Below are 57,671 nucleotides of genomic sequence, written 5' to 3' on the forward strand. Positions count from 1 at the left end.
ATTATTTGCATTGGTGAACCTATTCGTCAGGACGATTTTTCGTTAAATGCTTTAGGTAAAAAAATTACAGAAAATTGGAATGTGGAGCTGTTTTCAACTTACGCTTCTACCGAAATGGCAACTGCATTTACAGAATGTGAAGTCCAACAAGGCGGACATCATCATCCGGAATTAGTGATTGTAGAAATTTTAGACGAAAAAAATGAAACGGTAAAACCGGGTGAAGTTGGCGAGCTAACCATTACCACTTTAGGTTTAGAAGCCATGCCATTATTGCGTTACAAGACAGGCGATATGGTTAAAGCGCATACCAAGTTTTGCTCTTGTGGAAGACAAACCTTGCGTTTAAGTCCGGTTTTTGGACGTAAACAACAAATGATTAAGTTAAAAGGCACAACTCTTTATCCTCCAGCCATTCAAAATGTGTTAAACGATGTAGAGTTTGTTATAGATTATGTCATCGAAATTCACCATTCCAGATTAGATTTGGATGAGGTGATTATAAAAACACTATTGCAAAACCCATCTGAAGATCAAAAAGAAAAACTAATTAATGTTTTAAAATCTAAATTGCGAGTAACTCCAAAAATTGAGTTGGCGTCTGCAGAAGATTTATTTAAACTTAAACAAAGTAAAGGCGGCAGAAAACCTGTAACTATTTTAGACTATCGTAAGCAATTTTAATGGCAGATATTTCACTAAGACGAATTAATCAACTCGCAATTCCAGCCTTAATTGCCGGAATTTCAGAGCCTATATTATCTTTAACCGATGCAGCAGTAGTAGGAAATGTAGTCGTAAATCCTGTAGAGTCATTAGCAGCAGTGGGAATTGTGTCTACCTTTTTATCTATGTTAATATGGGTTTTGGGTCAAACGCGAAGTGCTATTTCATCTTTACTTTCTCAAGCTTTAGGCGCAAATAATCTGGAAAATTTAAAAGATTTACCAGCGCAAGCTATTTTTATTATCACCAGTTTAAGTGTACTGATTATTATCGCAACGTATCCTTTAGCTATACAGATTTTCCAGCTTTACAATGCAGAAAATCTGGTGTTGGATTTTAGTGTGGATTATTATAAAATTCGTGTGTTTGGTTTTCCTTTTACCTTATATGTTATTGCTGTATTTGGAGTGTTTAGAGGTTTGCAAAACACCTATTTTCCTATGTTAATAGCCATTACTGGAGCCGTGTTAAATGTGGCGTTAGATTTAGTTTTAGTTAATGGTATTTCTGGTGTCACGCCTGCCTTTCATATAAAAGGTGCAGCGTATGCAAGTATTATTTCACAAGCCACTATGGCTTTAATGGCAACCTATTATTTGTACAAAAAAACCAGTATTACCTTAAGGTTGAGGTTTCCATTTAATCCTAAAATTAAGGATTTTGTACTTATGATATTAAACCTGTTTGTGCGTACATTAGCTTTAAACGCCGCATTATATTTTGCAACTAGTTTTGCCACAAGCTATGGTAAAAATTATATTGCAGCTTACACTATTGCTATAAACTTATGGTTTTTAGGAGCATTTTTAATAGATGGATACGCTAGTGCAGGTAATATTTTATCGGGACGTTTATTGGGACAAAAAAACTATAAGCATTTATTACAATTAAGTCATAAACTTATAAAATGCGGTATTGTGTTAGGTCTTGTTATTGCTGCATTTGGTTTTGTAGCTTATAATTATATTGGTTTAATTTTCACAAAAGAACCACAAGTGTTAACCGAATTTAAAACCGTATTCTGGCTGGTTTTAGCAATGCAGCCTATAGCTGCAGTTGCCTTTATTTTTGATGGGATGTTTAAAGGAATGGGAAAAATGAAATACCTTAGAAACGTCCTTTTAGGATCTACATTTTTAGTATTTATACCTGTGCTTTACGTCTTAGATCTTTACGATTTTAAACTTTATGCAATTTTTATTGCATTTACTTTATGGATGGTAGCAAGAGGTTTACCATTAATTCTTAAATTTAGACACGATTTTATACCACTAATAAAATAAACATCATGGGAAATTCATTATTCGCTATACTAGCATTGGTTTTAATTATCATTTACTTTTACAACCGCATGCGTAATAAAAGATAACTAACGCGTCTTTAACCAACCTGTTATACTTAAACGTTTTGTATTAACTGGTTTTACTTCGTGTTCTATAATTTGACTTTCAAAAATTACCACTCGACCAGGAAAAGGATAAATGACTTTTTCGGTTTCTTGGTTATTTTCATTTAAATACAACACCAGCTCACCACCATTTTCAGGTTGCCAATCCTCATCGTTTAAATAACAAACAAAGGAGAGTTTTCGGCGGTCATCATTTTGAAAAGTATCGATATGGCGTTTATAAAACGTCCCTGTTGGATAAATGGCATAATGAAACTCTTTGTGCAATATCCCCATAAAACATGTTTTATTAAGGTAGGCAATCAAATCATTCAGCTTATTAAAAAATGGAAGTTCTCTAAAATTTGCTGTTTTTTCGTCCATCCATAAAATCACATCACCTCGAATATATTTGGCAACTACTTCGTTAACACGGTTTCCTATGGCAGCTTTCTTAAAACTTTCAGCTTCATATTTTATAAGCAGTTCCTCACGTAAAGTAGCAACTTGTTCAGCCGAGAAAAAATCTTCAACAATACTATACTTTTTAGTCGCAATATCTTTAATAATAGTTTCGTATTGCTCATTAATAACAAAATCTAATTGCTCAAAAAGTTCTGCCATATAAATAATTTTAATCAAAAGTAGGCTAAAAAAAAATTGCTAAGCCAAAATATTTACCTTTGTAGCGTAAACAAGCAAAAATGAGTCAAATTCGCATCACAAAAAAGTTCTCTTTCGAAACCGGGCACGCGTTGTATGGTTACGACGGGAAGTGTAAAAATGTACACGGACATAGTTATAAGTTAAATGTTACGGTAATAGGAACGCCAATTAGCGACCAAAACCATGTGAAATTTGGAATGGTTATAGATTTTACAGACCTAAAAAAAATTGTAAAAGAAGAAATTGTAGATGTGTTTGACCACGCTACTGTGTTTAACAAAAACACACCACACGTAGATCTGGCAAAAGAACTTAAAGATCGCGGTCACACAGTGCTTCTGGTAGATTATCAACCAACCAGTGAGATGATGGTTATTGACTTTGCCGAGAAAATTAAACAACGTTTACCAGAAAACATCAGTTTACATTCCCTTAAATTACAGGAAACCGAAAGTAGCTTCGCACAGTGGTTTGCAAGCGATAATGAATAGAATAATGGCGTTACCTAAAGGTCGTGCTGTACGCTAAATCTTTTTTTGCCATTTGCTAAAGCAAAAAAAGGATCCCGCTTCCATCACTAACGCAAAAAAATAAACCTATAAATTTCCTACATTTACCTCATGCAAATACCAGAAGGCAAAAAAATTTATTTCTCTAGCGATAATCATTTAGGCGCACCAACCATGGAGCAGTCATTACCGCGAGAGAAAAAATTTGTGGCTTGGTTAGATCATATCAAACACGATGCAGCTGCTATCTTTTTGTTGGGAGATTTATTCGACTTCTGGTTTGAGTATAAAACTGTAATCCCAAAAGGCTTTACCAGAACCTTAGGCAAACTTGCCGAAATTTCAGACTCAGGTGTTCCTATTTACTTCTTTGTAGGTAACCATGATTTGTGGATGCGTGACTATTTTAAAACCGAACTTAATATTGAGGTTTTTCATAAACCCAAGGATTTTACGTTTAACAATACAACTTTTTTAATAGGTCATGGCGATGGTTTAGGTCCAGGCGATAAAGGTTATAAACGCATGAAAAAGGTGTTTACCAATCCATTAAGCAAATGGTTATTTAATTGGTTGCATCCAGATATTGGCGTAAAATTAGCGCAGTATATGAGCGTTAAAAACAAACTCATTTCTGGAGACGACGATGCTAAGTTTTTAGGTGAAGATAATGAGTGGTTAGTTCAATACTGCAAGCGTAAAGAAAGTCAACAACACCGCGATTATTACGTGTTTGGACACAGACATTTACCTTTAGAAATTTCAATTAACGACACTTCTAAATACATTAATCTTGGCGATTGGATTCAGTATTACACCTATGGAGTGTTTGATGGAAATGTTTTAGAGTTGAAGGAGTTTAAGGGATAATTTTTTTCTCTATTTGCTCTCCACATTTTATACAAATTGCTTTTTTCTTGGTTTTCTGAACTTCTTCAATGTAAGCCGAACTTATTATTCCAGTAGGTAATGCTACTATACCTATTCCTAACAGTGCAATAATTCCACTTAAGAATTTACCAAAACCAGTTATAGGATAAATATCTCCATAGCCTACAGTCGTCAAAGTGGCAACTGCCCACCATAAAGCTTGTCCTATGTTTTCAAATGCCTCAGGTTGAGCTTCATTTTCTATACTGTACATCAACGTAGATGACAAAACTAATAGAATAAAAACCATGAAGATAGTTACTAGAATATCATTTTTAGTGTTTTTTAATACTTTTCCAATCATTTTAACTGACCTTGAGTGACGATTTAGTTTTAAAATTCTTAACAATCTGAAAAGCCTTAAAACCCTCACCACTCTTAAATCAATTTTGATAATATATGGTAAGTAAAATGGTAGAATAGATATCAAATCGATTAATCCTAAAAATGAAAAAATGTATTTTATTCTAGCTTTAAAAGGTGTTAAATTTTGATATTTTAAATCAGAAACCCATATTCTAATAATATATTCAATAGTAAAAAACACTATTGAAAAAATCTCAATAGAATAAAAAACGTCTTTGAAACGTATCCTTATATCTTTATAAGATTCTAAGAAAATACAAATTACATTAAGAATTATTAAAGATGAAATAAAGTATTCCAAAAAGGCATCACCTTTTTTTGTTCCTTTTTTGTCATCAAATAGTAAGTAGACATCTTTTTTAAAACTCATATTTATATCATTTTATTTATCATCTTCCTCCAAATTCAATCGTCTTAATTTAGGAAAAGCAATCCCTGTAGAAACTACCGTAATTAGGGTCATACATCCACCAAATACTACCGCAGTAACGGTACCCATCAATTTTGCAGTTAAACCACTTTCAAACGCGCCAAGCTCGTTAGAACTTCCAGTAAAAATACTTTCTACAGAAGATACGCGACCACGCATAGCGTCTGGGGTTTTTAATTGCATAATGGTTTGTCTTATAACCATAGAAATGCCATCTGTTACGCCACTAAAAAATAAAGCTAAAATAGAAATCCAATAAACCTCAGACAGACCGAAAACAATAATACACACGCCAAATCCAAAAATAGCTGCTAATAATTTGTAACCGGCATTTTTATTTAAAGGCATATATGCCGAAATAATCATGGTAATAAAAGCGCCAACCGCGGGAGCAGCACGTAAAAATCCGAAACCTTTAGAGCCAACTTCCAGAATGTCTTGTGCAAAAACAGGTAATAAGGCAACTGCGCCACCAAAAAGTACCGCAATCATGTCTAAAGTTATAGCGCCTAAAATGACTTTCTCATTTTTTACAAACAGAACGCCTTCTTTTAAACTTTTAAAAATAGGCTCGCCAATTTTAGGGTTATGGATGGGTTTCTTTTCAATATTTAATAAAGCTATTAGTGCTATAAGTGCAAAAACTACAATTAAACTCATAGACCAATGCACGCCAATTTTATAAATAGCAAAACCCGCTATGGCTGGACCTAAAACCGATGCCATTTGCCAAGTAGAACTGCTCCACGTTGCCGCATTGGTGTAGACTTTTCTGGGCACAACCAATGCTAGAAGCGAGAATATAGTGGGACTAATAAATGCGCGAACTAAACCACCACAAAATACTAAGGCATAAATAACATATAGGCTAGAATCTAAACTTGCATATTCCGGAAGAGTTATAAAAAATAAACCCGTACTAATAAGTAAAAAAGCCAATATACATTTAATAAGTAGCGTTCGTTTTTCTTTTTGGTCTACAATATGTCCCGCAAATAAAGCTAAGCCTACCGCAGGAATAACTTCCATTAAACCAATTAAACCTAAAGACCATGGATTTTTGGTTAAACTATACACCTGCCATTCTATGACGACAAATTGCATAGACCACGCTAATACTAATGCAAATCGAACCATTAAAAAAATATTGAATTCCTTAAATCTTAAGGCTTGGTATGGATCTTTTTTTGGCATTTGTGTTTTATTAAAATAGGTCTCGACTACGCTCGACCAGACAACTTAATCTTATTTTTCTGTTAATTTAAACTCTACACGTCGGTTTTTCGCTCTGTTTTCTTCGGTGTCGTTGGTAGTTATTGGAGCATCTGCGCCAAAACCAAACCATTTTATACGTTCTGGGTTTAATCCTTTGCTAATTAGATAATTAGAAACCGCTTCGGCGCGTTGTTCAGATAATTCTTTGTTTCTGCTATCTAAACCTACATTGTCTGTATGTCCGTAAATTGTGATGTTTAGAGTCTTGTTTTCTTCTAAATGTTGATATAATTTATCTAATTCTTCAATAGAATCGTCTAACAATTCCGCTTTATCAAAATCGAATAACACGTTTTTGAAGGTGTAAGTTTTTTCAAGCTGAAAAGTATATAAAGATACTGGCTCTATAGAAATATTATCAATATAATAATAGCTTTCTATAGGAAATAAATGCTTGTCAATTTTTAGTTTTTCGGTCTTTAAATCTGAATTAAAGTTTCCAAAGCATAAAAATTTTTCAAAACCACTAGCTACAAACTCTTTTTCCAAAGTCATCCACCTATCTTTTATATGATAAAATGGCTTGTATTTGAAATTCACTTTCTTGTAAGTAAAACTATCTATTGTAATATTGTTTATATCAATATAAGAATCCTTTGACGAACTTATGGCTTGATTGGTTAATACTAAAGCCAACTCGTTAATTGTAAAATTGGCTTTATCTGCTAAACTTATGCGTATTTTCACAACATAGCGTTTGTCCTTTATTAATGTGTCTTTTAATTCACCTTGTATATATTCCCTGTAATCTTTAAGTGTATTACGCATGTTTTCATAATAAACAACAATACCAGCATATCCGTTTCCATGCTGTGGATTTTGATATCCATGAGGGTTTTTATCGTTTAAAAAAGTACTACATGTATTATAATAATCACTCGTTCCCTTATTAGGTAGAGACCAACTAATTACATTATTATTAAATTGACTATTGTTTTCTGGACAAAACTTAAATTCTTCAAAACTTGGATTTTTAACCAAATTTTGCGCACTGCAGAAACTAAAGCTCAACAAAAAAATCAAATAATTTAATTTCATTTATTAGATAATTTAAACTCCACACGTCGGTTTTTAGCTCTATTTTCTTCGGTATCGTTTGTGGTTAAAGGAGCATCTGCACCAAAACCAAACCATTTTACACGTTCTGGGTTTAAGCCTTTTTGTATAAAATAATTAGACACTGCTTCGGCACGCTGTTCAGATAATTCTTTATTTCTGCTGTCTAAACCAACATTGTCTGTATGTCCGTAAATAGTTATGTTTAGAGTCTTGTTTTCTTCTAAATGTTGATATAATTTATCTAATTCTTCAATAGACACGTCTAATAATTCGGCTTTATCAAAATCAAATAACACATTTTTGAAGGTATAGGTTTTTTCAGGTTGAAATGTTAGGATCTCAATTGTTTTCTTATCTTCGATAGTAGCGGTTTTATTTTCAATTACCGATATTTCGTCAATGTAATAATAGGCAAAATGATCTTTCTTTTTTTTGAAATTTGGCTCTCTTTTAGTTACTGTGTTTTTATCAGAATTAAAATTTCCGATTATAAAATATTTTTCAAAACCTCTCGCCCTGTAAGTGGAAGACACTTTAATCCAGTTCATTTTGTCTGAGTAAAATTGCTTTGAATTGGTTTTTAATAATGTTGATTCCGATTTTTTTAAATTGATGTCAATAAAAGTACCATATTCATAGTCTGAGGCATTTTCCGAAACTAACATAATATCAATATTTTTTATGGATAGCATGGACTCTTCTGCTAAACTAATATAAAATGAAATCGTGTATTCAGTATCAAATTCTAAGATAGACGAGAGCTTTCCCTGAATATATTCTCTATAATTATCTTCGGATAATAGATAACAACCAACGTAAGAATTCCCTGATTTAGCTTCTTGAAACCCTCTGTAATTAAGAAATCCTTGAGTTTTGCTACTTCCTTTAAAATAATCGGTAGATCCGTAGTTTGGAGAATTCCATGATGTTACTAAGAAATCGAATTGTCCTATTGACTCTGGAGTAGATTTGCATATTTCAAAACTTGGATTCACTACCAAATTCTGACCATAACAGAAACCAACACTTAATAAAAATAATATGTTTAAAATTCTCATTCAGCTTTTAATTTAAACTCCACACGTCGGTTTTTAGCTCTATTTTCTTCGGTATCGTTTGTGGTTAAAGGAGCATCTGCACCAAAGCCAAACCATTTTATACGTTCTGGGTTTAAGCCTTTTTGTATAAAATAATTAGACACTGCTTTGGCACGTTGTTCAGATAATTCTTTATTTCTGCTATCTAAACCAACGTTGTCTGTGTGTCCGTAAATAGTTATGTTTAGAGTCTTGTTTTCTTCTAAATGTTGATATAATTTATCTAATTCTTCAATAGACACGTCTAATAATTCGGCTTTATCAAAATCGAATAACACATTTTTGAAGGTATAGGTTTTTTCAGGTTGAAATGTGATTTGTTCATCTTCAACTGGAGCCGATTCCACTTCAATAATTTCTACTTCATCTAAATAATAATAGGCAAACGCACGTTGCTCTATAGCTCTATGTTGGGTTACTTTGGTGTTTTTATTAGTGTTTAGGTTACCAACCACCATAAATTGCTCAAAACCTGATGCTTTATATAAGAATTCAACTTTTATCCAATCGTACATGAGTTGAGGTCCGTTTGCTAAATAATAAGTTTCTTTTGAAAATGAATTATTTTTTAAGGTGTCTAACTCTAAAACGCCATCTTTTAATTTTGGACCTTCATGTTTTTTGCCAAATAAAGTCGATTCGTTTTTAAGTCCGCCAGTTCGTTCTGCTGTAAATAAGGTGTGTACAGTATCTACGCTATGGCTTGAAAACTCAGCCAAACTAATATGATATGATACTTTGTAGGTTGTGTTTTTCTTCAACTTGTTCTGTAATTCTACCTGAACGTATTCTCTGTAGGAATTACCATTTTTTACTGCAAACAAATACATACCTGCATAACAATCGCCTGTTTTTGGGTCTTGATTGCCACGATAATTTCTAGCATTCATAGCTCGGCTTCTAATAGAAAAATAATCTGGTGTCCCTAAATTTGGACTTGACCAAGACCATACGTTATTATGAAATTCGCCATATGATAACGGACCTTTATGTGCTTCTTCAAAACTCGGGTTTTTAACCAGATTTTGAGCATGGATATGCCCAAAAAGAATGAGACAAACAAGTGTAAAGAAGATTTTCATAATTTTATGCTTTTATATCTCTTAGCTTTAATTGTAAACTTACGTGACCTTGCCATTCGTTTTCATCTACAGAATAGGCAGCTCTAAAGAATTGTTTATTTTTAATTACATCTAATTTATGGCCCAAATTAAAACCAATACAGACTAAGCTATTTTTGGTAGAATCATCTTTAACTGTAATACGTAAATGTTTATCGTCTTCGCCAACACACTTGCCATAACCGGTATCTTGTAGTTGTTCGCTCATAAAAATGGGTGACATATTTCCGGGTCCGTATGGCGCAAATTGTTTTAAAATGCGCATGAGTTTATCATCTACTTCACTTAAATTAATTTGCGCATCAATTTTTAATTCTGGCGTTAGTAAATTGGGGTTAATAGTGTTTTTAACTTCAGCTTCAAAAGCGTTTTTAAAAGCCTCATAATTTTCAGGTTTTAAGGTTAAACCTGCCGCGTATTTATGTCCGCCAAACTGTTCAATATGTTCAGAACAAGCTTCGAGTGCGTTATAGACATCAAAACCAGAAACCGAACGTGCAGAAGCAGCTAAAAACTCGCCACTTTTAGTAAACACTAACGTGGGACGATAATAAGTTTCTATGAGTCTAGAAGCCACAATACCAATAACGCCTTTATGCCAGTTTTCGTTATAAACAACAGTAGTAAAGCGTTTCTGTTCTTTTTGTTCTTCAATTTGCTGTAAAGCTTCAATAGTAATTTGTTTGTCGGCATCTCGTCTATCGCTATTAAAAGTTTCTATTTCGCCCGCATATTGCTCGGCTAATTCAAAATTGGTTTGTGTGAGTAAATCCACCGCATACATGCCATGTTTCATACGTCCGGCAGCATTAATTCGTGGCGCAATAATAAAAACCACATCGGTAATGGTAAGTGTATTTTTTTTAATTTGATTAATGATGGCTTTAAAACCAGCTCTCGGATTTTGATTAACAACCTGCATACCAAAATAAGCTAGAGTTCGGTTTTCCCCAGTTATGGGTACAATATCTGCACCAATTGCGGTCGCCACTAAATCTAAATACGGAATTAAATCCTCAATAGTTTCTCCTTTTGTTGAAGCTATGGCTTGAATTAATTTAAAACCAACACCGCAACCACAAAGCTCATCGTAAGGGTAATTACAATCGTCTTGTTTGGGGTCTAAAACCGCAATTGCGTTTGGAACTTGGTTTCCTGGTCTGTGGTGGTCGCATATAATAAAATCGATGCCTTTTTCTTTGGCATAGGCTACTTTTTCAATTGCTTTTATACCACAATCTAAAGCTATAATTAAGCTAAACTCGTTGTCGTGCGCAAAATCGATTCCTTGATAAGAAACCCCATAACCTTCTTGGTAACGATCCGGAATATAACTCGAGATGTTGTCGGAATGGGTTTTTAGGTAACTTGACATTAAAGCTACTGAAGTCGTTCCGTCCACATCATAATCGCCATAAACCAGAATTCGTTCATTGTTTTGTAGTGCTTTTTCAATACGATTAACAGCTTTTTGCATGTCTTTCATTAAAAAAGGATCATGTAAATCGCTTAACTGCGGACGAAAAAATGTTTTAGCCTCCTCAAACGTTTCAATACCTCTTTGGATTAACAGTGTTGCCACGTTTTCTTCAACATTTAAAACATTTTTTAAATGATTGATTTTATGTTTTTCGGGTTTGGCTTTAAGCGTCCAACGCATATATTTTAATTGAAAAGATGAATACTACTGAACTCAATTCAGTTTAAAAAAGTGTTAGTTCTTGTGATAAAAAGTTTGAATAGTAACCGCTGCGAATTGACGAAACATTTCTAACACTCCGCAATAAGTTTCAGCAGATAAATCTACTGCTCTTTGTAATTTTTTTTCATCTAAATGGTTTCCGTAAAAGTGAAAATTCATCTCAACTTTATCATAATATTTTGGATGTTCTTCAGTTAAATTCGCTTCAATTTCAATTTTAAACGTATCTACATCTAATTTCATTTTTTTAATTAAGGACGCCACATCTAAACCTGCACAACCCGCTAAACCGGAAAGCATCAGGGCTTTTGGACGGTAACCTTCATCATTACCACCATTTTCGGCACCAGCATCTATAAACAAATTATGCCCAGAAGGATTGGTGCTCTCAAACTTCATATTTCCTAGCCAAGTTGTAGTGATTTGATTTGTCATGTGTAACTATTTTTTTGTTTCTTGTAGAGTAAATTTAAGTATTCCAAAAATACTATATATAACCTTAAAAATATAAATAAATGCCATTAGTAACACCATTAAGTGCAGAACATGACCCGGAAACCAGAGAATTGGCCGAATTTTTTAATGAGACCTTAGGCTTTTGTCCAAATTCAGTTTTAACTATGCAACGTAGACCTGCCATTAGCAAAGCTTTTATTAATTTGAATAAAGCGGTTATGGCAAATGAAGGTAAGGTGACTTCTGCCTTAAAACGAATGATTGCCTGGGTTAGTAGTAACGCTACAGGTTGCAGATATTGCCAAGCGCACGCCATTAGAGCTGCGGAACGTTATGGAGCAGAGCAAGAGCAACTGGATAATATTTGGGAATACAGAACGCATCCTGCTTTTAATGAAGCTGAGCGTGCGGCTTTAGATTTTAGTTTAGCGGCAAGTCAAGTACCAAACGCAGTAGATGCAGATATTCAAAAACGTTTACACGAACATTGGACAGAAGGCGAAATAGTAGAAATGTTAGGTGTTATTTCACTTTTTGGTTACTTAAATCGTTGGAACGATTCTATGGGAACCACTTTAGAAAGTGATGCTATTGATAGCGGAAACCAATATTTAGGGAAACATGGTTTTGAGGTAGGTAAACACGTTTAAAATCCGTTATTGTTTATATAAAAAAGCCTGAATATGAAATTATTCAGGCTTTTTTTAATCCTCTTTTTTAAGCATTGCTTTTAAATCGTTGGTGTACGATGGATAGGTAAAAATTTGTTTTTTAAATTGTGCAGTGGTCATTTTTTGAGTTATAGCCATGCTTAAAATATTAATACACTCGTTACTTTCAGTGCTTAATAAATGGGCTCCTAAAATTTCATCGGTACGCTCGTTAACTAGAATTTTATACGCGTAAATTTTGGCATTTTGTTTTCGTGCATTGTACCAATCTGTAGCATCACCTTGATAAATTTTAACCGATTTGTATCGGCTTTTCGCATCGGCTTCACTTAGTCCAACACTAGACAAATTGGGCGAGGTAAAAACGGTAGAAGGCACTAGTGGATAACTAAAAGTTTTAGATTTAGCTTTAATAATATTATTGGCCGCAATATAACCTTGCAAGCCAGAAAGTGGCGTAAGTGGTAAAGAGGCACTGGACACATCGCCACAAGCATAAACATGAGACTGGCTGGTGCTTTGCATAAACTCATTAACGTCTACACCTTTAGATGATGCTTCGATATCTGCATTTTGAAGCTGAAGTACATCTGTAGAAGGCACCCGTCCGGCAGTATTGAAAACTTGTCTAGACTTTAGTGCCTTATGTTCTCCATTTTCAGAATAATGTAATCTGTAATTTTTGGTTAGTCGTTCTACTCGTGAAACATCTGCATTAAAAATAAAATTAATTCCATCCTTTTTTAATTTTTTAACGAGTAGATTAACCAGATAATCATCAAAAGCTTTTAAAGCTTTAGGGCCTTTTTCTATGATTGTAACTTTAGTGCCTAAAGTATTTAGCATACACGCAAACTCCATACCTACATAACCTGAGCCAATAAAAGTTGCTGTTTTTGGTAGTTTTTCTAAATTAAGTATGTCATCACTTAATTTTAAATGTTTTTCACCCTTTATATGAAGTGTTCTTGGGACTCTTCCGCTGGCAATAACAAAATACGATGCGGTAATTTTTTTACCTTCAACAGAAATGGTGTTCTTGTCAATAAATTCTGGAGATTGATGATATATATCAATGCCTAATTGAGTCAGATTTTTTTCTGTGGACTCTGGAACTTTAGAGGTAAATTTAGATTTTAATTTTTGAATTGCTTTCCAGTTAATTTTTGGAAGTTTTTCTATTCCTAAACCTTTTAAATGTCTGCTATAATCCAAAAGTTCAGAAAATTGGATAAGTACTTTTTTTGGGTCACAACCTCGGTTAGCACAAACGCCACCAAATTCCCGATTATCGCAAATGGCCACTTTAAGACCATTTTCGCAACAAATTTTTGCTGCAGTTTGACCCGCAATTCCAGTTCCAATTACAAAAACATCATATTTTTCCATTCAACAGTTTTATTAACGGTTTAAAGATTTAAGAACGTTCATTTTAGATTAATTAGTCTTAAAATTTTGTTACAAAATTTTTTTTTCTATTTTTACAGCTGATTTGAACCCAAATTATGAAAAGTATTAAAAATCTTTTGACCCTTTGTGTACTATTAACTTCAGTGATTAGTAAAGCACAGATTGGAGGTGGTAACCCACCACCGCCGCCTTTACAACCACCACCATCTGGTCCTGGTTTGCCAATAGACGGTAGTATTTTGATTTTAATAATTGCAGGCTTAATTTTTGGCGCTTATTTTACTATAAAGAAATTTAGAAAAAGTAACGCTTAATACATTTCTGTAAGTCTTTTTACATACTTTCCAATAACATCAAACTCTAGATTAACTTTTGTTCCAACTTTATAGCTGTGAAATAAAGTATTTTCAAAAGTATAAGGAATAATAGCGACACTAAATTCCCCTTTTTTAGAATTTATTACAGTTAAACTTGTTCCGTTTACAGTAATTGAACCTTTTTCTATAGTGACATTTTTTAATGCCGCATCATAGCTAAAAGTAAAAATCCAGCTTCCTTGCTCATTTTTAATAGCAGTGCATGTGCCAACTTGGTCGACATGACCTTGAACAATATGTCCATCTAACCTGCTCCCTAATTTCATTGCACGTTCTAAGTTAACTTTGTCTCCTTTTTTTAGTTCCCCTAAATTTGTCTTTTCTAAAGTTTCATTTATTGCCGTAACAGTATAATTACTATCATCGATACGAACTACAGTAAGACATATACCATTATGGGCTACACTTTGGTCTATTTTAAGTTCATTAGTAATATTACTGTGTATGGTTAAATTAAGATTAGAATCTGTTTTCTCTAAGGTCTTTATTTCCCCAAGTGTTTCAATTATCCCCGTAAACATGAAATTAAATGATTAAATTTGCCTTGTAAAATTACAAACATTAGTAAAATAATACATGGATAATAATAAAAATATAGTTGTAGGGTTTTCTGTTGGCGATTTAAATGGTGTAGGATTGGAAATTATACTATCCATTTTTGAAGATAAACGAATGCTTGATTTTTGTACACCAGTTATTTTTGGCTCACAAAAATCTTTAAACTTCGTTAAAAAGCATTTTAAATTTTCAATGCACTTTTTTTATGCTAAAGAATTTGACCAAATTTCTGAACAAAAAATTAATGTAATTACAAGTTATAAAGACGATTTTGAAATTAATTTTGGAGAAGAAAACAATAGAATTGGAGAGGTTGCTATAGAATCTTTTACTGCTGCAACTAAAGCTTTAAAAGACGGACACATTGATGTTTTAGTAACAGCTCCCATCAATAAATATAACATTCAGTCTGATGCATTTAAGTTTCCAGGTCATACCAATTATTTAAATGAACAGTTAGAAGGTCGGGCTTTAATGTTTATGGTAAATGATGGTTTAAGAGTGGGTTTATTAACAGATCATGTTCCTGTAAAAGAAGTATCTAGTCATATTACTTCAGAACTAATTCAGAATAAAATCAAGACAGTTTATGAGAGTTTACAAGCCGATTTTCAGATTTCCAAACCAAAAATAGCGGTTTTAGGTATTAATCCGCATAATGGCGATAATGGAGTGATAGGTAAAGAAGATGATGAAGTATTGAGACCAGCTTTAGAAAAAATTAAAAAAGAAGGAAAACTAGTTTTTGGACCTTATGCGGCAGACAGTTTTTTTGGATCAGATAATTATAAAAATTTTGATGCCATAATTGCATCTTATCATGATCAAGGTTTAATTCCTTTTAAGACACTTTCATTTGGGGAAGGTGTTAATTATACAGCAGGATTAAATAAAATTCGTACTTCACCAGATCATGGAACAGCTTATGATATCGCAGGAAAAGGTCTTGCAAATGCTAATTCCATGAAGAAAGCAATCTTTGAAGGGATAAAAATCTTTAATAATCGCAAAGAATATCAAGAGCTTACTGCTGACCCTTTAAAAACAGGCAAGAAAAAGATATAAACAAAAAAATGTTTATAAAAGTTTTAATTAAATAAAAAATTATATATTTGCAGGCTCAAAATAGATGTGATAATGAAGTCTTTAAAAGAATTTATAATCCCTTTTGTGGGTTTAAAAGCTGGAAAACATTATTTCAATTTTGATATAGACGATACGTTCCTACATTTTTTTGGATTTGACGATTTTAATTCGGCTGAAGTAAAAGTAATCATGGAGCTTGATAAAAAAAGTACTCTAATGGAGTTGTCTTTTACAGCAAGTGGTTATGTTAATGTAAATTGTGATGTAACCAATGAAGCATACAATCAAGATATCATTAATGATATGCAGCTTGTGGTAAAATTTGGTCAAGAATTTAACGATGAAAACATAGATATTCTTATTTTGCCACATGGTGAATATGAATTAAACATACAGCAATACGTATATGAATTAATTGTTTTAGCACTACCTGCTAAACGAGTTCATCCAGGTGTTGAAGATGGTACTTTAGAATCGGAAATTTTAGAAAAATTAGACGAATTAAGTCCAAAAGAGAAAGATATTATTGAAGAAAAAGACAGTACAGACCCGCGTTGGGATACTTTAAAAAAACTATTAACGGATAAATAAATACATCAAATGGCACATCCTAAAAGAAAAATCTCGAAAACAAGAAGAGATAAGAGAAGAACACATTATAAAGCAGTTGCTCCACAAGTAGCAACTTGCCCAACAACAGGAGAAGCTCACTTATACCATAGAGCTCATTGGTTTGAAGGTAAATTATATCACAGAGGTCAAGTTGTTATTGATAACTCTGTAGAAGAAGAAAACGCAGCATAACTATTATGCATGCATATAAATAAGCGCTCCTCTGTGAGCGTTTTTTTTGTGATTAATTTTTCTTTAAGTTAAAAACAACTTATTTTGCACTGTTATTTGTAAAAAACGGGCTTAAAAAGGTTGTTTTTATACTAAAACACTTAAAAATGAGTAAAATTAGTGCTGCTATAACAGCTGTTGGAGGATATGTTCCAGATTTTGTTTTATCAAACAAAGTTTTGGAAACTATGGTAGATACCAATGATGAATGGATTACTTCTCGAACGGGAATTAAAGAACGACGCATATTAAAAAAAGAAGGCGAAGGAACGTCTTACCTTGCTATTAATGCTGCTCAAAATTTAATAGAAAAAGCGTCTATAAATCCAGAAGAAATAGATTTGGTTATAGTTGCAACTGCAACCCCAGATATGCCTGTAGCATCTACAGCTGCATACACAGCTTCAAAAATAGGAGCTGTTAATGCTTTTTCATATGATTTACAAGCTGCATGTTCCAGTTTTTTATATGCTTTATCAACTGGAGCGAGTTATATAGAATCTGGACGCTATAAAAAGGTTCTTTTAATTGGAGCAGATAAAATGTCTTCTATTATCGATTATACAGATAGAACAACGTGTATTATTTTTGGAGATGGTGCTGGAGCTGTACTTTTAGAACCAAATACTGAAGGTTTAGGGTTACAGGATGAGTATTTAAGAACAGATGGAATAGGACGTGAGTTTTTAAAAATTGAAGCAGGTGGTTCTATAACCCCACCTAGTTTAGAGACTTTAAATAATAAAAAACATTTTGTACATCAGGACGGTAAAACGGTATTTAAATATGCTGTATCAAATATGGCCGGAGCGTGTACAGAAATTTTACAAAGAAATAATTTGACAGGAGACGATGTGGATTGGTTAGTGCCTCACCAAGCTAACATGAGAATTATCGATGCTACATCTAACCGAATGAATTTACCGGAAGAAAAAGTATTAAAAAATATCCATAAATATGGGAATACAACTTCTGCTACATTACCTTTACTATTAAATGATTTTGAAAAACAATTCAAAAAAGGAGATAATTTAATTTTTGCTGCTTTTGGCGGCGGTTTTACATGGGGCTCAATTTACCTTAAATGGGCTTATAACACTAACTAATTTAATAAATAACTTAAATATTATGGATTTAAAAGATATTCAAAATTTAATTAGATTCGTAGCAAAATCTGGTGCTAGCGAAGTAAAGCTTGAAACAGATGATGTTAAAATTACAATAAAAACGGGATCTGAAGAAACTACTTATGTGCAGCAAGTTCCTATGGCTACTCAAATGCCGCAAATGTCAATGCAGCAACAACCATCAGCGCCAGCACCAGTAGCAGCTCCAACAAGTAGTGCTCCTGCTGAGCCTGCTAAAGCAGATGAAGATTCTAAATATATTACTGTAAAATCACCAATAATTGGAACTTTTTACAGAAAACCTTCTCCAGATAAGCCTTTATTTGTAGAAGTTGGTCAAACTATTGCTGAGGGTGATGTACTTTGTATAATTGAGGCAATGAAATTATTTAATGAAATTGAATCTGAAGTTTCAGGTAAAGTGGTTAAAATTCTAGTAGATGATTCTTCACCAGTAGAATTTGATCAGCCTTTATTTTTAGTTGATCCATCATAACCCTTTAAAAATTCCAATGGACAAATCCTATCAAAACCCAAAAGAGGAATTAGGTACTTGGAATTTGAAATTTTTAATTTGAAAAGTTATGTTTAAAAAAATATTAATTGCCAATAGAGGAGAAATAGCACTTCGTGTTATTAGAACCTGCAAGGAAATGGGAATAAAAACTGTTGCAGTTTACTCTACTGCAGATGCAGAGAGTCTACATGTAAAGTTTGCAGACGAAGCCGTTTGTATTGGTCCACCGCCTAGTAATCAATCTTACCTTAAAATATCTAATATAATTGCAGCAGCAGAAATTACTAATGCTGATGCAATTCATCCAGGATATGGGTTTCTGTCTGAAAACGCTAAGTTTTCAAAAATTTGTGAAGAGCATAATATTAAATTTATTGGCGCTTCAGAATCTATGATTGATAGAATGGGAGATAAAGCAAATGCTAAATCTACCATGATTGCTGCTGGTGTGCCATGTGTACCAGGAAGTGAAGGCATTATTAAAGACTTTGAGTCTTGTAAAAAAATAGCTAAGGAAACAGGTTATCCAGTGATGCTAAAAGCTTCTGCCGGAGGTGGAGGTAAAGGTATGAGAGCTGTTTGGAAAGAGGAAAATCTTCAAGCCGCATGGGAATCTGCAAGAGCTGAATCTAAAGCAGCATTTGGAAATGATGACATGTATATGGAAAAGCTTATTGAAGAGCCTAGACATATTGAAATCCAAATTGTTGGAGATTCTACAGGAAAAGCTTGTCATTTATCTGAAAGAGATTGTTCTGTACAGCGTAGACACCAGAAATTAACAGAAGAAACTCCGTCACCATTCATGACTGACGAACTTCGTGAGAAAATGGGTGAAGCTGCTGTAAAAGCAGCAGAGTATATTAAATATGAAGGTGCAGGAACGGTTGAGTTTTTGGTGGATAAACACAGAAACTTCTATTTTATGGAAATGAATACACGTATTCAAGTAGAGCATCCAATTACTGAGCAGGTTATTGATTTCGATTTAATACGTGAACAAATTTTAGTCGCAGCTGGTGTGCCGATTTCTGGTAAAAACTATATGCCACAATTACATTCTATAGAGTGCCGTATTAATGCAGAGGATCCTTACAATGATTTTAGACCATCACCAGGAAAGATTACAACTTTACATGCTCCAGGTGGTCATGGTGTAAGACTTGATACTCACGTATATGCAGGATACTCTATCCCGCCAAATTATGACTCAATGATTGCTAAATTAATTACTACAGCTCAAACTAGAGAAGAAGCTATAAGTAAGATGAGACGAGCATTAGATGAGTTTGTTATTGAGGGAATTAAGACAACTATTCCATTTCATAGACAATTAATGGATCATCCGGATTATGTTTCTGGTAATTATACCACAAAATTCATGGAAGATTTTAAAATGAATAAGGATATATAATAATAAAGGCTGTTTTTTTTAACAGCCTTTTCTTTTATAAATTGGTTTCCACAAATTTTAGAACTTGTGGTACAGTTTGGTTGTTAAATGTTAACTTAATATACTTGTTGTCTTTTTCTTTTTTATATTCTAATTTACCACTTTTAATAGGGTAATTTCCCGTCTGACCTCGACAAAAACAAAGTCTTGTAAATACAACATTATAATTTTTTAAATCTTCATTTGAGACTGAAAAAGAATCTTCTAGATTTTTTAATTCAATCCAAATAAGCTCTGTGTAATCACTATCTTCCGCATCTATAGTATTCAATCTTTTGTATTCAAATTTTAAAACTATATTTTCTCCCTCAGTTGTATCAGTATAGTTATTGCCAAACTCATCCGTTTTTAAAAATAGATTAGTGTTTTCATACTTCGTAACCGAACACTTACCGTCGTCGGGACACCAATTGTTAGATGACATTATTTTATTTTCATTCAAATTTTCCTGTACGGAATCACAAGTAAATAAAACTGTAAACAATAAAATTGTTAAATATTTCATATATAAATATTAAAAATTGCTAAAAACCAATTAAATATATTAAGTTTAATATATTAATTTAACAAGTAAACTTATGAAAAAAAAATACTTAAAAAGTGTTCTTTGTTTATTACTATTAGTTTTTGGCTTCAATTTAAATGCTCAAAATTCTAGTTTATGGACAAAAACGACAAAAGAAAGAGTCTCTGTAAAAGAGCTTAACTTTAGAAAGACAGAGCCTTTTCAGGCTCAGTTTTATGACTTAAATATTATTGGTTTAAAGCAGCAGTTGCAAAATGCTCCACAAAGAAGTGTTGTTGGAAGCGCTTCAACTTTAATTGTAAAATTCCCAGTCGCTTCAGGTGTTTTGGAGCAATTTAAAATCACCGAAGCTTCTGTAATGGAAGATGCTTTACAAAACCAATATCCAACATTAAGATCTTATTCAGGAGAAAGTATTGAAAACCCCGGGACACTTATCCGTTTTTCGGTGACTAATAAAGGTTTACATACAATGTTATATTCTCCAAAAAATGGTACAGAATTTATAGACCCTTATTCTAAGGATGGAAAAAGTTATATTGTCTATTCTAAGAAGGACTTACCAGCGTTAGACAGCGGTTTTACATGTCATTATGAAAATACAGATGAAGATAACGAAAGACTTTCAAACGCAGAGTCACTTAATTTTAATGCTAACGATGGGCGTTTAAGAAATTTCAGAATTGCTATAGCAACAACTATTGAATATTCTCAATTTCATTGGATGGCAGCGGGATTAACTGCAGCAAGTACAGAAGCAGCAAAAAGAACAGCTGTATTTGATGCTATTGTTGTTACTCTTACGCGTAATAATTTTATTTATGAAAGAGATTTGTCAATAACTATGACTTTAGTAGCAAATAATAATGCCATTATTTTTATAAACTCGGATAGTTTTGATAATAATAACGCAGGAACTTTAATAAATCAAAGCCAAACTGTAATAGATGGAGCAATTGGTAGTGCAAATTATGATATTGGTCATACTTTTAGTACTGGAGGCGGTGGATTAGCTTCTTTAAATTCACCATGTGTTAATGGTAATAAAGCAAGAGGTATAACTGGCTTACCTGCTCCAGTAGGAGATGCTTATGACATAGATTTTGTTGCTCATGAATTGGGACACCAATATGGCTCGCCGCATACGTTTAACGGTAATGCGGGTAATTGTGCAGGAGGTAACAGATCTGCATCAAACGCTTATGAAGTAGGAAGTGGAACCACTATAATGGCTTATGCAGGTATTTGTGCTCCTCAAAATGTACAAAATAACAGTGATGCTTATTTTCACCAAAGAAGTTTAGTTTTAATATTTAATAACGTATTTAGTGGGGCAAGTACTTGTGCTAATCAATCTGTTACAGGAAATATAGCTCCCATAGCTGAAGCAGGAGTTAATTACACAGTGCCAATTTCTACACCTTATAAACTAACTGGAACTTCTACCGATGTAGATGGAACAGGATCTCATACATTTACTTGGGAACAATATGATTTAGGAGCTTCTGGAATTCCAGTAGCCACAAACACAGGTGGACCAATGGTGCGTTCTTTTGAAGGCACATCTAATCCAACAAGATTTATTCCAAATTTAAATAGCTTACTAACCAGTAATGGTGGTGGAACGACTTGGGAAGTTTTACCTTCTGTAAATAGAACCCAAAACTTTAGACTAACTGTTAGAGACAACGACTCTAGAGGAGGTAATACAGCTGTAGATAATATGACTGTAACTTTTAGCAATTCAGCAGGACCATTTCGAGTAACCTCTCAAAATGTTGTAAACAGCATAGTTTGGACTCCTGGTACTACAGAAACAATTACTTGGAATGTTGCAGGTACAAATGCAGGTGTTACAGCTTCTCCAAATGTAAATATTAGATTATCTACAGATGGTGGATTAACTTACCCTACAATATTAGCAACAAATACTTTAAACGACGGTTCACACACAATTACGGTACCAAATATAACTGCGCCATATTGTAGAGTTATGGTTGAAGCTGCGACTAATATTTTCTTTAATATTAATTCTCAAGACTTCGCAATAGGAAATTACACATATACAACAGTTAACCAATGTGTTGATTATACAATTAACCCAAATACTTCAGTGCCAGAAAGTAATACTCAATTCACAGTATTTAATATTAACGTTCCAGATTCTGCAACAATTACAGATGTTAATGTAGGAACAAATCTTACACATAATAATTCAGGAGATATTTTTATTGCAGTTATACCGCCTTTTAACACCACTCAAGTTAGAATGGTTTCGGGAGCTTGTGTTGGACCTCAAAATGCAGTTATTGTATCTTATGATGATGAAGGTGCAGCAACAAACTGTGCAGATACAGATAATAATGATGCTGTATTACCTGTAGAGGCTCTTAATGTTTTTGATGGACAAAATTCAGCAGGGAATTGGCGTTATTTAATTACCGATATAAATATTGGTGACGGTAACATTGCGACTTTAAACTCTGCAACCATTAATATTTGCTCTACATCTGTTGAACCAGTATTATCTACTTCAGATTTTACTTTAGAAGATGATGGATTATTAATATATCCAAACCCTAATAATGGTGAGTTTACCGTAAGTTTATCTTCTGCTAAATCTAATTCGGTTTCAATAGATGTATTAGATATTAGAGGACGTAAAGTTTTTAGTAATAACTTTGATGCTAATGGTAGTTTAAAACAAACTATTAATTTAGGTAAAGTTCAGTCTGGAATGTACTTAATAAGCGTGCAAGATGGAAACAATAAAATAACTAAAAAGATAATGATTAATAATTAATCTTATTTCTAATTATTATAATTAGAAAAGCCACACTTTGTAGTGTGGCTTTTTATTTTCAAAATAGAAGTTAGATTTAACTTTGACTTAGAAGACACAATTTAAGTTTATAGAATAACGGCTCGTTATTAAAATTTGCGCTTTAAAGCGCTTTTTTAATTAATAAAAAATAGCTTAACTTTACGTTCTACCTTAAAACTTCTAAGTATGATAATGCCTCAGTCTGAAAGCCTTGTGTTTTTTACACCAGAAGAAATAACAAGTATTACCGGTGCGCAGTTTTTTGACACAGGAATTTCTGCAGGATTTCCGTCTCCAACTGAAGACTTTTCAGAAAACAGAATGTCCTTAGATAATGAACTTATAAAAAATAAGGAAACTACTTTTTATGCTAGAGTTAGCGGTCAATCTATGATTGGTGCCGGATTGGACGATAATGATTTACTGGTAATAGACCGAAGTGTAGAGCCAGAAAACAATAAAATTGCTGTGTGTTTTCTTGATGGAGAGTTTACTGTAAAGCGCTTGCGTGTAGACAGTGAAGGAATCTGGTTAAAACCAGAAAACCCTAATTATCCTATTATTAGAATTAGTGAGGACAATAATTTTATTATCTGGGGAATTGTAACTAACGTGATTAAAAAGGTATAAGCTATTTAACTAAAACACCTTTAGCCTCCATTAAAGGAATGTTTTGTAAAGCCTTTAAATTAATGGTGTTTTTTCTAAAAACATAGGTTTTATCATACATCGTGTTTCCTTCAAAAAAGGAGACTTTAAAACGGTTGTTTAATGCAAATAAATCTTCCTGCATTAACTCAATTTTTGCGTAACTCTTTTTAGGTAAAACATCTAATTTTTTTCTAAAAACAGAGGTCATTTTTTTCTCAGAATACCCATCGGTAACAATAATGACCATATCTAAATCTACGTCCTTATCGTTAATAATATAAGCGTTCCAATCTTGTGTTTTATAAATGTCATTATACTCATTTACAACCGCAACATAAACATCTGTTATCACTGGAATTGTTATATCTTTTTTCACAAAAATAAGTGTTTATAGAGCCGATTTAAATTGTTCTAAGAAACGTACATCGTTTTCGCTTAATAGACGAATATCTCCAATCTGGTAAAGTAACATGGCAATACGGTCTATACCAACACCAAAAGCAAAACCAGAGTAATCTTCTGCATCTATACCGCAGTTTTTTAATACGTTTGGATCTACCATACCACAACCACCAATTTCTAACCATCCGGTTCCTTTGGTAATTTTGTAATCGGTTTCAGTTTCTAGACCCCAATACACATCTATTTCTGCACTTGGCTCTGTAAATGGGAAATAAGAAGGTCTTAAACGTATTTTAGACTTTCCAAAAAGCTCTGTGGTAAAATATTGTAAGGTCTGCTTTAAGTCGGCAAAACTAACGTCTTTGTCAATATATAAACCTTCTAGTTGGTGGAAAAAACAATGTGAACGTGCCGAGATAGCTTCGTTACGATATACACGACCTGGAGAAATAGTTCTAATAGGTGGTTTGTTGTTTTCCATATAACGTACTTGTACCGAGCTGGTATGTGTACGTAGTAAAATATCTGGATTGGTTTGTATAAAAAAAGTATCCTGCATATCTCTTGCTGGATGATATTCTGGTAAGTTTAAGGCTGTAAAATTGTGCCAGTCGTCTTCCACTTCAGGACCTTCACTGACGTTAAACCCAATGCGTGAAAAAATATCTATAATTTGATTCTTTACAATAGAAATAGGATGTCTTGCTCCTAAACTTATAGGTTCGCCTGGGCGAGATACATCTAAGTTACTTTGAGAAACCTCTTCTTTTTGCTCAAGTTCACTTTTAAGGGTATTAATTTTTTCTTCAGCAGTTTTTTTTAGGGTATTTATAACCTGTCCAAACTCTTTTTTCTGATCGTTTGCTACATTTTTAAATTCAGCAAAATACTGTTTTACTATCCCTTTTTGCCCTAAAAGTTTGATGCGATAGGCTTCAACCTCTTCTTTAGTTTGTGCTTTAAATGCTTCTGCTTCTGCAATTAGTTCTTTTATCTGATCTATCATAATCAATGCTGAATTTTTTCAGTACCTTAAAATGGTATACAAATTTACTGTTTTTTCTTTATTTGCGTTAGGGATTGAGCGTTTGTTTGAGCTCTTTTTTTGTTTTATCTGTGCCTTATGATATTTAAATTAAGTGTTTTTAAAAAAAAAAAAGCGAGTCGTGAAAGCCCGACCCGATAGGGTAACGCCATGATTTAATCTATAAACTTATTTTCTAAAAAATAGTTTACAATTGCTTCTTTCATTAAAATACTTTGTTCTCCTGCTTTTAAATGAGGTAGCGCCTCTATGGTTTTGTAGTGTGGCCATCCATCTTCATCTACAAAATCCATTTCATAATAACCATAAGGACTGAGTAGTTTGCAAATAGCAATGTGCATTAAATCCAGCTTATGGTCTTTTTTAAATTTACGGTCAAATTGCCCCAGTTCTTGAACGCCAATTAAGTAAATAACCGCATCCAAATCTAGTGTGTCTCCATCTGCAAATTGCTGTGATAACTTGGAAATAACAGCTTCCCAGCGCTCTTTTAGTTTTTGATCTCTTGACATAGCATTTTTAAAGTCGCAAAGTTAGGTTATATTTACCAAAATTTAGCATTATGTCGGTTTTAGATATTATACTTATAGCCTTAATTGGTTTTGGTTTAGTTCGAGGTTTTTTTAAAGGCTTTTTTGTTGAGGTGGCTTCTTTAGTAGCTTTGGTTGCAGGGGTTTATGGCGCAATTCATTTTAGTTATTTTGTGTCAGAATTTTTAGAGACAAAGACCGAATGGAATGAGAAAACCATTAACGTTACCGCATTTGCCATTACCTTTTTAATTATTGTATTAACTATAAGTTTAGCGGGAAAAGCTCTTACTAAGCTTGCCAGTTTAGCGATGCTGGGCATTGTAAATAAACTATTAGGTGGTGTGTTTGGTGGTTTAAAAATGGCTTTAATAGCCAGTATTTTGCTTATTATTTTTAGTAAGATGAATAGTACGATTCCTTTTTTAAGTGAAGAAGAGCTTGAGGACTCCACTTTGTATGAACCAATTAAAAGTTTAACGCCTTTAATTTTCCCTAATATTATTAAATCTGAAGATTCTGAAGAGCAACCGATTACGCCTGAAGAGGAAGAAACTGAAATAGAAGCAGAGTAATACTAAGTGTATAAAACAGAAAAGCGATTTAACTAAGGTGTTAAATCGCTTTTTTTATTTTGTAAGGTTACAATTATAGCATTTCTACTTTACCAGAATGTAAACTGTACACACCGCCAACAATTTTAATTTCGCCAGCTTGTTCCATTTCTTTTAAAATGGGGCTTTTTTCACGAATACGCTCAATGGTTAATTTTACATTGTTTTCTACTGTTTTGGCTACAAAAGCTTTGTTAGATGAGTTGGCTTCACCTTCAACTTCGTCTGCAGATTGTTTTACTGCAGGTAAAATGTTACTAAGTAAATGCGTAATATTACCTAATTCCACTCCATCGCAAGCAGCTTTAACCGCTCCACAAGCTTCATGTCCTAACACTAAAACTAATTTACTACCAGCTACTTTACAAGAATATTCTAAACTTCCTAAAATGTCTGTATTTTCAAAATTTCCAGCTACTCTGGCAACAAAAACATCTCCAATAGCTTGGTCTAAAACAGTTTCTACAGGAACTCGTGAGTCTATACAAGATAACACGACAGCTTTTGGATGTTGTCCATTTGTAGTTTGTGATATAAGTGAAGGATTATCTAATGCTTGTGCGTTATTATTTACAAAACGCTGATTACCTTCTAATAAATCGTTTAAGACTCCTTGAGGTGTTAAACCATCTTGTACTTCTTTAGTAATTGCTGTATTTTTCATAATTATATGTTTTTTATTTTTTAATTAAAGCATTTAAAAATTCACAAATGCTATGATGTTTATTTGATCTCGACTACTTGTTTCAAAAAATTGGTTCATATAGCCTAGTTCAAGTTTTACGTGTTCCGAAAATTTATACCCTAAACCACCATATAAACGATTTCTATCAAAAACAGCACTTTCTGTATTTAAGAATATTTCGTTATAGGCCGAAAGATATAATGGATTTTTAGCATCTTTTTTGTATTGAAGCGGAATATTTATTCCCAGAAAATATCGAAATCGCATTTTAAAATCATCTTCAACAAAACGTTGCTCAAACCTATACCTGTGTTGTAAACTTACTTTTGAAAGCTGTTGCTTAGTTATAAATTGCTGAAAAATTCGGTGTTCGTTCACACTTATTTTTTCATCACTTAGCCCCACATAGTTTTCGCTTAAAATATATCCGTAACCTAATAGTAAATTAGATTTACTTTCATTAAATGTATACCCAAATCCGGTTCTAAGTAATAATTGCTCCAAGTCTCCTACAGCATCATAATTTCTGTATTGCACTTCATGATGCCAATTCCATTTTTCATTAAGCTGCTTGTTACCTATATAAATAAGCCAGTTTCCTAACTCACTGTCTTGTGAAAAACTTAGTTTTGGTAAACTAATAAAGAGGCTAAGGATAAGCAGAGTTTTAAATCTAAATTGCATTAAGCTATTTTTTTAGGTTTTCCTTCCCTTGGTTCTAATTTAAAAAACTCAATAATGCTATCAGGATTTTCTACAATACCACGTTCCGAAATAATTTTAATATTAATGTTTTTCTGCTTGGCTTTAAATGCAAAATCTTCTAAGATTTCGATAATATCATAATCTAAAAACTTTGTGTTTCTTACATCAAGTTCTAGATATGTATTCTCTTTTAAACTATTTAATTCATTTAAAATAGCACCTTTATTTATAAAAGTCACCTCTTCGGCAAAAGTCATTTTTATTTTTCCATCATCTATATCTTCTCCTTCTTTATGCAAGAAGTGTGAATTTTGATAACTTTTTATAAGTACCACTACAATACCAACTAAAAGCCCTAAACCTATTCCTACTAACAAATCAGTAAAAACAATACCAATTATTGTAATAAAAAATGGAACATATTGCTTCCAACCTAAGTCCCACATTTTTTTAAATAGTGCAGGTTTTGCTAATTTATAACCTACAACCAATAGTATGGCTGCTAATACCGATAATGGAATCTTATTTAATAAATTAGGGATAAGTATTACAGAAATTAATAAGAAAAAACCATGTATAATTGCTGACAGTTTAGTGCGACCTCCAGATTGAATATTAGCAGAACTACGAACAATTACCTGTGTAATTGGTAATCCACCAATCATACCTGAAATAATGTTTCCAGTACCTTGAGCTAATAATTCTCTGTTTGTAGGAGTAACGTTTTTATTAGGATCTAGTTTATCTGTTGCTTCTACACATAGTAAAGTTTCTAAACTAGCTACTAATGCTATTGTAAATGCTGTTACCCAAACTTGAGGATTTGTTATTGCAGAAAAATTAGGGAATCTAAATTGACTGATAAACGAATCTAAACTATCTGGAACAGGCACACTTACTAAATGCGTTTTACCTATGCTTATTGTTTCGTTGTCCTGAGTTACCAGATAAAATATAATACCTAAAGCTACAGCTACTAATGGACCTTGTATAACGGTGAATATTTTAGCTTTTTTTGAAAGTATATTATCCCAAATTAATAGTATAGCTAAGCCCGTTAAACCTATAACAAAAGAACCAATCTGTAGGTATTCTCCAATGTTTAATATCTCTGAAAAAGTGTTTTCACCATCTAATTGAAAAAATGCCCAGTCACCTTCAGGATCTCTATCTAAACCAAAAAAGTGAGGAATTTGCTTTAGTATAATGATAATCCCAATACCGGTAAGCATTCCTTTAATAACTGAAGAAGGAAAGTAATACCCAATAATACCGGCACGTAATAGACCAAATAACAATTGAATAGCACCACCTAAAACGACTGCTACCAGAAAATTTTCGTAACCACCCAAGGTTCCAATTGCTGTTAATACTATAGCTGCTAATCCTGCAGCAGGACCACTTACCCCAATTTTAGAGCCAGATAAGGCACCAACGACTATACCGCCTACAATACCAGCGATAAGACCAGAAAATAGTGGCGCACCACTTGCTAAAGCAATACCTAAACAAAGTGGTAGTGCTACAAAAAATACCACTATACTAGCTGGTAAATCATGTTTTAATGTTTTAAACATATAAAATGTATTTATTTGCAATAATTAAAGTATTGCAGAATTAGAAATAATAAAATGTAATAATGTAAATTTTAAAAAGTAGTCATTATATCAGGAGGAGAAAACACCTGATTAATTTGCGGTTTTTGATACGATTTATAAAAATAAGCCGTAAAACCATTTGTTGTGTTTTCTTCAAAACAAACTTCATCTGAAGAATTTTTAATTAGAAAAATTTCTAATTCCTTTTGCTTTTCAGAGCCTTTTTCTTCTTCCTCTTCCTCGGAAAAATCTATAAGTAAGCTTTTCTCTATATCTAAATTAAAAGTATAATTTAAGGTAGGCAAAGTTAAATTTGCCATAAAAATGAATGAGAAAAGAAAAGAGACAACAAATTTGATCATTTTTTTACCTAAAGGGTAAAAATAAAATAAACCAAAGAGATATCTGTTAATTTTTAATTAAATATTAAAGAGATTTAATATCATTTTTTAAAATCCAACCCGATTTACCATTGGATAATTTAATTTTTTTCCAATTCTCTATAGTGTCTAAAACAGTAACTTTTGTTCCTTCATGTAGTATAAAGGCATCTTCACTTTTAAAATTAGCTTCAGTTTTAACCTTGCTTTCTTTAGAAAATACAATTGCAAAAGTTTTCATATCGATATTATTATATCTGTAATTGGCCACTCCTAAAGTAAATAGTCCAAAGAGTAAAAGCACAAACCCTGCAATAAAAAAAATCCGTTTTACCTGAGTACGCTCAGTAAAAAAATAAATAATTAAAGCGGATGTAAAGAGTACAGAGCATATAATAGCCAAAACAGACCATACCGTGGTGCTAAATGTTCTAGAAAAAGCATTCATATATTTGGTGTAGCCCATTTCGGGTAAAGTCTCAAAAGCATCTACCTTCATATTATTGGCAAATGCTAAATTTTGTAAAATATCCTTGTTATTAGGACTCAACTCGAGTGCCTTTTCATAATTATAGATACTTTGAGCAGTGTTATTTAATTTATAATGGGCATTACCCAAGTTAAAATATAACTCTGGAGACTCTTTTTTCAAACTCAATAATTGCTCATAAGTTTTTACGGCTTCCGAGTAGTTTTCGGTTTTGTAAAACGTATTTGCTTTATCAAAAAGTGCGTCTTCCTGACTAAACGATATGGTTGTAAAGAAAACCAAAATATATAATATGAGGTATTTCATAGTAACTCTGGTTTAATTAATTTCTTTATCTATTGAACTTATGGTCTCGGCAGCCTTATCATAATCTTGCTGCATAGTTACAGTTGTAATTGGTGAGTATCGTGCTTGTTCACAACTTTCTAAAATAGATATGAACTGCGAGATACTTTCTTTAGTAACATCTCTTTCTTCCAAAATTGCCACTATTTTTTCCTTACTCATTTCACTAGTCTCTATTCTAAGTTTTGCTTTTAAATAATTGTGTAATGCTTTTTCAAGTGCTAAGTAAAATGGCACTTTGTCTCCAAGATTACGTTTGGCAGCTCCTAAATATTTACGGGAAAGTCTACTTGCTTTTCTAGATTTGTTTCCGCTTACATCTGCCAAATAATCTTCGCGTTTACGGCGGATTATTAAAGCTAGAGGAATAGCAATTAATGGCAATAATAAGGCATTCCAAAATCCTGTGGATTTATATAAATGGGTTTGCTCTGTACTTGTAAATGCAGTTTCTGTTTTAATATCTAAAAACTCTTTTTGATTGTCTTTAGATTTAGGTGTCGCATTTTCTTCTACAACTGTATTTTCTGTTGCTAAAGGTCCATTAATAACATCTATAATAATTTCCTGAGAGCTTAAGGTTTTATAGGTTTCCGTTTTAGGATCAAAATAGGAAAAGTTAATACTGGGTAGTGGGTATTTACCTTTAAATTGTGGCACAATGGTATAGATGTCACTTATTTTACCTTGCATTCCGGAACTATATGTATTTACTTTTTCACCACGTTCTGGTTCATAAACTTCTAAAGAGCTAGGCAGATTAATGCCAGGTAATTCAAATAATTTTAAATTACCATTACCTGTAACTTCTATATTTAAGTTGAAAGATTCATTGGCGTCCAAACTGGTTTTGTCTGTTGTTGTTTTAAACGTAAAATCTCCAACCGCACCAGTAAAATTATCTGGTTTTCCTTCAAGAGGTAATGCTTTGACATCTACTATTTGCGTCCCGGTAGATATGGTTTTACGAACCTGTCTACTTAAAGGTCTTCCAAAGAAATCATATTGCCCGGTAGGAACATCTATACCGACATCTAAACTTAAAGGTTCAATTTTTAATTCGCCTGTTTTTTGAGGATATAATACAGCACGTCTTAAAATAACATAACGATATTCTTCCCCATTATATATGCCTTTAAAGACCTCTCGGGATTTTGTATCGATATTTTGACTCCAGAACCCATTAAACTCCGGATTATCTACTTCCCGCCAATTACTAACACTAGTTCTTGGGGCAACGTAAAGTCTATACTCTACCGTAATAGCTTCGTTTAAATAAGGTTTAGATTTTGAAAGATTAGCAGTAACGTGAATTTTATTATTAGCAATATAATCTGGATTGTTTGGATCCTTTGGGATGTCTATAGCTTTGGTGACGGTTATTTTTACTGGTGAGGTCTTATAAACCACACCTTCAACTTCTATTTCCGCCTGAGAAATGGTAAACGTTCCCTGACTGTTAGGCTGAAGAAAATAGCTATAGGTTTTATTAAAACTACGGACACCATTCATCCAAGAATGACTAACCGATTGGTTTGGGCCGCCAACTACTGTAAATCCATTAAAATTTGGTGGGATAAAATTATCGCCATCCTCATTCATTTCAAAATCTATACGTAAGCGTTCATTAACCCCTAATGTGGTTTTGCTGGCTTTAGCTTCAAATTGTACCTGAGCAGTAATCATACTGGTAAAAACCAGCATCATTAATAATAAGCCTATACATTTTGAGTGTTTCATTTTAAATCTCTCTGTAATTACCAATCTTTATCGGTTTGTACTTTTACACCTTTAGCCTGTTGAGCATTTACTTTTTCTTGAACTTTCTTTTCCTGATTGTTCATGGCTTCCAGTAAATTTTTTATTTGTTGAGGAGACAATTGTCCTTTTTGTGGCTGTTGCTGTTTTTTATCTTCATCTCCTTTTCCAGCATCTTTTTTCTCGTCTTTAGGTTTGCCTTGATCGTCTTTGTCTTTGTTTTCCTGATCTTTATTCTCGTCGCCTTTATCTTTTTGATTTTGGTCTTTTTGGTCCTGCTCTTTTTCCTTTTCGTTGTTCTCCTTTTTGTCCTTATCCTCGTTTTTTTCTTTATCCTTATTATTCTCACCGTCTTTATTTTCCTCCTGAGGTTTGTCGTCTTCTTGTTGTTTAGCACATTCTTTAGCTAAAGCGAAATTATAACGGGTTTCATCGTCTTTAGGATTATTTCTAAGTGCATTTTTATAAGCCTCAACCGCTTCTTTACACTTTTTTTCTTTCATTAAAATATTTCCAATATTATGAAAAGCTTTGTGTTTTTCATCTTTATCTACCGCATTTTTTGCAGCTTGTTGATTTCTATATAAAGCTTCTTCAAAATTTTCGTTTTTGTAATAAGAGTGCGCTAAATTATAAGTACCTGCAACGCTTGAAGGTTTACTTGAAATGGCTTTTCTATAATCCATTTCTGCTTCAATAAATTGATTAGAACTTATCTTATCGTTAGCAGAAACAATTAACTGTGTTGCTTTTTCTTCTTTTTTCTGAAGTGTTTTGTCTTCGTTCTGAGACCAAGATAATGTTGAAAAGGCGATACATATATAGAGAAAAAAATCCTTCATAATTATTAAATTTGGGGCGTTAAAAGTATTAAATGACTGAAAATGATAGCGTTAAAACTTTTATAAATTCTCGTTAAACAGATTAAGTTTTTTAAGCCATGCTGTTTTTCGGTCTAATAATAATAAATCTATTAGAACAAAAAGTAGACCAAAACCAAGAAACCATTGGAACTGATCTTCAAAATCGGCAAATTGTTGAGATTCAAGTTCTGAGCGGTCTAATTTATCTAATTCTGTTTTTATTTTATCAACTACTTTTTGAGTAGAAGTTCCGTTTATATAAAATCCGTTTGCAGCCTGAGCAATGTTAATTAAGGTTTCTTCGTCTAACTTTGTAATAACGGTTTCGCCATTTTTATCTTTTTTATAACCTTGTAATACGCCATTTTGTTTTAATGGAATAGGTCCGCCTTTTGTATCTCCGACACCTACGGTAAAAATTTTAATACCTTGACTACTAGCTTCTTCAGCAATTTCTAAAGATGCTTCGGTATGGTCTTCTCCATCAGAAATAATAATTAATACTCTATTTGTGTCTAGGTTTTCATCATAATAAGTTGTACTTAACTTAATGGCTTCATTTATGGCAGTTCCTTGACTAGAAAGCATATCGGTATTCATGCTTTGAAGGAATAATTTTGCCGAACCATAATCTGTTGTAATAGGCAATTGAGGGAAAGCTTTACCTGCATAGGCAATAATCCCCACACGGTCACTAGCTAAACTATTAATAACCTGAGTGACTAATTGTTTTGCTTTGTCCAGACGGTTAGGTGCCATGTCCTCTGCCAACATACTTTTAGAAACGTCTACAGCAAAAACAATATCTAAGCCTTCACGCTTAACCGATTCTAGTTTTGTACCCATTTTAGGATTTACCAATGCAACAATAAAACAGGCAAATGCTAAACACAATACTATAACTTTTAAGACTGGTTTAAAGGTAGATTTATTAGGGCTTAATTGCTTTAATAATGCTGAATTTGCAAATTTTTTCTGAGTCTTTCTTTTCCAAAATTGAAGTACTAAAAAACCTACTATTATTAATGGAATAATTAGTAAAGCCCAAAACCATATTTTTTCTTCAAATTGAATCATTTGTTTTTTATTCTATTAGTTTAACGCTTGCTTTATAAAGGTTTTAATGTTTAATTGTACCTCTTCAGAAACGCTATTATTTTTAACCCAAGTATGTAAATGACCTTTATAAGTCATTCCCAAATAATTGGCACTATTTTTAAATGGCATCTCAAATCCATCATAAAACGTGTTGTCGTTACTTATACTTACACTTAGCATTTTAAAGCCTCTTAATTTTCTACCGTAATCTGTTTTGTCATTTAAAAAATCTGAAATACGATCAAAAAACACTTTCAATAATCCACTCATACTATACCAGTAAATAGGTGTGACAAATATGATGGTTTTATAGTTTGTTACGATGTCTTTAAACAGCGGTTGAAAATCATCGTCTCTATTTTTATAATCGTAATCATAATGTCCAATCTGTAGTAAATTTAAATCCACCACATCAAAACCAGATTGGAGTTTTATTTCATTAACAATTTTACTGGTGTTTCCAGTGCTTCTTGAACTTGCTTGTATAATAACACCTTTAAACAAAACTTCTAAAAACTGTAAAACGCAACAATATTTCTACTAATAACAATAGCATAGCAATTAGTAATAACGGTCTAAATAACTCTTTATAACTGGTAAACTTTAATTCTTCAACATCTGTTTTTTCGAGCTTATTAATTTCGTCGTAAATGGTTTCTAATTTTTTATTATTGGTCGCTCTAAAATATTTACCACCGGTTTGTGCTGCAATATCTTTTAATAAAGCTTCATCAATTTCTACTTTTGTATTACCGTATTGAAATTGACCATTAGGCTTTAATCTTACTGGCGATAATGCCATACCATTTGTTCCCAGACCAATGGTATAGGTTTTAATACCAAACTCTTTAGCCAACTCGCTTGCAATTTTTGGATTAATAGATCCAGCATTATTTACACCATCTGTAAGTAAAATAATAACCTTGCTTTTTGCTTTACTGTCTTTTAATCGGTTAACAGAAGTTGCAAGACCCATTCCTATCGCAGTTCCACCTTCTATAATCGTATTATATTCAATACTTTCTAATGAACGTAAGACAATACTTTTATCACTTGTAATAGGTGTTTTTGTGTAACTTTCACCTGCATATTCTACTAAACCAATACGGTCGTTAGGTCTACCTTTAATAAACTCTGCGGCAACATTTTTTAAAGCTTCTAATCGGTTAGGTTTTAAATCTCTTGCCAACATACTAGCAGAGACATCTATTGCCATAACAATATCTATACCTTTTGTTGTTTTTGTTTTTGTGGTGGTATTAGATGTTCTTGGGCGCGCCAAAGCTGTAATAATAAATACCAAAGCTAACAGTCGTGCAACAAATAAAAGGTGTTTTAGTTTAGGCAGTAAAGAGTTTGATACATTAAATCCTTTTAAACTTGAAAGTTTTAATTCTGCAGTTTGATTTTTATATTTCAAAATATACCAAACTATGGCAAGTGGAAGTACCAGTAATAGCCAAAAGAATGATGGATTTAAAAATGTAACGCCTTCTAACATTAGTTTTCTTCGTCTTTTTTAGGTTTTAATTCTATAGAATCTATAATACGATCATGTATTTGGTTGAGATAAACATCATCTTTTAAATACGTGATAAATATTTGTTGTAATACTTGATCTTCTTTTGAACTAAACGTTAGTATAGTAAAATTACCATAAACATAATTTTCAGATCCTTCTTTTATAGGACGTTCTAAAGTACCTTTAGTTTCCAAACCTTCAGCACCATTTGGTGTTGTAAATTTTTTATTGGTTGATAAGATATTTCTTGCGCCACGCGCTTCTAGTTGTTTAATGCTGCCTTCTACCGCTTTTTCCATATCAATCTCTGGTTTTTCTTGAGGATTGTTTGGGCTTTGCGCTGCATTAGCATCAGTTAAAAACTGAGTAGTTGTTGTAGTAATTAAAAATTTTTCGTCTAACTCGTATTTAAAATGACTCATTTTTAGTTTTGCAACCATATCTTTTGGTAAGCTCAGTGAATCACGTTTTAAAACTTTTGGAGTTTCTATAGTAATAGGAGGAAAGCCATAATCACTTTTAACCCATTCGTCTTCCAACAATAATTTGGTTTCTTTTCTAATTATGGTATCTACGGTATAGGCAAACCCATACTTTATACTAAACATTGCAAATGTTGCTACAAACAAGACAAAAATAACGCAAGCAGTTAATATAATATTATACTGGCGTTTTTTACGTTCTTCTTCTAATCTGTACTTTTCGTCTAAAAGTTTTTCTTCTTCTGAAGGCTCTGGTAGTGCTTCTTTAACATGGTCAATTTCTTCATCTACAACTTTTCGGTCTAAAATAGCCATTTGCTTATCTGGTGCAGATTTTGCAAACTTCACTAAATCCGCACGTTTTAAGATACTTTCTAAATTGCGTAATGAAGTTTCGCTTAATTCTATTTGATGCGCTTCACGAAGTAAGGTTAATTTCGTAATTAATTCGTCTGTAGTACTTTCTAAAGCTCGATCATAAACTTTTTCATCTAAATATTTACGAATGGCTAAAGTTAATTCCGAATAATAATCTTTATAGGCATCTTGCTCTAAATAACCACTTTCATCTAATTTTTTTAAAGCCAATTTTGCACGGTCATATGGTGGTAATAAAGCTATTTTTTCTTCTTCGGTTAATGGTTTTTTACGCCAGATAAACCAGTAAATTAAAAATCCAACTAAAGCAAGAATAATAATGGCTAATACTACATATAACCACCAGTTACTACTTGGCGCTTCTACTTTAATTAGAGGTTTTATATCGTATAGGTTTTGTTTGGTCGTATCTACAACTATAGGATTTATTTCAACTAAAATAGAATCTAATTCTACAGTTTTATTAGCTATAATTACCTTTTGTTTAGGAATTACATAACGTCCAGAGTCAAATTGCGTAAGTCCGTATGTTTTAATAAGCTGGTATTTAGCATTTTTTTTAACCGTATCCGTTTTATAGGACTCAATCATTTCAAGAGGCTGAAAGGTTTGACCTTCAGGAAAAACAACATAGTTGGTTGTGTCAGTTTCTACTTCTATTTTATAAGTGATTTCTTCTCCTATTTTAATAGATTTTACGTCTGTTGAAGACTTTACCTGACTAAAAGAACCTATAGAAAAGAGCGCACAAAACAATAGCAAAACCCAATGTTTGGTTTTCCTTATTTCAGAATTTAAAAGTCGTAACTTGTTATTCATAAATGGTTTTATCTTCTTTTAAAATAGCCTAATAATTTTTTTACATAACTCTCATCTGTACGGCAGTTAATAGCACCTGCACCAGATTTAGCAAAAGTGTCTTTATAAAAGTTAACTTTTTCGATGTAATACTTGCTATAATTTTGTCTAACCGTTTTAGAACTGGTATTAATAAGTTGAAGGTCTCCTGTTTCCTGATCCTGCATTTGCACAACCCCTAAATTTGGGATAGACTCTTCATGCTTATCATAAACACGTATGCCTGTTATGTCATGCTTTTTGGCAGCAATTTTTAAATTTTGCTCATAATCTTCAGAAATAAAATCGCTTAACATAAAAACGATTGCTTTCTTTTTCATGACATTAGATAAAAATTTAAGTGCTTCCGATACGTTGGTTAAAGTACTTTTTGGCTGAAATTCTATAAGTTCCCGAATAATTCTTAAAACGTGAGAACGTCCTTTTTTAGGAGGAATATATAATTCGATTTGGTCTGAAAATAAAATAAGACCAATTTTATCGTTGTTTTGTGTAGCTGAAAAAGCCAAGGTTGCCCCAATTTCAGTCACAACATCTTTTTTAAGTTGCTGGTCGGTACCAAAAAGTTCAGAACCGGATACATCAACCATTAACATCATGGTTAATTCCCGTTCTTCTTCAAATACTTTTATGTAGGGTTCGTTATAACGAGCGGTAACATTCCAATCTATATTTCTTACATCATCTCCAAACTGATACTGTCTTACTTCAGAAAACGTCATACCGCGACCTTTGAAGGTCGAATGGTATTCGCCACCAAAAATATGATCGGACAAACGACGTGTCTTAATCTCTATTTTTCGTACTTTTTTAAGTAATTCTTTAGTATCCATTTTCATTGATCAATTATCAATTATCGAATTAAGAGTAGTTCAATTAACATCCTCAAATAAAATTTTGATATATGTTAACTGTAAATTGATAATTGATTACGGTACTTCAACCACATTTACAATTTTGGTAATAATGTCTTCTGAAGTAATGTTTTCTGCTTCAGCCTCGTAGGTAATTCCAATTCTGTGTCTTAACACGTCGTAAATAACCGCACGTACATCTTCTGGAATCACGTAACCTCTTCGCTTAATAAAAGCATAGCATTTAGCGGCTGTTGCTAAATTAATACTACCACGCGGAGATGCTCCAAATGAAATTAAAGGCTTTAAGTCGTCTAATTTATATTTTTCAGGATAACGCGTTGCAAAGATGATATCTAGAATGTATTTTTCAATTTTTTCATCCATATAAACTTCTCGTACAGCTTTTTGAGCCGATAAAATTTGAGAAACAGATACTACAGGATTTACAGTTGGAAAAGAACCTTTTAAATTGGCTCTCATAATTAATTGTTCTTCGTCCTGTTTTGGATAATCAATAACCGTTTTTAGCATAAAACGGTCTACCTGAGCTTCTGGTAAAGGATAAGTTCCTTCTTGTTCTACAGGGTTTTGGGTAGCCATTACTAAAAAGGGCTTGTCTAGAATAAAGGTTTCGTCGCCAATGGTCACTTGCTTTTCCTGCATGGCTTCTAAAAGCGCACTTTGTACTTTAGCTGGAGCACGGTTAATCTCATCGGCTAACACAAAATTGGCAAAAATAGGTCCTTTTTTTATCGAGAAATCATTTTCTTTAATGTTGTAAATTAATGTACCAACTACATCTGCTGGTAATAAGTCTGGTGTAAACTGAATACGGCTAAAACTGGCGTCTATAGCTTTAGATAAGGTGTTAATGGCTAATGTTTTTGCTAAACCAGGTACTCCTTCAAGTAAAATGTGTCCTTGTCCTAAAAGTCCAATTAACAAACGCTCTACCATGTGTTTTTGACCTACAATAACCTTGTTCATTTCGAGCATAAGCAAATCTATAAAAGCGCTTTCTCTTTCTATTTTTTCATTAATCGATTTAATATCTACTGTAGATGTTTCTTCCATTTTCTTATAAGTTTAGGGCGAAAATTGTATAACTCGTTTCAACCCTGCAAATAATTAAAAAAATGACTTACATGCTGTTAACAATTGGTTAAAAAAAATCCAGTGGTAGTTTAACCACTGGATTTTTTATTTATTATAATATTTATTTATTGAAACGTAATCGGATCTAAAGTTGTTGTTTGGCCAACTTCCACAGTTACGTTAGTAACTATAACATCAGGGAATCCTAACGAACTATCTGCATAAGCTGTTACAGTGTAAGTACCACTAGGTAAACCAACTAAAACATATTCTCCTAAATCATTTGCATATGTTGAAATGGTTTCAATTCCATTTGTTGCTTCAATTAAAACCTGAGACTGTAATGTGTCAAAATTATCTATTGTTCCAGAAATTACCCCTGTCTCCGCTTCTACACTTGCATTAATTACTGGTTTTAGATTGATATTACTTGTATCTGGTGCTAAAACTACAGAAGCATCAACATCAAAATCTAATAAAAAGGTATAGCTAATATTTGGTAAAACAGGCTGGTTTACTTTTATCTTTAATCCAGACTGCTGAGCACTTGGGGTATTAAGTGGGTAAGTTTGTCCATCAATTACAACACTGTTGTCTGTACCTAAAATTAAACGTATTTGATTAAGTGTTCCAGATGGAATTTCATAATCATCAGCTAATAAAACATTAATTCCTCCGGTTAATTCTAATAAATCATAAATTCCAGGGTTGATTGCATTAATACTAATCCATCCGCTATCATCTTCGCTATCATCATTTACTTTAATCATAATGTCTTCAACGTCTACATAAACATGCTCGTAATCTCCAGGTGCATCTACAAGTTTAACACTCATGTAAGCACTTCCTCTTTCAGGTGTTGTACTACTATCATCATCACTACAATTAAATAGCGTTAATAAAATAGCTACAAAAAAAAGTTTATTGAATAAATTTTTCATAATTGTTAGGTTTTTGTTCAATCCAAATTTAGGTTAGAATTCTCTTTACAAAATATAGATTCAAACTTTTGTAAAATATTTAACCAAAAGTGCCCTTTGTTAACTAAATTTAACCTAACGAAATATTAAAATAAGTTAATAATCTTAACTAACAAGTATAAATAACATGAGCCAAACAGCCTTAATAACAGGAGCTACAAGTGGTATTGGAAGAGCAACTGCATTTGAATTTGCCAAGCATAATATTAATTTAATTATTTGTGGACGACGTGAAGACCGATTAGAAACCATAAAATCGGCATTAGAAAAATCTACCAATGTCCACACCTTATGTTTTGATGTGAGAGATAATGAGGCTGTTAAAAAAGCTATAGCATCTTTGCCTGATGCTTTTAGTAACATTGATGTATTAATTAATAATGCAGGAAACGCTCATGGTTTAGATCCTATTGAAACCGGAACTATAGACGATTGGGATGCGATGATGGATATTAATGTGAAAGGCTTACTTTATGTAAGTAAAGCGATTATACCTCAAATGACTAAAAGACAAAGCGGACATATAATAAATATCGGTTCTAGTGCAGGAAAAGAAGTGTACCCTAAAGGGAATGTGTATTGCGCCAGTAAACATGCAGTTTTAGCCATTACTGAAGGCATGCGTATCGATTTAAATCCTTATGGAATAAAAGTTGGTGCTATTAATCCTGGGATGGTAGAAACGGAATTTTCTCAGGTACGTTTTAAGGGCAATGAGGCTGCTAATAATGTTTATACCGGTTTTAAAGCTTTACAGGCAGATGATATAGCGGAGATTATTCAGTTTGTAGTGTCAAGACCATCTCATGTTAATATTGCGGATCTATTGGTTTTTTGCACTGCACAAGCAAGCAGTACTATAGTAAAGAAAGATTAAATGATTAATAAACGACTTCTTATTAAAAATCTGTTAGCTCATAATAATGAGAATACATTTTTTGATAAAAAGTTGAAAATTGATATTGGATCTAAAGAAGGTAAAGGAAAATTGTTGAAGCATATTTGTGCTTTGGCTAATAGTAACCCAAATAATAACTCCTTTATTGTGGTTGGGGTTAAAGATGAAGATAACGCTATTGTTGGAGTCGATTTTTTTGACGATAGTAAAATTCAAAATTTAATAAATGCATACATTACTAATGCTCCAATAATTACCTATGAAAATGTGCCTTTTCCACATTTACCGGAAGATAAAGTCGTTGGTTTAATTAGTATAAGACCTGTAGATGGTCTAACCTCACTTAAAAAAAACATTTGGAAATATTATGGTGGCGCTGTCTTTTTTAGAGATGGTAGTATAAGTATGCCTAAGGTTTTTGATATTGAAATTAAAGACGTTAATTCTTCTATTGTAAAAGCCATAGAAAATAATTCTCAAAACAATATTGAGTTAACCTTAAATGGGGTATTCGACTTTTTTAAAGCAAGGCAGGAAGTTAATCCTCAATATAAAGTATTTAAAGAGTATTTTGTAGTATGCTGGTCTGGATTAGAAAAGAAAGTCAAGCATGAAGTGTTTTACTCAAGAGTCGATATTGAATTAATTAATGAGCAAGTGCGATTGTTTTTTTCTGCTTTAGATGAAGTGTCTATAGAATACTCAAATGATAAGTTTAGTATTGTCGAATATGTAAAACTTGGACTTCAAAATAACTTTAAATATTACAAACTAGAAGAGACCACTATTAACTTTGGCGATAACGCACAATATTCTATTCATACTAAACTACTTTTTGAGCCGCCACAATTCGATAAAAAAACCTTGCATCATATATATAACGCTAACAATTCGCTTTTTGATAAGTTGAAAAATAGTGTGCCTTTAAACCCAAATGACGAAGCAGATTTAAAAAATCTATCAGACATTTATTTGATTTGCTATCTCAATGGTTTTGAGGATGCATTGCAAAAGCTCGAAGAAGCAAAACCGCTATTAAAAGCTTATAATACTTCTATTTACGACGCTTACAAATTAACGATGCGTATACTTAGAAAGGTAAAGTATAATTAGTATTAGTTTAGTGATAATTTTTGTAATAATTTATTAATTATTGTAGTACGAAGGTCTTTTAAACATAGACCTTAAACCCACCGCATATTTAAGTCCAAAACCAAAATTATGATACTGAATATTATCAAAACGATTTTTAATTTCTGGTGCTGCCTCTATTCTTAAATTATCGTTTCTAAACGAATAGCTTGCAAATAATGAAAAATTTCGAGAGAAATTATATCTTAAATAAGCAGTAAAGAGTATCACATTTGCAATGTCTGTTTGTGATGTAAAATTACTGTTATTAGATATAGTATTATTATAATTTGCTCTACCTAATGGTGAAAAACTTACACCTAAATTAAACTGTTTATTAAATTCAAACTCGTAACCAAGTTCTAAGTACAATAAGGTGATATTTGTTTTATCATATTCACCAACTAGCGTTTTGTCGGTAACTTCAGCTTTATTGGAGTTTATAAAACCACCTATAAAGAAACGGTCGTAAACAAAAAGTTGAGCTCCAAAGTTAAACCCAAAAGTTATATCGGTTCCGTTTTGAAAAGCCGTATTATTTCTTTTTATTGGAGCCAATCCTCCAATTGTAAAAATAGCATAGCGCTGTGTGGTATTTGCTCTTATACTATCTTGAACTTCGGTGGTCAAATCATCAAAATCTTGAGCTTTTAAAACTAGAGAAAACAAGAAGAAAATTGCAATTACTATTTTGCTTTTAGTAGTTAAAATTAAACTCATAATCTGCTTGGTCTATGGTTAGTATTTCGGTTTGTTGTGGTTGTCCGTTTATTGAATAGGTGAAGGTAATTTCTGAATTTACTAAAGACGTAAAGTCTATAGAATCATCTGGATTGTTATCATCCAATGTTCTAACTATTTGAAGAATTTCATGGCATTGCGATAACTCTTCATCTAAAGCCTCTTCAAAAAAAACGTCTCTACAAAATGTATCTCTATAGCTTATACTATATTGTAATTCTGTGCTTGACGCGTTTGTTCTATTGATATTAAAAGTGACCTCAGATTTCTCACTTAGAATAACGTTTCCTACATTAATTGTTAAATCTGTCGGTTCAAAGTTGGCAATATCTGTCTTGTAAGAATATCTAGAAAATGCTTCTTCCCCAAAAACCTCAACACTAAACGAATCGGTTATGGGATATAATGTAATTAACGTAAACGTACCGTCCGGATTACTAACTGTTCTTGCTAATAACTCGCCACCAGAACCATTAAAACCTAAACCTGGTGTGTCAAACTCATTGTTTCTTCCAGAAAAGACACCAATTTCAGCATTTGGAATACTTTCATTGTTCTGATTAAGAATCGTACCTTTTACTAACAATCGTTTGCTATTAGCGAGTGGAACTCTATCTTCACAACTAATCAGCATTAGTAAAAATCCTACTGTAAAAATAAAGCTTGGTATAAATTTCATTTTTGGTTTATTAATTTGTTTAACCTATAGATACAAAACTATTTATATGGTTGCGTCTATTTTGAAATAAAAACAATTTTTTTAAAAAGTAAGAAAAATGAAGTCTAATTAAATAAAGTCTAAACTATTAAATTTTTTAATTAAAATAGCGGTATCATCAACGTTTAACCATTTGTTTAAGATTGTAGCATAAATTTCTCTAAAATCAATGTCGTATTTAATATCGCCATTATCATCTAAATCTTCTAGTGTAGCTAAATCATTATAAAAACCTTGTTTTTTAAGTTCATCACCAACAACAAACACATTATTTGCTGCTCCATGGTCCGTACCTTTAGCGGCATTTTGACTCACACGTCTGCCAAACTCTGAAAAGGTTAAAATTAAAGTGTCTTTAAAAGTGCCATTTTGTTTTAGGTCATTTACAAAAACCTCTAGACATTCTGCGTAGGTTTTTAATAAGCCACCTTGCCTTTTTTCTTGGTTAACATGTGTGTCAAAGCCATCTAAAGAAGTATAAAAAATTTGTGTGTTTATATTAGAATTAATAAGGTTAGCAGTGGTTTTTAGCTGTTTGCCAAAATTAGAGTTTGGATAGGTAATTCTAGTGTCTTTTATAGTATTTTTTTCATTTATATATTTAGCACTAGATTTTGCATCGGTCATGGTTTTGTATAAATAACCCAAATTGTGCTCGCTTAAATGTACATCGGTTTTTTGTCTTAAAAGCTGATTAAAAAATGGGTCATTAGAAGCCTTAAAAAAAGCTTCTGGATTTTTTGTTGCAATCCCATTTAACTCTTTGCCTTTTAAGGCAAGACTCAGACTGTCATCTAACTCAATTGCTTGGTAAGCAAATTTTGCATTTTGGTCTAAATAGCGCCCAACCCAACCATATTTAAAGAATTGATTAGAGTCACTTGCTGTTTGCCATATATCTGTAGATCTAAAATGAGACCGGTCTGGATTTGGATAACCTACATTGTTTATAATACATAAATTTCCTTTATCATAAAGTTTTTGTAAGCCTATTAAATTTGGATTTAAACTTATAGTATCACTTAAGTGCAAAGCCTTATTTTTTTCTATAGAAATATTAGGTCTGTTTTTGTAATAGATATCATTATCTACAGGAATAACTGTGTTTAACCCATCATTACCACCAGATAATTGAATAATTACTAGACGCTTTTGTCCTGTATTTGTAAATACTAAATTATTTGCAGCATTTACAAAACTTGGTGCAAACATAACACTACTAGCTAGTGCAGAATTTTTTAAAAAATCTCTTCTTTTCATAATTAACACATTTGAAATTCAGGTAAGGACAATAATTGTATTACATAATCTTCTGAGTTTAAGTTTTGCTGTGATTTTAATAATGCTTTAAGTTTTGGGCTTATTCTACAGTTTAGTATATAATCTAGTAAATTAGAATTGTCTATAGAACCGTATGCGTTTTGAAATTCTTCCCAGTCTGGAAAAGTATTAAAATAAGATGTCTTTAAATCTGGAAAATCAATGGTTAAAGTTGATGGAATGGTGGTTTTTTGTAATAATAAAACCGGCAATTTCAAGCGTAAAACAATGGTGTTAGAGTCTATCCAGCTTTGATGTTCTTCCCAACCCGCAACATTAGGTGGAAATAATAAAATTTGACCCAACATTTTTTGAATGTTAAGTAATTGCTTTTGTTTTTTAAACTTTATTGGTACAATTTGATTTATGCTAGTTAGCCAATCTACAGGAGATTTTATTTTAGTACCTATATGTTCTTCATTATAAAACCAATTAGAATTAAAAACAAATTGCATTAAAGTCTCAATATTGTAAACAGGAAAGAAGACTTCAACCATTTGGTTGACATGTGTTTTGTTAACTTCATAGTTCACAAAATACTTATATATTTTAGTGCAAATAAATTCTGCACATGACTTTTGGTCTAAAATAAGATCAATAATAGCATCGCCATCAAAATTACCAGTATTCCCAAAAAATGTTTTATCACCAAAGTCGTGATGCTTTTCTATTAGTTTAAAGTTGCCCCAATAATCAAAACTATAACCTGTAAAAGCTCTTGCAGACGCTTTAATATCTGCTTCAGAGTAATTACCAATACCTAATGTAAAAAGCTCCATGAGTTCTCTGGCAAAATTCTCGTTAGGTTTTGCTTTTTTGTTTTGCTTGGTATTTAAATATTTAATCATTGCAGCTTCTTTGGAAATAGCTTTGGTAAAAGCTCTAAAATTTCCTAAGGCATGTGTTCTTAATGTGTTGTTGTATTTTTGAACATGAATAATATTACTATCTCTACAAACAAAATGGTTAGCCCAAAACAAGGTTAAGCGTTCGCGTAATCGTTCTTTAGGATTGTTTAATCTGTCTATCCATGCAATATTATAAGGTCTTAGTTTTTTACGACTTTCCTGCCTTAGTTTTATGGCAAGTGCTTTATCTTGTTTAAGATTTTTTATGTCAACCGACTCAAACTTGGACAAATCAATTTTTAAATCTGTTATTGTTTGAGATTCCTTTAATAACAACTTAACCACTTCAGTCTTTTCTAAAATTGCTAATTTGTGGAGCTCTTTAGGTTTTATCCCAAAACCAGCTCTAGAAAACAAATGTCGTAGTTCTTTGTGAGTCATATAGTTAAGACTTCAGTTTTAAAAAAAGGTTTAAAAAAAATCTGTTAAACATATATTGAATAACAGATTCTCTTGGTTGGTTTTTAAGTTGCAATGTTCTAAAAATGAATAACATTGTGGTTTATTAAATATAGTATAAATTAACTTTGAGTGATTATTTATTTTTGAAAAATCGATTAAAGCACATGTTTTAGGGATGAAAATAAATATATATGATAAAAAAAAGCCATTTCAACTAAGAAATGGCTTTTGACTATAGGTTATATTAAGATTATAAGTCAAACTTAATACCTTGAGCTAAAGGAAGTTCATCCGAGTAGTTTACTGTATTGGTTTGTCTTCTCATGTACACTTTCCAAGCATCAGATCCAGACTCACGTCCGCCACCTGTTTCTTTTTCACCACCAAAAGCACCGCCAATTTCTGCACCAGAGGTTCCAATGTTTACATTAGCAATACCACAGTCAGAACCAGAAAAAGATAAGAATTTTTCAGCTTCTTTCATTTCATTGGTCATAATTGCAGAAGATAAACCTTGTGCTACACCATTTTGCATGTCGATAGCATTTTCAACATCTCCAGAATATTTCATTAAATAAAGTACTGGGGCAAATGTCTCAGACTGTACAATTTCGAAATCATTTTTAGCTTCAATAATAGCTGGTTTTACATAACATCCAGACTCGTAACCTTCACCTTCAATAACTCCGCCTTCAACTAATACGTTTCCGCCTTCCGCTTTTGCTTTTTCAATTGCAGATAAATAAGTATTTACCGCATCTTTATCGATTAATGGTCCAATATGATTTTTTTCATCTAAAGGATTACCAATAGTTAATTGCTTATAAGCACCAACAATAGCGTCTCTTACTTTATCATATACACTTTCATGAATAATTAAACGACGTGTAGAAGTACAACGTTGTCCACAAGTTCCTACTGCTCCAAAAACTGCACCTGGTACTACTACTTTTAAGTCGGCAGTAGGTGTTATAATAATAGCATTGTTTCCTCCTAACTCTAATAAAGACTTCCCGAAACGCTCGGCAACTGTTGCACCAACAATACGCCCCATTCGTGTAGATCCTGTAGCAGAAATTAATGGTAATCTATGGTCAGTAGTCATAAACTCTCCCACTTTATAATCGCCATTTATAATACAAGAAATACCTTCTGGCATGTTATTGTCTTTTAACACTTCTGCAATAATATTTTGACATGCAACAGAACATAAAGGTGTTTTTTCTGAAGCTTTCCAAACGCAAACGTCTCCACAAACCCATGCTAGAGCTGTATTCCAAGCCCAAACAGCAACAGGGAAGTTAAATGCGGAAATAATTCCTACTATCCCTAAAGAATGCCACTGCTCACGCATAACGTGACCTGGTCGTTCTGAAGGTATGGTTTGACCGTTAAGTTGTCTTGATAAACCAACAGCAAAGTCGCAAATGTCAATCATTTCCTGAACCTCTCCGTAACCTTCTTGTAATGATTTTCCCATTTCATAAGAAACCAGTTTCCCTAAAGGTTCTTTTAATTCTCTTAATTTATTTCCAAATTGACGTACAATTTCGCCACGCTGAGGTGCTGGCATAGCACGAAAAGTTTTAAATGCTGCAGATGCACTATCAATTACCTTATCATAATCTTCTCTTGTTGTAGTGGTTACTTTAGCAATTAACGAACCATCTGTTGGAGAGTAAGATGAAATTGTTTCACCACTTCCAAAATTTTGAGAACCTGTAGAGGTTCCTTGATTTACGTCTTTAATTCCTAGCTGTTTTAAAGCTTCTTTAATTCCGAATTCAGTCGAAACTTCTGCCATAATAATATAATTTAAATTTTTTATTTGAATTATTGCGAATATACTAATAATTAACCCTTTTTTAGTTAAGTTCTTGTTACTTATTAAAACAAAAAAAGAGTCATAGTAATTATGACTCTTTATAATAAGTTGCAAAAATTAAAATTTACTTAATCGTAATTTTTTTAACAATATGTTGATTGCCTTCTACAAAAGCCTTTAAGATATAAGTTCCTGTTGCAACATCACTTACATCTATACGTTCTGTGTCTCCAATGGACTTTTTAATTAATTTTCCATTTAAATCAATTAAGTACGCTTTTGTTACTACTAAAGGACCTGATATATTTATATAATCTGATGTTGGATTAGGATAAATGGAAACTTTACTTTCTTCAAAAATAGGAGTGCTAAGAGTAATACCATTAACTACACTTGACCAATCATCTATAGTTATTTCGCCATTATCTCGTCCTAATTGTAACCTTACTTCAACAGATTCTACAGGTTGACTAGTTATAGTTGCAGTTGGATAAGTGTAAGAATATTGTTGGTAAGTATTAGATGTTGTAAATTCGTTTGCAGCATTAAATGTACTATTTGAACCATCGGTATAATTAACTTTTAACTGAAAACGGATTCGATTAGAATTGTTTGACTTAGCATATACACTTAATGTAATATCTGCACCTTGTAAATCTTCGTAAAATGCTGTGTTAGTAACTCTTACTTTACCGTATCCACCACCATTAACAACATTTATTTTTAAGGCAACATTACCTGTTCTTGCTTCAGTTGGTCCAGCTTCAGAAAGAGAAGCATCCGAGCCAGTTGCCACATTTATTGGCCAATCTAAATCGTACCAGCATTCATGACCTTCATTATATATAATTGAATCACTTGTAGATGGTTCAGCACATCCAAAACTCGGTTGAATATTAGAGCCTGTTTGCGCATTCATATTGTTATATAAATACTCATTTTCTGCAATTTGCCCAGAGTTAGTTACTCTATGAGTTATACCAGCGTTACTTCTATATGAAAATATAGCATTTTTTAATTGTTCTACAATTGCTGGGTTAGATCCACTTAAATCTGTTGTTTCTCCTGGGTCGTTTACCACATCGTAAAGCTCAAAAACATTGTTGTATTTAAACTCTAAAAGCTTAAAATTACCTTGCCTTGCACCTGCCATACTTACGTTTGCAGTTCCTGAACTAGCAAAGTTAAAGTCCCATATAATTGGGTTTGTTCTTGTGAAACCAGCGTTACCACTTGTAACTAATAGATCTTTAAAACTTTCTCCGTCCAAATGTTGTGCAGGAAGTAATGGTGCATTACCTAATTCTAAAATGGTTGGGAAAAAGTCTGTACCAACTACAGGAGTGTCTACAACGGTATTACTTCTAAATGTAGAACTTGGACCGTAAACTATTAACGGTAGTCTAACACCACCTTCAAACAACCAGGTTTTACCGCCTCTAAATGGTCTGTTAGAAGTTGGTAGCTCTCTGTTTCCTCCAATTTCGGTAGTTGACAATCCACCATTATCTGAGGTTAAAATAATAACTGTATTATCTGCAATTCCACTAGACGTTAATTGTGCGCGAATAGAGCCTAAACTTTCATCTATACTTTTAATCATTGCAGCATAGGTTGCGTTGTTTTGATGTAATCTGGTTTTAGCAGTTAAGTCATTTTCAAACTCAGGACCAGTATAGGTGATGTTATTTACTTTATTTTGAAACGTAGTTACATCTGCAGCTTTAGCTTCTAAAGGTGTATGTACACCATAGTGCGAAACCATTGCTAAGAAAGGTTGTGTTGGATTATTTGTTACATGTGTGCTAATAAAATTATTTGTAACAGCGGTAATCCTGTCGGTTAAGTAGTCGCCTGTAGTTCCGTCAGCAATAGTAAGTCCAGCTGCTGGTGGAGGAGAAATAATATCGTTCATCTCATTAGCATAAGGATGCCAATAGGTGTTTGGAGCTCCCACATCGCTTCCTCCTAGGTTAATATCGAACCCAAAACTATCTGGATAGTGATTAGCATCATGTCCCAAATGCCATTTTCCAATAAAAAAAGTTTTGTAACCTTCGTTTTTTAGCGCTTGAGCCCAAGTAGTTTCAGCATAACCGTCGGGGTGATTGTCTGCAGGTAAGTAAAGACCACTAGTTACAGAAGGTCTAGATTCAAATTTCCCAGTCATAATGGATGTTCTAGAAGCCGCACATCTTGGTGCAGCTTCATAAGCATGTGTAAACATCACACCTTGATTAGCCATAGCATCTATATTGGGTGTTTCATAGAGACCCGTTGCGTTTGCGCCCAATAAATCATTGTAGATTTCTAAGTCATAATAGCCCAGATCATCAACAATAAAAAATATTATATTAGGTTCTGTAGCAGTGTTTGCCTGTGAAAACCCAAATGAGCTGAATAAAACAGCACATATAAAAAAGTATTTTTTTAACATATTATTTATTTTTAATTATACATCTTTCATATAAATATCTATGATATTATTGGGAATTAAAAATAAGCCTATCAATTATGATTAAAATCAAATGGATTTTGACTCATATCAAACCTTTAAAATTCTTATTTCAAAGGTATTATTTGAAGGATTTGATTAGATATGAGTTAAAAAAAGCTTAATTTTATAAAGTATAATATCCAAAGCTTAAATCCAATTTTATCAATGAAAAGTCTTCACGTTAAGTTTATTTTAATTTCTCTTTGTCTTGTTTTTTCGTGTAAAAAAGATAAAGGTTACTCAGAGGATAATATTTTTAAATTTAGAGAATATATAAGCTTTACAACTACTGGTGTAAACTCTGTTAAATCTAATATCGTAGTTAATTTGGTTAAGCCTGTTTCAAATTGGAAAGCAGACCAAGCCTTAGATCAAAGTTTTTTTTCAATCTCACCTTCAGTTTCAGGAAGTTTAGTTGCCAATAACAACCACTCTTTTGTTTTTAAGCCCGATGAAGATTTAGACGTTGCTACAGAATATACCGTACGCTTGCAATTAGATAAATTATACCCAAAAATTGAGGACAATTTAAAAGCGTATACGTTTAAGTTTAAAACCAAAAAACCTAACTTTTCTGTAAATACATCAGCTTTACAATCTTACGATAAGGAATGGCAATATGTATTAGGCTATTTAAAATTAGCAGATGAAGTTGATTATGATAAAGCAAAACAAATTCTTAATGCCTATCAAGACAACGAAGAATTAGATATTGTATGGAATGAAAGTAAAACGTCTTCATCTTATTTTGAATTTAAAATAGATAGTATCCATCGGAAAGTTGAAGAAGATTTTATTACTTTAAAATGGAATGGTAAATACATACAATCGGATAATATTGGTGAAGAAAAACTAAACATACCTGGGAGAGATAATTTTACAGTTATAAATGTTGAAGTTATACAAATCCCAGAACAATTTGTGAAAATTAATTTTTCAGATCCTATTAAAAAAGAGCAAAATTTTGATGGACTGGTTACTATACAAAATAGCCCAGGTCTAAATTTTGTAGTCGATGGAAACGTTTTAAAGGTTTATCCTGAAACAAAACTTAGTGGTGTGTTACAAATGGATGTTTTTCAGGGTATAGAAAACACAGATCTTTATAAATTAAAAACTACCTATTCTGAATCAATTGCATTTGAGGACATTAAGCCCGAAATACGTTTAATTAATTCGGGTGTTATTTTACCTAATTCTCGTGATCTTAAATTCAATTTTGAAGCCGTTAATCTTAAGGCAGTAGATGTTAGAGTTATAAAAATATATGAAGATAATGTGCTTCAGTTTTTACAAGAAAATAATCTAAACAGTAATAACAAGTATGCTATTAGACAAGTAGGAAGACGTGTTGCTAAGCAAACCATCACCTTAATAGATAATGAATTAGAACATAGCGGAAAATTTAAAACCTATAGTATAGACTTAGCTAACTTTTTTAAAGCTGAAAGAGGTGCTATCTATAGAGTAGAGTTAGAGTACAAAAAAGAATATTCATTATACAACTGTAACAACCAAACTAACGCGGCATCAAGCAATGAGTCTGATGATTATGAAGACGATTACAGCGAAAATGAAATTGATTTTGAAAATGAAAATACAGACGAGCTTGAAGAAGCTTATTGGAATAACTTAACGTATAGATACAATAACTATCCTTATAATTGGAAAGAACGTAACAATCCGTGCCACGAAGCTTATTTTAATGAAGAACGCATTGTAAGTCAAAATTTAATAGCATCAAATTTAGGAGTTATCGTTAAAAAGGAAACTGATCATACCTATCATTTTGCAGTAAGTAATTTACTGGACACTAAACCAGAATCTGGAGTAGAAGTTAAATTGTATAATTTTCAGCAGCAGGAAATTACAAATGCCACAACCAATACCGAAGGAATAGTTACAATAGAGTCCGAGCATTATGCGTCATTTGCTGTGGTTTCTAAAGGTAGAAATGTAACGTATGTAAAACTTGACGATGGAAACAGTCTTTCACTTAGTAATTTTGATGTTTCGGGATCTAAATTGCAAAAAGGTTTAAAAGGGTTTTTATATACAGAGCGCGGTGTTTGGCGTCCTGGAGATACGGTTTACTTATCTTTTATGTTAAATGATGTGTCTAATCCTTTACCACAAGACCATCCGGTAAAATTAGAAGTAACAGATCCAAATGGAAAATTAACTTATAGAGAAATTACGAAGTCTCATAAAAATAGATTGTATAGCTTTCAAATTCCAACACAAGCCGAAGATAAGACAGGAAATTGGCTGGCAAAAGTAAGTGTTGGCGGCGCAAAATTTTATAAAACCCTTAAAGTTGAAACCATAAAACCTAATCGTTTAAAAATTGATATTAATTTTAAAGATGAGGTTCTATCTAGTCAAAAATCGGCTAAAGCTAATTTGGCAGTCAACTGGTTGCATGGGGCTCCAGCAAAAGGAGTAAAGGCTGAGGTTAAAGTGAAGTTTACCACATCTTACCAAGGATTTAAATCTTATCCAGATTATGTTTTTACCGATCCAACAAAAAACTTCGATACTGAAGAGCTTACGGTTTTTAAAGGCAATGTAAATCAGGAAGGCAAAGCACTTGTTTCTAATAATTTAAAAGTAAGTGCTAATACACCGGGTTTACTAAACGCTCAGTTTTTGGTTCGTGCGTTTGAAAATGGGGGCGATTTTTCAATAGATGCCTTTACAATACCTTATGCACCATATACTTCTTTTGTGGGTTTAAAATCACCAGAACCTAAAGCTTACGGCTCCTTTTACACCAATGAAAATCAGAATTTCAAAGTTGCGGTTGTAGATAAAGATGGTAAACCTGTAAAACGTGATAAGTTAGAAGTTAAAGTGTATAAAATTGAATGGCGTTGGTGGTGGAATGCTTCCGAAGATAAACTTTCGCAATATACGTCCAGCACTTTCCATCAACCGGTTTATGAAACGACACTATCTACCAATGCAAAAGGCGAAGCAAATTTTGATATTAATATAGATGAAGAAGATTCTGGCAGATATTTGATTCGTGTTTTAGATCCTGTAAGTGGTCATGCTACAGGTCGAACGGCTTATTTTTATAGAAACTGGTGGAAAAAATCTACCGGCGAAGATAAAGAAGCTTCTAAGATGCTTGTGTTTACAGCAGATAAAGAAAAATATAATGTAGGTGAAACTGCTCAAATTTCCTTTCCTTCTGCTCAAGACGGTAGAGCGTTACTAAGTATAGAAAACGGATCGGAAGTTGTAAGTTTTAACTGGGTAAAAACCAGAAAAGGAGAAACTAAATTGTCTATTCCAATTACAAAGGAAATGGCACCCAATGTTTTCGTAAATATCTCTTTACTTCAGCCACATGCCATGTCAGAAAACGATCTGCCTCTAAGATTATATGGGGTTATTCCGCTTTTAGTTGAAGATGCATCTACTATTTTAGAGCCAGAAATTGATTTACCAAAAACTCTAGAACCAGAATCTAAATTCACGGTAAAAGTTTCAGAAAAGAACAAAAAAGCCATGACTTATACTTTGGCTATAGTAGAAGAAGGTTTATTAGACTTAACCCGATTTAAAACACCAAATCCGCATGAGCATTTTTATGCACGTGAAGCTTTAGGAGTTAAAACATGGGATATGTTTGATGATGTCATTGGAGCCTATTCTGGTAGTATAGAACAAATTTTCGCGATTGGTGGAGACGGAAGTTTAGATAAGGGCAAAAACAAAAAAGCCAATCGTTTTAAACCGGTGGTAACCTATTTAGGACCTTTTTATCTGGAATCAGGTTCTACAAAATCTCATGAAATTACTTTGCCAAATTACATTGGTTCTGTTCGGGCAATGGTAGTTGCGAGCGATGTGGAAAATGAAGCCTATGGTCATGCAGAACAAACTGCAGCGGTAAAAAAACCATTAATGGTATTAGCTAGTGTGCCACGTAAATTAAGTCCTAGGGAACAAGTTATTGTTCCAGTTACAGTTTTCGCTATGGAAAATAGCATCAAAAATGTAAACTTAAGTATTAAAACGAGTGAAGGTGTTAAGGTAAATGGTTCTAAAAGTTCTAACTTAACCTTTACTTCTCCAGATGAAAAAATGGCTTACTTCACTTTAGATGTGTCTAAAGCGTTTCCGAAAAATACCATTGAAATAACAGCATCTAGCGGAAGAGAAAAATCTAGTTATAAAGTAGAATTTGAGGTGTATAACCCAAATCCTATCAGCACAAAATCTATTGAGGGCGAGTTAGAATCTAAAGCTCAAAAGACCATGAGCTTTAAAACTTTTGGAGAAGTTAAAACCAATTCAGCCACTGTAGAGTTTTCTACTTTACCTCCAATGAATTTTACTTCGCGTCTTCAGTATTTAATTAGATATCCTCATGGGTGTGTGGAGCAAACCACCTCAAGTGTTTTCCCGCAATTATTTCTAAATAATATTTTTGATTTAGAGGCAAGTAAAAAACAAGAGATTTCAAAACATGTTAAAAACGGTATTAGCCGAATAGGAAAATTCCAGACACCTAATGGAGGTTTATCGTATTGGATAGGAGAAAGCAATACAGATGACTGGGGTACAAGTTATGCCGGACATTTTATGCTTGAAGCCGAGAAAAAAGGCTATGTGTTGCCATTAACGTTTAAAAATAACTGGATACGCTACCAAAAAGATGCTGCAAGAAACTGGAGACCAAGTTACCGTAACCATAATTCAGATTTAGCACAAGCGTATCGATTATATACTTTAGCTTTAGCTGGAGAAGCCGAGTTAAGTGCCATGAACCGCTTACGGGAATTTACTGAAATTTCTAATGAAGCTAAGTGGCGACTGGCAGCAGCTTATGCTTTGGCTGGACAAAACGAGGCGAGTTTAGCTCTGGTAAATACGGCCAGCTTAAATATTAAAGCTCCAAAACATAATAGCTATACGTATGGCTCTCAAAACCGAAATAAAGCTATGGCTTTGGAAACGCTGGTTATATTAAAAGATTCGAGAGCTAGAGAACTGGCTAAAGAATTAGCTAAAGAGTTATCTTCTAACCAATGGATGAGCACTCAAACCACAGCGTATAGCTTAATGGCGTTGGCGAAAATGGTAGAAGCTAATGGCGGAAAAGACATACACGTAAGTTATACTCATAATGGTAAAAAAGAAACCATAAATACTAAAAACGCAATTGCGGTTCGTAATTTAGAAGTTGTAGAAGGAGTAAACAGCTTAAAACTTAATAACGAAAATGATAATATGGTTTTTGTAAGAATCCTGAATTCTGGGAAATTACCTTTAGGACAGGAACAAAGTGAACAACGTGGTCTAAATGCTTCCATTGCTTATAAAGATTTAAAAGGTAATCCAATAGCTATTTCAAAATTAAAACAAGGTCAGGATTTTGTAGCTGTAGTGAATATTAGAAACATGAAAAATATTGGAGTTAACCATGTTGCTTTATCACAATTTTTTCCATCGGGTTGGGAAATTGTAAACACAAGGTTTACAGATTTTGGAGCATCTACATCTAATCAGGCACGATATATAGACATAAGAGATAATGATGTTAAGTATTATTTTGATTTAGACGGAAGTGGCAATGGAAAGTCGAAAACCTTTCAAATTATGCTTAATGCCTCTTACTTAGGTAAGTATTATTTACCAGGCTTACAAGCAGAAGCGATGTATGATAACGACTTTTTTGTTAGAAATAGAGGCCAATGGGTTGAGGTGGTTAAATAATTGAAGTTTTGATTAAGCTCGACCAAACATCGAATCATTTATAGATATTAAAATATTCAATTTTAAAAATGTCAACCTAAGCTTGGTCAGGAGGTTTTACATTAAAAATACATCCAGTACAAACGGTTCTTGAATAAATTAAAAACATACGTATTTAAACATAAAATTAAAGCGGTCGTAATTACGGTCGCTTTAATCTGGTATGCCTTTTGTTTGCCCAAAAACTTGTTTAACACGCCTACGTCAACCGTAATAACAAGTGCTAGCAATACTTTATTAGGAGCAAAAATAGCCAAAGACGGACAGTGGCGTTTCCCGGAAAGTGACAGTATTCCACAAAAATTTAAAACCTGTGTGTTGTATTTTGAAGATGAATATTTTTACAAGCACCCAGGCTTTAATCCTATATCTATATTTAAAGCTTTAAAACAAAACTTGGCCTCTAATGAAGTGAAACGAGGTGCAAGTACCATCACGCAACAAGTCATCCGTTTATCCAGAGATGGGCAAAAAAGAACCTATTTAGAAAAACTGAAAGAATTTATACTTGCAACACGTATTGAATTAAAATATTCAAAAGATAAAATCTTGTCCTTATATGCTAATCATGCGCCTTTTGGAGGCAATGTAGTAGGTTTAGAAGCTGCTTCTTGGCGTTATTTTAACCGTTCAGCACATCAATTATCTTGGGCAGAAAGCGCAACATTAGCGGTTTTGCCAAATGCACCTAGTTTAATTTTCCCAGGAAAAAATCAGCAGTTATTATTAAAAAAACGTAATCGCTTACTTAAAAAATTATATCAGAAAAAAATTATAGACCAATTAACCTATGACTTAGCTGTCGCTGAAAATTTACCTGGTAAACCTTACAAATTACCACAATTAGCTCCACATTTGTTACAAAAACTGAGTCTGAGTTCTTCCGGAAAATATATTAAAACGACTATAGATGAAGAACTTCAAACCCAAATTAATGCCTTAGTTGAAAGTCATTATAAAACGCTAAGTCAGAATGAAATTTATAACATAGCAGTTTTGGTTTTAGATGT

At 32.7% G+C, this 57,671-nt stretch carries 53 protein-coding genes (2 of these 53 running past the window's edge); 19 read left to right on the forward strand and 34 right to left on the reverse strand.

The window, feature by feature from the left end; genetic code table 11:
* Both C7H52_RS04120 and C7H52_RS04125 read left to right on the forward strand, forming a co-directional pair.
* Positions 1-684, forward strand: partial view of a phenylacetate--CoA ligase family protein gene (locus C7H52_RS04120; protein ID WP_106462616.1) — the 3' portion only. It extends 612 nt beyond the left edge of the window; 684 of the gene's 1,296 nt are visible here — the last part of the coding sequence; the start codon falls outside the window, past its left edge; it ends in the stop codon at positions 682-684.
* Entirely contained in the window at positions 684-2,009 is a 1,326-nt protein-coding gene (locus C7H52_RS04125; protein ID WP_106462617.1) for an MATE family efflux transporter, read from the forward strand. The genes C7H52_RS04120 and C7H52_RS04125 overlap by 1 nt, the downstream gene beginning before the upstream one ends.
* 86 nt (positions 2,010-2,095) lie before the next feature.
* On the opposite strand, the gene C7H52_RS04130 is transcribed toward C7H52_RS04125, so the two are convergent.
* Positions 2,096-2,737, reverse strand: a complete 642-nt coding sequence (locus C7H52_RS04130) for a 2OG-Fe(II) oxygenase (RefSeq protein WP_106462618.1) — start codon at positions 2,735-2,737, stop codon at positions 2,096-2,098.
* 80 nt (positions 2,738-2,817) lie between these two features.
* Between C7H52_RS04130 and C7H52_RS04135 the strand changes: the two genes are divergently transcribed.
* Positions 2,818-3,270: a 6-pyruvoyl trahydropterin synthase family protein gene (locus tag C7H52_RS04135; RefSeq protein WP_106462619.1), complete on the forward strand. Its 453-nt coding sequence runs from the start codon at positions 2,818-2,820 to the stop codon at positions 3,268-3,270.
* A gap of 129 nt (positions 3,271-3,399) precedes the next feature.
* The gene (locus tag C7H52_RS04140; RefSeq protein WP_106462620.1) at positions 3,400-4,158 is read left to right on the forward strand and encodes a UDP-2,3-diacylglucosamine diphosphatase; all 759 of its coding nucleotides are present in this window, start codon (positions 3,400-3,402) and stop codon (positions 4,156-4,158) included.
* Here C7H52_RS04140 and C7H52_RS04145 read toward each other — a convergent pair.
* The 7 genes from C7H52_RS04145 to C7H52_RS04175 are packed head-to-tail and all read right to left on the reverse strand — an operon-like array spanning position 4,148 to position 11,703.
* Entirely contained in the window at positions 4,148-4,954 is an 807-nt protein-coding gene (locus C7H52_RS04145; protein ID WP_106462621.1) for an ion transporter, read from the reverse strand. The two genes, C7H52_RS04140 and C7H52_RS04145, sit on opposite strands and share 11 nt — an antisense overlap.
* Before the next feature lie 12 nt (positions 4,955-4,966).
* Entirely contained in the window at positions 4,967-6,208 is a 1,242-nt protein-coding gene (locus tag C7H52_RS04150; RefSeq protein WP_106462622.1) for an MFS transporter, read from the reverse strand.
* Positions 6,209-6,259: 51 nt separating this feature from the next.
* A complete protein-coding gene (locus C7H52_RS04155; protein WP_181256202.1) occupies positions 6,260-7,270 on the reverse strand; it encodes an OmpA family protein in 1,011 nt (336 codons plus the stop codon).
* A gap of 53 nt (positions 7,271-7,323) precedes the next feature.
* Positions 7,324-8,406, reverse strand: coding sequence for an OmpA family protein (locus tag C7H52_RS04160; RefSeq protein ID WP_106462624.1), 1,083 nt, complete (start codon positions 8,404-8,406; stop codon positions 7,324-7,326).
* Complete coding sequence (locus tag C7H52_RS04165) at positions 8,403-9,527, reverse strand: OmpA family protein (RefSeq protein WP_106462625.1); 1,125 nt, start codon at positions 9,525-9,527, stop codon at positions 8,403-8,405. The genes C7H52_RS04160 and C7H52_RS04165 overlap by 4 nt, the downstream gene beginning before the upstream one ends.
* 4 nt (positions 9,528-9,531) lie before the next feature.
* Positions 9,532-11,226, reverse strand: coding sequence for a single-stranded-DNA-specific exonuclease RecJ (recJ, locus tag C7H52_RS04170; RefSeq protein ID WP_106462626.1), 1,695 nt, complete (start codon positions 11,224-11,226; stop codon positions 9,532-9,534).
* Positions 11,227-11,280: 54 nt separating this feature from the next.
* Positions 11,281-11,703 (reverse strand): OsmC family protein, encoded by a 423-nt coding sequence (locus C7H52_RS04175; RefSeq protein WP_106462627.1) that lies wholly within the window; start codon positions 11,701-11,703, stop codon positions 11,281-11,283.
* Between the two features lie 80 nt (positions 11,704-11,783).
* Between C7H52_RS04175 and C7H52_RS04180 the strand changes: the two genes are divergently transcribed.
* Positions 11,784-12,374 (forward strand): carboxymuconolactone decarboxylase family protein, encoded by a 591-nt coding sequence (locus C7H52_RS04180; protein WP_106462628.1) that lies wholly within the window; start codon positions 11,784-11,786, stop codon positions 12,372-12,374.
* Between the two features lie 54 nt (positions 12,375-12,428).
* Here the strand turns inward: C7H52_RS04180 and C7H52_RS04185 are convergent, their stop codons facing one another.
* Entirely contained in the window at positions 12,429-13,784 is a 1,356-nt protein-coding gene (locus C7H52_RS04185; protein ID WP_106462629.1) for a dihydrolipoyl dehydrogenase family protein, read from the reverse strand.
* Positions 13,785-13,900: 116 nt separating this feature from the next.
* Here C7H52_RS04185 and C7H52_RS04190 point away from each other — a divergent pair, with 116 nt between their 5' ends.
* Positions 13,901-14,119, forward strand: coding sequence for a hypothetical protein (locus C7H52_RS04190; RefSeq protein WP_106462630.1), 219 nt, complete (start codon positions 13,901-13,903; stop codon positions 14,117-14,119).
* On the opposite strand, the gene C7H52_RS04195 is transcribed toward C7H52_RS04190, so the two are convergent.
* A complete protein-coding gene (locus C7H52_RS04195; RefSeq protein WP_106462631.1) occupies positions 14,116-14,703 on the reverse strand; it encodes a riboflavin synthase in 588 nt (195 codons plus the stop codon). The two genes, C7H52_RS04190 and C7H52_RS04195, sit on opposite strands and share 4 nt — an antisense overlap.
* Before the next feature lie 55 nt (positions 14,704-14,758).
* Between C7H52_RS04195 and pdxA the strand changes: the two genes are divergently transcribed.
* The 6 genes from pdxA to accC all read left to right on the forward strand — a co-directional run bounded on the left by pdxA (position 14,759) and on the right by accC (position 19,727).
* Complete coding sequence (gene pdxA, locus C7H52_RS04200; RefSeq protein WP_106462632.1) at positions 14,759-15,805, forward strand: 4-hydroxythreonine-4-phosphate dehydrogenase PdxA; 1,047 nt, start codon at positions 14,759-14,761, stop codon at positions 15,803-15,805.
* Positions 15,806-15,877: 72 nt separating this feature from the next.
* The gene (locus C7H52_RS04205) at positions 15,878-16,417 is read left to right on the forward strand and encodes a YceD family protein (protein WP_106462633.1); all 540 of its coding nucleotides are present in this window, start codon (positions 15,878-15,880) and stop codon (positions 16,415-16,417) included.
* A 9-nt stretch (positions 16,418-16,426) separates the two neighbouring features.
* Positions 16,427-16,630, forward strand: coding sequence for a 50S ribosomal protein L32 (gene rpmF / locus C7H52_RS04210; protein WP_106462634.1), 204 nt, complete (start codon positions 16,427-16,429; stop codon positions 16,628-16,630).
* Positions 16,631-16,776: 146 nt separating this feature from the next.
* Complete coding sequence (locus tag C7H52_RS04215; RefSeq protein WP_106462635.1) at positions 16,777-17,775, forward strand: beta-ketoacyl-ACP synthase III; 999 nt, start codon at positions 16,777-16,779, stop codon at positions 17,773-17,775.
* 22 nt (positions 17,776-17,797) lie between these two features.
* The gene (gene accB, locus C7H52_RS04220; protein ID WP_106462636.1) at positions 17,798-18,292 is read left to right on the forward strand and encodes an acetyl-CoA carboxylase biotin carboxyl carrier protein; all 495 of its coding nucleotides are present in this window, start codon (positions 17,798-17,800) and stop codon (positions 18,290-18,292) included.
* Positions 18,293-18,380: 88 nt separating this feature from the next.
* Positions 18,381-19,727, forward strand: a complete 1,347-nt coding sequence (accC, locus tag C7H52_RS04225; protein ID WP_106462637.1) for an acetyl-CoA carboxylase biotin carboxylase subunit — start codon at positions 18,381-18,383, stop codon at positions 19,725-19,727.
* A 34-nt stretch (positions 19,728-19,761) separates the two neighbouring features.
* Here accC and C7H52_RS04230 read toward each other — a convergent pair whose 3' ends face one another.
* A complete protein-coding gene (locus C7H52_RS04230; protein ID WP_106462638.1) occupies positions 19,762-20,271 on the reverse strand; it encodes a hypothetical protein in 510 nt (169 codons plus the stop codon).
* A gap of 73 nt (positions 20,272-20,344) precedes the next feature.
* Between C7H52_RS04230 and C7H52_RS04235 the strand changes: the two genes are divergently transcribed.
* On the forward strand, positions 20,345-23,095 hold the full coding sequence (locus C7H52_RS04235; RefSeq protein WP_106462639.1) for a zinc-dependent metalloprotease: 2,751 nt from the start codon (positions 20,345-20,347) through the stop codon (positions 23,093-23,095).
* Between the two features lie 207 nt (positions 23,096-23,302).
* Positions 23,303-23,746 (forward strand): LexA family protein, encoded by a 444-nt coding sequence (locus C7H52_RS04240; protein ID WP_106462640.1) that lies wholly within the window; start codon positions 23,303-23,305, stop codon positions 23,744-23,746.
* A 1-nt stretch (position 23,747) separates the two neighbouring features.
* On the opposite strand, the gene C7H52_RS04245 is transcribed toward C7H52_RS04240, so the two are convergent.
* The 3 genes from C7H52_RS04245 to C7H52_RS04255 all read right to left on the reverse strand — a co-directional run bounded on the left by C7H52_RS04245 (position 23,748) and on the right by C7H52_RS04255 (position 25,726).
* Positions 23,748-24,143 carry a hypothetical protein gene (locus C7H52_RS04245; protein WP_106462641.1) on the reverse strand — a complete coding sequence of 132 codons (396 nt, stop codon included), beginning with the start codon at positions 24,141-24,143 and terminating at the stop codon, positions 23,748-23,750.
* A gap of 12 nt (positions 24,144-24,155) precedes the next feature.
* Positions 24,156-25,175 carry a phenylalanine--tRNA ligase subunit alpha gene (pheS, locus tag C7H52_RS04250; RefSeq protein ID WP_106462642.1) on the reverse strand — a complete coding sequence of 340 codons (1,020 nt, stop codon included), beginning with the start codon at positions 25,173-25,175 and terminating at the stop codon, positions 24,156-24,158.
* A gap of 194 nt (positions 25,176-25,369) precedes the next feature.
* Complete coding sequence (locus tag C7H52_RS04255) at positions 25,370-25,726, reverse strand: hypothetical protein (protein WP_106462643.1); 357 nt, start codon at positions 25,724-25,726, stop codon at positions 25,370-25,372.
* 50 nt (positions 25,727-25,776) lie between these two features.
* On the opposite strand from C7H52_RS04255, the gene C7H52_RS04260 reads away from it, so the two are divergent.
* Positions 25,777-26,319 (forward strand): CvpA family protein, encoded by a 543-nt coding sequence (locus C7H52_RS04260; protein WP_106462644.1) that lies wholly within the window; start codon positions 25,777-25,779, stop codon positions 26,317-26,319.
* A 73-nt stretch (positions 26,320-26,392) separates the two neighbouring features.
* Here C7H52_RS04260 and C7H52_RS04265 read toward each other — a convergent pair whose 3' ends face one another.
* The 14 genes from C7H52_RS04265 to C7H52_RS04330 form a co-directional block, all read right to left on the reverse strand.
* Positions 26,393-27,022: a carbonic anhydrase family protein gene (locus C7H52_RS04265; RefSeq protein ID WP_106462645.1), complete on the reverse strand. Its 630-nt coding sequence runs from the start codon at positions 27,020-27,022 to the stop codon at positions 26,393-26,395.
* Positions 27,023-27,055: 33 nt separating this feature from the next.
* A complete protein-coding gene (locus C7H52_RS04270) occupies positions 27,056-27,727 on the reverse strand; it encodes a DUF2490 domain-containing protein (RefSeq protein WP_106462646.1) in 672 nt (223 codons plus the stop codon).
* Positions 27,727-29,325 carry a SulP family inorganic anion transporter gene (locus C7H52_RS04275; RefSeq protein WP_106462647.1) on the reverse strand — a complete coding sequence of 533 codons (1,599 nt, stop codon included), beginning with the start codon at positions 29,323-29,325 and terminating at the stop codon, positions 27,727-27,729. Before C7H52_RS04275 ends, C7H52_RS04270 begins: the two co-directional genes overlap by 1 nt.
* 71 nt (positions 29,326-29,396) lie before the next feature.
* Positions 29,397-29,666: a hypothetical protein gene (locus tag C7H52_RS04280; RefSeq protein ID WP_106462648.1), complete on the reverse strand. Its 270-nt coding sequence runs from the start codon at positions 29,664-29,666 to the stop codon at positions 29,397-29,399.
* A gap of 106 nt (positions 29,667-29,772) precedes the next feature.
* Positions 29,773-30,522, reverse strand: coding sequence for a tetratricopeptide repeat protein (locus tag C7H52_RS04285; protein WP_106462649.1), 750 nt, complete (start codon positions 30,520-30,522; stop codon positions 29,773-29,775).
* Positions 30,523-30,534: 12 nt separating this feature from the next.
* On the reverse strand, positions 30,535-32,301 hold the full coding sequence (locus tag C7H52_RS04290; protein WP_106462650.1) for a BatD family protein: 1,767 nt from the start codon (positions 32,299-32,301) through the stop codon (positions 30,535-30,537).
* Between the two features lie 17 nt (positions 32,302-32,318).
* The gene (locus C7H52_RS04295) at positions 32,319-33,161 is read right to left on the reverse strand and encodes a tetratricopeptide repeat protein (protein WP_106462651.1); all 843 of its coding nucleotides are present in this window, start codon (positions 33,159-33,161) and stop codon (positions 32,319-32,321) included.
* Between the two features lie 60 nt (positions 33,162-33,221).
* Entirely contained in the window at positions 33,222-34,259 is a 1,038-nt protein-coding gene (locus C7H52_RS04300) for a vWA domain-containing protein (protein WP_106462652.1), read from the reverse strand.
* A 15-nt stretch (positions 34,260-34,274) separates the two neighbouring features.
* Positions 34,275-34,784, reverse strand: coding sequence for a flavodoxin family protein (locus C7H52_RS04305; protein WP_106462653.1), 510 nt, complete (start codon positions 34,782-34,784; stop codon positions 34,275-34,277).
* Entirely contained in the window at positions 34,777-35,781 is a 1,005-nt protein-coding gene (locus C7H52_RS04310) for a vWA domain-containing protein (protein ID WP_106462654.1), read from the reverse strand. Before C7H52_RS04310 ends, C7H52_RS04305 begins: the two co-directional genes overlap by 8 nt.
* The gene (locus C7H52_RS04315) at positions 35,781-37,481 is read right to left on the reverse strand and encodes a hypothetical protein (RefSeq protein ID WP_106462655.1); all 1,701 of its coding nucleotides are present in this window, start codon (positions 37,479-37,481) and stop codon (positions 35,781-35,783) included. The genes C7H52_RS04310 and C7H52_RS04315 overlap by 1 nt, the downstream gene beginning before the upstream one ends.
* A gap of 8 nt (positions 37,482-37,489) precedes the next feature.
* Positions 37,490-38,353 carry a DUF58 domain-containing protein gene (locus C7H52_RS04320; RefSeq protein ID WP_106463071.1) on the reverse strand — a complete coding sequence of 288 codons (864 nt, stop codon included), beginning with the start codon at positions 38,351-38,353 and terminating at the stop codon, positions 37,490-37,492.
* Between the two features lie 96 nt (positions 38,354-38,449).
* Positions 38,450-39,451 (reverse strand): AAA family ATPase, encoded by a 1,002-nt coding sequence (locus C7H52_RS04325; protein WP_106462656.1) that lies wholly within the window; start codon positions 39,449-39,451, stop codon positions 38,450-38,452.
* Between the two features lie 146 nt (positions 39,452-39,597).
* Positions 39,598-40,413 carry a DUF4382 domain-containing protein gene (locus C7H52_RS04330; RefSeq protein WP_245918530.1) on the reverse strand — a complete coding sequence of 272 codons (816 nt, stop codon included), beginning with the start codon at positions 40,411-40,413 and terminating at the stop codon, positions 39,598-39,600.
* Between the two features lie 166 nt (positions 40,414-40,579).
* Here C7H52_RS04330 and C7H52_RS04335 point away from each other — a divergent pair, with 166 nt between their 5' ends.
* Both C7H52_RS04335 and C7H52_RS04340 read left to right on the forward strand, forming a co-directional pair.
* The gene (locus C7H52_RS04335) at positions 40,580-41,329 is read left to right on the forward strand and encodes an SDR family NAD(P)-dependent oxidoreductase (RefSeq protein WP_106462657.1); all 750 of its coding nucleotides are present in this window, start codon (positions 40,580-40,582) and stop codon (positions 41,327-41,329) included.
* Positions 41,330-42,463 (forward strand): ATP-binding protein, encoded by a 1,134-nt coding sequence (locus C7H52_RS04340; RefSeq protein ID WP_106462658.1) that lies wholly within the window; start codon positions 41,330-41,332, stop codon positions 42,461-42,463.
* Positions 42,464-42,496: 33 nt separating this feature from the next.
* Here C7H52_RS04340 and C7H52_RS04345 read toward each other — a convergent pair whose 3' ends face one another.
* The 6 genes from C7H52_RS04345 to C7H52_RS04370 all read right to left on the reverse strand — a co-directional run bounded on the left by C7H52_RS04345 (position 42,497) and on the right by C7H52_RS04370 (position 50,832).
* Positions 42,497-43,201, reverse strand: coding sequence for an outer membrane beta-barrel protein (locus C7H52_RS04345; protein WP_106462659.1), 705 nt, complete (start codon positions 43,199-43,201; stop codon positions 42,497-42,499).
* Complete coding sequence (locus tag C7H52_RS04350) at positions 43,179-43,901, reverse strand: hypothetical protein (RefSeq protein WP_106462660.1); 723 nt, start codon at positions 43,899-43,901, stop codon at positions 43,179-43,181. Before C7H52_RS04350 ends, C7H52_RS04345 begins: the two co-directional genes overlap by 23 nt.
* Positions 43,902-44,009: 108 nt before the next feature.
* Positions 44,010-45,200 carry a DUF1501 domain-containing protein gene (locus tag C7H52_RS04355; RefSeq protein ID WP_106462661.1) on the reverse strand — a complete coding sequence of 397 codons (1,191 nt, stop codon included), beginning with the start codon at positions 45,198-45,200 and terminating at the stop codon, positions 44,010-44,012.
* 2 nt (positions 45,201-45,202) lie between these two features.
* The gene (locus tag C7H52_RS04360) at positions 45,203-46,549 is read right to left on the reverse strand and encodes a DUF1800 domain-containing protein (RefSeq protein WP_106462662.1); all 1,347 of its coding nucleotides are present in this window, start codon (positions 46,547-46,549) and stop codon (positions 45,203-45,205) included.
* A gap of 271 nt (positions 46,550-46,820) precedes the next feature.
* A complete protein-coding gene (gene amaB, locus C7H52_RS04365) occupies positions 46,821-48,374 on the reverse strand; it encodes an L-piperidine-6-carboxylate dehydrogenase (RefSeq protein ID WP_106463073.1) in 1,554 nt (517 codons plus the stop codon).
* 145 nt (positions 48,375-48,519) lie between these two features.
* Positions 48,520-50,832, reverse strand: a complete 2,313-nt coding sequence (locus tag C7H52_RS04370; protein ID WP_106462663.1) for a sulfatase-like hydrolase/transferase — start codon at positions 50,830-50,832, stop codon at positions 48,520-48,522.
* 225 nt (positions 50,833-51,057) lie between these two features.
* On the opposite strand from C7H52_RS04370, the gene C7H52_RS04375 reads away from it, so the two are divergent.
* Positions 51,058-56,622: an alpha-2-macroglobulin family protein gene (locus C7H52_RS04375; RefSeq protein ID WP_106462664.1), complete on the forward strand. Its 5,565-nt coding sequence runs from the start codon at positions 51,058-51,060 to the stop codon at positions 56,620-56,622.
* Between the two features lie 129 nt (positions 56,623-56,751).
* Positions 56,752-57,671: the beginning of a penicillin-binding protein 1C gene (gene pbpC, locus C7H52_RS04380; protein WP_106462665.1), read on the forward strand. Its footprint extends 1,432 nt past the window's final position; 920 of the gene's 2,352 nt are visible here — the first part of the coding sequence; its start codon is at positions 56,752-56,754; the stop codon falls past the right edge of the window.

The sequence above is a fragment of the Aurantibacter aestuarii genome, assembly GCF_003008425.1.
GTDB classification, from domain to species: Bacteria; Bacteroidota; Bacteroidia; order Flavobacteriales; family Flavobacteriaceae; genus Aurantibacter; species Aurantibacter aestuarii.

Coding starts and splice junctions, on each gene's coding strand:
- C7H52_RS04315 (WP_106462655.1), bottom strand. CDS start 37,481: ATGAATAACAAGTTACGACTTTTAAATTCTGAAATAAGGAAAACCAAA.
- C7H52_RS04180 (WP_106462628.1), top strand. CDS start 11,784: ATGCCATTAGTAACACCATTAAGTGCAGAACATGACCCGGAAACCAGA.
- pheS (WP_106462642.1), bottom strand. CDS start 25,175: ATGATAGATCAGATAAAAGAACTAATTGCAGAAGCAGAAGCATTTAAA.
- C7H52_RS04270 (WP_106462646.1), bottom strand. CDS start 27,727: ATGCAATTTAGATTTAAAACTCTGCTTATCCTTAGCCTCTTTATTAGT.
- C7H52_RS04230 (WP_106462638.1), bottom strand. CDS start 20,271: ATGAAATATTTAACAATTTTATTGTTTACAGTTTTATTTACTTGTGAT.
- C7H52_RS04160 (WP_106462624.1), bottom strand. CDS start 8,406: ATGAGAATTTTAAACATATTATTTTTATTAAGTGTTGGTTTCTGTTAT.
- C7H52_RS04275 (WP_106462647.1), bottom strand. CDS start 29,325: ATGTTTAAAACATTAAAACATGATTTACCAGCTAGTATAGTGGTATTT.
- C7H52_RS04215 (WP_106462635.1), top strand. CDS start 16,777: ATGAGTAAAATTAGTGCTGCTATAACAGCTGTTGGAGGATATGTTCCA.
- C7H52_RS04290 (WP_106462650.1), bottom strand. CDS start 32,301: ATGAAACACTCAAAATGTATAGGCTTATTATTAATGATGCTGGTTTTT.
- C7H52_RS04125 (WP_106462617.1), top strand. CDS start 684: ATGGCAGATATTTCACTAAGACGAATTAATCAACTCGCAATTCCAGCC.
- C7H52_RS04195 (WP_106462631.1), bottom strand. CDS start 14,703: ATGTTTACGGGGATAATTGAAACACTTGGGGAAATAAAGACCTTAGAG.
- rpmF (WP_106462634.1), top strand. CDS start 16,427: ATGGCACATCCTAAAAGAAAAATCTCGAAAACAAGAAGAGATAAGAGA.
- pdxA (WP_106462632.1), top strand. CDS start 14,759: ATGGATAATAATAAAAATATAGTTGTAGGGTTTTCTGTTGGCGATTTA.
- C7H52_RS04235 (WP_106462639.1), top strand. CDS start 20,345: ATGAAAAAAAAATACTTAAAAAGTGTTCTTTGTTTATTACTATTAGTT.
- C7H52_RS04280 (WP_106462648.1), bottom strand. CDS start 29,666: ATGGCAAATTTAACTTTGCCTACCTTAAATTATACTTTTAATTTAGAT.
- C7H52_RS04345 (WP_106462659.1), bottom strand. CDS start 43,201: ATGAGTTTAATTTTAACTACTAAAAGCAAAATAGTAATTGCAATTTTC.
- C7H52_RS04260 (WP_106462644.1), top strand. CDS start 25,777: ATGTCGGTTTTAGATATTATACTTATAGCCTTAATTGGTTTTGGTTTA.
- C7H52_RS04165 (WP_106462625.1), bottom strand. CDS start 9,527: ATGAAAATCTTCTTTACACTTGTTTGTCTCATTCTTTTTGGGCATATC.
- C7H52_RS04375 (WP_106462664.1), top strand. CDS start 51,058: ATGAAAAGTCTTCACGTTAAGTTTATTTTAATTTCTCTTTGTCTTGTT.
- C7H52_RS04135 (WP_106462619.1), top strand. CDS start 2,818: ATGAGTCAAATTCGCATCACAAAAAAGTTCTCTTTCGAAACCGGGCAC.
- C7H52_RS04300 (WP_106462652.1), bottom strand. CDS start 34,259: ATGATTCAATTTGAAGAAAAAATATGGTTTTGGGCTTTACTAATTATT.
- C7H52_RS04310 (WP_106462654.1), bottom strand. CDS start 35,781: ATGTTAGAAGGCGTTACATTTTTAAATCCATCATTCTTTTGGCTATTA.
- C7H52_RS04130 (WP_106462618.1), bottom strand. CDS start 2,737: ATGGCAGAACTTTTTGAGCAATTAGATTTTGTTATTAATGAGCAATAC.
- C7H52_RS04370 (WP_106462663.1), bottom strand. CDS start 50,832: ATGTTAAAAAAATACTTTTTTATATGTGCTGTTTTATTCAGCTCATTT.
- C7H52_RS04265 (WP_106462645.1), bottom strand. CDS start 27,022: ATGAAAAATACAGCAATTACTAAAGAAGTACAAGATGGTTTAACACCT.
- C7H52_RS04335 (WP_106462657.1), top strand. CDS start 40,580: ATGAGCCAAACAGCCTTAATAACAGGAGCTACAAGTGGTATTGGAAGA.
- C7H52_RS04320 (WP_106463071.1), bottom strand. CDS start 38,353: ATGGATACTAAAGAATTACTTAAAAAAGTACGAAAAATAGAGATTAAG.
- C7H52_RS04350 (WP_106462660.1), bottom strand. CDS start 43,901: ATGAAATTTATACCAAGCTTTATTTTTACAGTAGGATTTTTACTAATG.
- C7H52_RS04295 (WP_106462651.1), bottom strand. CDS start 33,161: ATGAAGGATTTTTTTCTCTATATATGTATCGCCTTTTCAACATTATCT.
- accB (WP_106462636.1), top strand. CDS start 17,798: ATGGATTTAAAAGATATTCAAAATTTAATTAGATTCGTAGCAAAATCT.
- C7H52_RS04240 (WP_106462640.1), top strand. CDS start 23,303: ATGATAATGCCTCAGTCTGAAAGCCTTGTGTTTTTTACACCAGAAGAA.
- C7H52_RS04175 (WP_106462627.1), bottom strand. CDS start 11,703: ATGACAAATCAAATCACTACAACTTGGCTAGGAAATATGAAGTTTGAG.
- C7H52_RS04255 (WP_106462643.1), bottom strand. CDS start 25,726: ATGTCAAGAGATCAAAAACTAAAAGAGCGCTGGGAAGCTGTTATTTCC.
- C7H52_RS04355 (WP_106462661.1), bottom strand. CDS start 45,200: ATGAAAAGAAGAGATTTTTTAAAAAATTCTGCACTAGCTAGTAGTGTT.
- C7H52_RS04140 (WP_106462620.1), top strand. CDS start 3,400: ATGCAAATACCAGAAGGCAAAAAAATTTATTTCTCTAGCGATAATCAT.
- C7H52_RS04185 (WP_106462629.1), bottom strand. CDS start 13,784: ATGGAAAAATATGATGTTTTTGTAATTGGAACTGGAATTGCGGGTCAA.
- C7H52_RS04205 (WP_106462633.1), top strand. CDS start 15,878: ATGAAGTCTTTAAAAGAATTTATAATCCCTTTTGTGGGTTTAAAAGCT.
- C7H52_RS04360 (WP_106462662.1), bottom strand. CDS start 46,549: ATGACTCACAAAGAACTACGACATTTGTTTTCTAGAGCTGGTTTTGGG.
- C7H52_RS04340 (WP_106462658.1), top strand. CDS start 41,330: ATGATTAATAAACGACTTCTTATTAAAAATCTGTTAGCTCATAATAAT.
- accC (WP_106462637.1), top strand. CDS start 18,381: ATGTTTAAAAAAATATTAATTGCCAATAGAGGAGAAATAGCACTTCGT.
- amaB (WP_106463073.1), bottom strand. CDS start 48,374: ATGGCAGAAGTTTCGACTGAATTCGGAATTAAAGAAGCTTTAAAACAG.
- C7H52_RS04285 (WP_106462649.1), bottom strand. CDS start 30,522: ATGAAATACCTCATATTATATATTTTGGTTTTCTTTACAACCATATCG.
- C7H52_RS04330 (WP_245918530.1), bottom strand. CDS start 40,413: ATGAAAAATTTATTCAATAAACTTTTTTTTGTAGCTATTTTATTAACG.
- C7H52_RS04145 (WP_106462621.1), bottom strand. CDS start 4,954: ATGAGTTTTAAAAAAGATGTCTACTTACTATTTGATGACAAAAAAGGA.
- C7H52_RS04325 (WP_106462656.1), bottom strand. CDS start 39,451: ATGGAAGAAACATCTACAGTAGATATTAAATCGATTAATGAAAAAATA.
- C7H52_RS04150 (WP_106462622.1), bottom strand. CDS start 6,208: ATGCCAAAAAAAGATCCATACCAAGCCTTAAGATTTAAGGAATTCAAT.
- C7H52_RS04190 (WP_106462630.1), top strand. CDS start 13,901: ATGAAAAGTATTAAAAATCTTTTGACCCTTTGTGTACTATTAACTTCA.
- recJ (WP_106462626.1), bottom strand. CDS start 11,226: ATGCGTTGGACGCTTAAAGCCAAACCCGAAAAACATAAAATCAATCAT.